Here is a 57,671-nt window from a genome sequence, read left to right on the forward strand (position 1 = left end):
CACTCAATTTCACCTTTTTCGCTATTTGAAGCTAGTTATGTCCCAGCCTCATTTTTCAATAATCTTTCCTTCTTCTGTTATAAAAAAGACCTTGGCCTCTTCATTCATTTCGGCTTCATTATATCTTACTTCAATAAATACAGGAAAACGAGCCTCTTGCAAGTATTGACGTAGTTTCTTTATTTTCTTCATTTCATTTTGTTGATTAATTTTTGTCCAGCTTGCTTTAATATCTATAGGAATAGAGGTAGAGAGCATCGATATGTTCATTTCCTCATAGGATGGTATTTGGGGACCAGAGAATTCTCCCTTATACTTAATTTGTTGGGCTTTAAACATTCTCTCATCCAGATTCGGAAATAATTCCTTAATTTGTATTTTAAGGTTACTGGCTAACTCACTATCCCACATTACTTTCGGATAATTATCTGAGTAACCGCGGGGAGCATTGCTGTCTTGTTCAACGATAAATAAGAGGTTCGAATTCTCTTTTGGATACGCATATCCTTGGTAGGTTTCGCTTAAAAAATTGTAGCTAATTTTCCTAAGGACAAAATCTGTCTGATATTTCTCAGTGATATAGTTTTGCATGTGTTTTTTATGTTTTTGTTTCTCCCAGGGTGTCCCATAAAAAACGGAATAAGCATAAAAACTAAATAACAGAATTAGTCCAGCAAATACCATTAGGATAATTTTTGTAGCCTTTATCTCCTTCACCCCTCAGTTGTCAGAATATTATAACTATATTATTCTATGCTATATTTTCTTATTCCTTCATCAAAAATCATCTAATAGCATAAAAAAAATCGCACATAAAGTACGATTTTAGCTCAAACTTATTTCTTCATTAACTTGTGTATGGTCACCAGAACCTCGTCTAAAACTTCATGGTCACCTTCCTGAATTCTTTCAATCACACATGTTTTTAAATGGCCTTCCAGCAAAATTTTTGCAACGCTATTAAGCGCGGATTGCGTTGCTGATATTTGTGTAATAACGTCATCACAATACGTATCCTTCTCAATCAAACCTTTAATTCCACGAATTTGCCCTTCAATCCGATTGAGTCTTGTAACGAGATTACTTTTCACTTTATCAGAATGATGACTTTTGCGATCGCTGCCCACCGTCCCGCAGCAAGATTCATCTGACATTTCTTCTTCATTCACATGGTCAAAAGACATTTGATCACCTCATTTTCCACTATTATATCATACCCCCGTATCGTAACGCGAAGGATTTCCAAGTAGTCGTGTTTGTTAAACTTGTCTGAAAAGTTGCCTGCCATTTGGAAAAAGAAATGGCCTTATTTAATGCCTAGTCTTCCTTCTATGAACGTCTCTAGTAAATTAAGCTTGCCGTTTTTATTTCCAAAAGACAAAAGTAATTCCTCTGCCTCATCGGCTTGTTTCATTTTCGCAATTTCTCGATGAAGACCTTCCATTTTTCGATCCAAACCAGCAGCCATTACAGCAGTTGCTTTTAATTCATCCAGCATTTTTTGTGGGATTTCTTTATTATATTTATAATAAATTTTATGTTCTAGGCTCGCCCAAAAGTCCATGGCAATGGTACGAATTTGAACCTCAACGAATGTTAATTCTTCACGGTCAGACATGAATATCGGAATTTCTACAATCATATGTAGACTTTGATATCCATTTGGCTTGGGATTTTTTATATAATCTTTATATTCCACAACTCGAATGTCCTTTTGCTTCGCAATCATTCGACTCAATTCATAAATATCAGAAATAAACGAACATGTTATTCTCATTCCTGCAATGTCTTTAATGTTTTCCTTAATACTTTCTAAGGAAAAATCAATACCTTTCCGCTGTACTTTTTTAAAAATACTTTCGGGTGACTTTAACCGTGAATTTACGTGTTCTATTGGATTATAGTCATGAATATAATTAAATTCATCTCTAAGAATGTTAATCTTTGTTGTCATTTCATCTAATGCAAATTTGTATGCCATCATAAAGCGAGTTAGCTCTATTTTTATGGTTTTAAGATTCTTAAAATCAAAGTTGTCCATAAATCGCGTTACTTCCTTCCAAACATCTTTACTCGATGTTTTCATCTAGTTTAGCTTCGTGTTGCAATTTCATTATCACATCTGGAGGAAAAATCATACGGCAAATCACTTTTGCAACCTCATGGTAATCGGCCTGTTTTCCGCACTGTTTCATTTTTTCAGGTGCATTCTCCGCTAAAATCATCATTGCCCATGTTACAGTATTCAAATCGATGTCCTTCCAAATAAGCCCATGATCATAGGCCTTTTTTATTCCTGAAAGAATTCTATCGTATATTTTCCGCTTCGCTGCAGTCAAAACTTCCGCAAACTCTGTATCCTTTGCCAGTATTTCAGGGAGCAGCCGCTGTAGTCCCAGCTCATTCAATCTCCTATCATATGCTTCTAAAAGTCCAGCTAAAGTGCTTTCTGGATCTCGAACACCCCATTTTGGCTCAGGGGGCATTAACATTTCAATCTGGTCCTCCAACAAGGCCATTAACAGCTGTCGTTTATCCGAAAAGTACCGGTAAAAGGTACCGGTGGCAACCCCTGCATTGGCGGCGATCTCTTTTGCTGTTGTTTGCTCATATCCCTTCATAATAAACAAAGCATATCCACTTTTAAGTAACAGTTTTCTTTTTTGTTGAGCCCGTTCTTGTTTCGGAACAATGGGGAACTCGCCAACCAGATGGTCCTCTCGGTCTGACATTTATCTCACCTCATTACTAGTATACCATAAAAACAAAAAGTGAACCTTGGTTCATGTTTCTATTGACAGACACTCTTTTCCATGTAATACTTGAACTATAGTTCATGTTACCAACTATGTTCACACCCCTTGGCATAGATTGATAACATGAACAAATTATTTATTTATTTTTTGAGTTTTTGAGCCTTTTTACTCGCTTTTCATGCTTTATTTCATATATAATATTTTATAATTAACTTTGGAAGGTGTTGATTAATATGGCAAATCAATCTGATAAAAAAGATATCTCCATAAACTCAAGCGTTTCACTAAAGGGAATTGTAAAAGCCATTTTCAACGATACCGTACACGTACAAATTGGCGGGAAGATTATTACATTACCAAAAGCTGATTTCATGTTAGATAAATCTATGAGTTAATATGCTTTTCCCATAAAAGAAAGCCCGTTGTCTTGATGACAATGGGCTTTTTATCGTTTTGTTATCATGATTACAAGCTCGTAATTGGAGGATATTGCTTATTTTCTAAGAATGTCAGAGTTATTTTACTGAGCGACTGTGTCAGCAAAGCTCACAGCTTTATATGGCGTTATATCGACTTTGTTTGGAAAAAATTACAGTGTTATCATTAATAATGTAATAAAAAAAGCCAATAAAGGCGATAAACCGGAGGGATTCATTATCCATTATTTGAAATTAAGGTACACCAATGAAATGGAAAAAGCGATGCTTAGTGCTCACGGGGTATGTTATGAAGATTACAAACGGAAGCATAACGTTAGAATGGAAGTTGAAAAGAAACGCGAACAGGATTATCTTAACTGCAAACGGCTGGTAGCTGACATAGATTCTAGATTACATGGATGATAGTTAATTAAAGTAAATCAGGAGCCTCCATCTTTGGAGGCTCCTGATTTATCGTAATAAAAAGATTGTTTTGTAATTAGGTCTTGTTATCATCCGCATGAGATACGCGGATTCATCCGCATTCTCTTTTCGCTTACCATTTAAAAAGTTTATTATCGCCCGTGAGTCTCGTATCCCCATTCCATGACCAAAGAATTTATCATTGCCAAAGAAAATTACATTTTCTGCCCTCCACCATGGCTGCTTAGGGTCAAAATCTGGATTATTGAAATGTAATACATCTCCAATAATGAAATCCTCCCCATCTTTTTGGTAAACAGGGAGATCCTCATCAAATTGCCAATCCATTAAAAAAAGACGTTCGAAGTAGGTATTAAATGCCCTTGGTCCAATGGTAAAGAGGGTCGCAAGGTATAAAACGATGGCAATGGCCGTGGCACATTCAAAGGCATACAATTTTCCATGTTTGAGTATATCTTCAATCCCTTCGGAAGGATTCACCCCCTCCCGCAATAAAAAACCGCCGTTTGCTAAGCGATACCAATACTTCTTATTTGGAAAGGAATAAGCAAAAGTAGTAAACTTTGCACCGCTATCGTTTAGAGCGGTCGCTGCTTTTATCGTATTCGCTCTAAATAATAATTCGAATTTGAGTTGCTGCAATGATTCATAGTAGTAGATTACAGGGTAACTCGCCATTTGTTTGATGATTGCTTTTTGCTCAATATTTGTGATTTCTTTACTCAAGTCCTCTGGCTTAAGAAGCATCCCATTTAAGCTAATCATTTCATACCCCCTCCTTACACCATATGACCTTGCTCCTAATTACATGCATGAAAATAGCCAGTACCCCTTTTCAATGGAACTGGCTGGAGAGATTAACCTTTTCGAATAAAATGGATGATGATTCCACTTAAAGTGGAGCCAATCGCTGTAATACCAAAAACGATGAAGTACAGCCTTTCCGCCAAGTCTGCCATTCCCTGCCCAGGGAAAAATTCTGCCTTCCCATACATCGTAATGGCGGCTAAGAATAAAATCATTGACGGAATCCAAATGATCCAGTGAGGTTTTATTTTTATCAATATAAACGGGATGACCAATCCAATAAGAAACAATACGAAGAACAACATAGCTTCAACCCTTCCAGATACCTTTATTCATTAGACGCATGAAGGAGAGCTATCGTTTCGTTTCAGAGATGGGAAGAAAGCCCATTTTTCTAGATTAATATAAAAAAGCTGGAAAGAAACAACAAATGAGTTTCTTTCCAGTTTACCTAGTTACCTTAAACGCGTAACCACCGATACATTATTTAATTTTCCTCCTGAACTCGATTCAATTGTAAGTGTTTCTCCTGGAGAAACCACTATTGAACTTCCAGTTTTCCTAACTGTCCAACTTCCATTACTGCTTGCAGGCGCTTTACCAATCAGTACAGCTTTTGGATTTGTTAAATTTCCTTTATAAACAGAAATCGTTACTCCTCCTACATCACTATTACCAGTAACTGTCAAGATATCATCTGTAGTATTAGCCTCTGTATTGTTTTTGCTGTAAATAGCAGATTGAACGGTAAGAACATCTGGCGCAGGTGTAATGTTGACAATGGATTCATTTGTCGAAGACTGACCATTCAAGCCGGTAACAGTTAATTTAAAGCTTACTGGAATAAACTGTACAGGGAACGTAAACGTTGGATTCGCAGTAGCTGGATCGCTTAGTGTAACTGCAGGACCGCTTACCTGCTCCCAATTAAAGGTCGCTGCACTGGTTGAAGCACTTCCATCCAGTGTTACCACAGTGCCTTGTTTAACGGTCTGATTTGCACCAGCATTTGCCGAAGCAGGTACTGTTGTAACATCCACTGGCAGCGACTCACTTCCTCCTTTAGCAGAGGTAATTGTAATAGTTGGCGGAATTCTTTCCGGTTTATTAAGTACAAGTGTTCCAGAAGATGGAATATCTCCAAAACCTTTTGCAGTAAGCGTTGGCTGACTTAATTTATCACTAGATGCGGCCGTGATAATGAGAGAATCAGAATTTGTATCATACTTGGCCGTCCCTGTTATGTGATCAACAGGTTTTAGCTCTTTAGTACTTTGCGGATTATCAGATTTATTCGTTACGGTTACTGTGGCCGGCACAGCACCTGTAAATGGCACATGTCCAAAGTATTGTCCATCTTTACCTCTCATTGTGGTTGCGCTCATTCCGTTACCCGTAACGTCAATCGAATACTGGGCGTCTTCTTCTGTAGAAGCAAATACATCAATCGTACCACTGCCCGCAGTATCCTGGCTGTATGTAGCTCTCATGACATCAACACCAGCAGTTGTAGCATATTTCCCCATTAGACTAAATAAATCTGTCTGGACACAGTCTGGTCCACAAGTACCATCACTACCAATTCCTGGTCCTTGAATTCTAAAGTAGTTTTGTTCCTCAGTACCGTTAAAATAGCCATTTATTATCTTATGATCAATGCCCGGGTCTCCTGCATACCCTTCCGGCAGACCACGATCTCGTACATCCCACTCTAGGAAAGTACCAATTCGACTTTTCTTTGCTCCTTCAAAACCGCCATTGATCCCAATATCTTCTACAAATCTTATTTCACCTGGGTCATTTACTCCAGTTTCATCCGGATCCGCAGGAGTAGCAATAATTTTATCGACACCATAAGGATGAGAGATGGTATATGCTTTACCGATTTGTAAATCGTCTATTCGAAAACGTACCCTTCCGAAAACAATTTGATCTCCATCTTGTACTATTTCATTTGCCCATGCAGCTTCAAGAGCGAAGGTTGCAACAGCATCCCCACCTGATGGCAAGGTAAATTCTGCACCAGCTAATTGATAAAAGGCTTCTCCATGGAAATTGCCATTCTTCACTGAAAGCTCACCTACTGCAAATTCTCCGGCAGCAAAACCACAAAGAGGATCAGTAGCATCTAAACAAAGCTCAAACCTCTTGCCATTTGAATCTTTATACCAAACAGGATAACCATACTCCCCGATTGGCCCCGCTTTTTGGAGTTTTGGAATTTTGTCCATTGACACAAGGTATTCTGCTTTTGCCCCATTATCTCCCCAAATTCCACTGCTAATTACTAATACTGCTGTGATGGCTAAAAGAATAACACTTCTTAAAGTTGACGGTTTCTTTCTCTTCCTTCTCTTACCTCTTGGCAACATTTACTCCCCACCTTTTCTCCCTATTTCCCTTATAAAATCCTAGTAATCTTTATGTCTTCATCCCTATTTCCCCTCCCTTTTTTTCAATTTTATTCCACATAATAAATAGATAGACCTATTTACCTCTCGGTTTATAGTGTTATTTTACTATTAAAAATAGCCAAAAATGGAGGGGTATTGGAAGATTCCCCCTCCTAAAAACATTTAATATTGTTTTTTTATTGTGTGAAAGCAGTACTTCCTTGCGTTGTGTCGACTAGTAAAGGTTTTGCATATAACGATTCATTTCCAAACTTATCTACTGTAGTAACAGTGTAGTAATATTTAAGTGTAGTAGGACTTATTGGCAGATTATAAGACAATGAACGAATTAAACTGCCATTTACCTTTTGGTATCCTCTTGCAGTCGATGTTGTCCTATACAGATTAAACCCTACGGTATCGCTATTACCATTCGTTCGCCATTCCAAGGTTAACAGTCTATTGTTTAAGGAAAGCTTCGAACTTATGTTAAATGGAGCTTCGGGACGTCGATCAGGCAGCGTAAGCAATTGATTTTTCGGTTGATTATGAATTCGCAGCATCCCCCATAACCCGCCTTCCAAATATCTCCTTAACTTCATTTCCCGATAAACATAATCGCCAACTTGATTAACGATGCCGTCATTCTGGACGGGGATAATATCTAAAGTCTCCCCTGGAGTAAGTGAGCCCTGACTAGATACAAGCTTTGAATTAGGATCTGTCCATTGATAGCGCCAGCGATGACTGTGAAGCGTAAAAACACTCCCTCTTGATCGATCTGCTGTATGCATGACCCTTAAACGGATTGGATCACCTACATAGGCTTCGGGTATCGGAGTTGAAGGATCCCCATGGATGATTGAGCTAAAAATAAGCGATTTATCAGGATTTGCACCAAATCGATGTCTAAATGGTTCAGAACTGTAGTTAATGCCTTTTTCTCCTTTATCCTCCATACCAACAAATGCTTCTCCTGGTGTCGGAGGACTTCCATCAACCCCAATGGTATAAAGTCCATCAGAAAACATTAATACCTGTTCTCTAAAATCAGGTTTATCCGGAACGATAATATCTCCTCGAGTACCAGACATGATTTCCTCACCAGTTTTCGGGTCACGATATTTAGAGCCTTTCGGTTCGATGATAAGAGAACCATATGCACCATGGAGTCGATGGCTGCGTATGTCCCCATAGTCATAAAGAATTGTTCCTCCATATTCTTTATCTGCATACCATTGATAGGTGATCTTTTCACCTGGTCCAATGGTTTGGTCGTAATTGTAACCAATTGTAGCACCATCAGAACCCTGCATATCGTATTGAACCATTTGCGGATGCAAGGAAACTCGATTTGAATTCTTCCAAGCCACTTGGTTAGACATTAATAATGCAGGGTCTGCCGGGTTTTCAGGAGGATCAAGTGGCAGTTGATTGGAAAGCGTAACTTGGATACACTCACCTTCATTCGCCCTTATGACAAGTGGTTCAGCTGCTTTCTTACCATTTTTTATATCTAAGTAATCTTTTGTTAGTGAGAACATCATACCAAAAGGATCATGATCACCGTATTTGTTATAGACAATGTCCTTCATAAACGCAGTAATATCAAACTTCCTTACAAGAGCACCAGGAGGACAAGGATTGCCCGGTGTTCGTGCTTTGGGTGGTTGTTTTCCATTTTTCTTCATTTGACTTACCTTCCAAGGAACAACAGATGATTTAAGGTGAGGACGATCGGGCAATTTTTGCAATGTTGGGGTTTTTTCGCCCCAAACCCTGACAAAACCCCATAATCCGCTCCACAAATCCTCAATCGGTTGTGAAGACCACAAATAATCTCTTTGACTTACCCCAACAGGGTTAGGTTGCAGTTCCATTGTAAATTGTTCTGACATACCAATGGTTTGAGTCGAAGTTAAGTCCGAATCCTCGCCACCAGATTCAAGCTTCCAACTTAATCCATGTATATTGAAGTTATGCTGGGTTTCATGTGCTCCTTGGATTAATCTAATTTTAATTGGATCTCCAGAGTAACTTTGAATAATCGGTGTCTGCGGATCTCCGTGGACCCATGAACTAAAGACGTATGCTGGATCGGCATTATTTCTTCGGAAAAATGGTTCATTCGAATAATTGACCGCTGCATATCCATGCGCATGCTTGAAATTTGCCGGATCACCCTCTAAAGGTAAAAGGTTGCCATTCTTATCCCAAAGCCTAGAAAAATCATGATAAATCAGTACTTGTTCGCGGAAATCTTCTTTTTCAGGATGAACAATCATCGCTTCTGTACCTGATTTTAGTTCCTTGCCAGTCTTTGGATCCAGCCATTTAGAGCCTTTTGGTTCAACAATTAAGGTACCAAATGTTCCGTGGAACCCTTTTTCCCCTGCTGACATATGATCATGAAAAAGAATGGAACCTTCCTCATCTGCATACCAGCGATATCGGATTTTTTCTCCAGGTTCTACCCCCTGATTATAGTTCCAGCCAACCGATGTTCCGTCAGAACCTAATGGGTCAAAAGCAACGAAATGAATGTGTAAAGAGAGAGCATTTGGTTCCTTGGCATTAAATAGGTGATTTTCTAATGATACTTCCACACAATCTCCCTGATTAGCCCGTATCGCCAACGGTCGTGGTCTTAACTCCCCGTTCACTATTTTCTGTTCATCTTCTGCTAGTACATACATTCGTCCTTCTTTATCGTGATCACCTGCATTATTATAAATAATTTTTGTTTCAATCCCGACAATGTCATATTTACGAACCAGGGCATCCTTTGGACAGCGGTCGAAATTTGGCGCACCTGGTACGAGCGCACCTAGGGATGCTTTTTCCGATTCGGTGGCTGGACGTAATTCAGGGTCGGGAGGCTTAGGAGCACGTTTTCCGATATCCCCAGGTATATAGTTCGGAAAGCCAGGATTTTGTTCCGAAGGACTCTCAGGCAATTCTTTATCTGTTAATGGCAGTAAATCAGGCTGGGCTTTATCGTAAACCCTCATCAATCCCCACATTCCTTCAAGATAATGCGGGAACAAATGGCAATGCCACAGGTAATCACCTGGAGAACCAGTGTTATCTTTGTCATAGCCAGCACCAAATGCTAATTCAGCCGTTTGAGTATCACCGATATTCAACGTGTCCGAATCAACGGTGTTTGTTTTCTTTGTATCACTTTTCCATCGATGACCATGTAGATGAAAAACATGATTTTCATCACTGTTCGCCCCAATGACTCGGTATCTAACAGGATCACCAACATATGCTCTTGTGATGGGAGTCGCCGGGTCACCAAATACCCAGGATGAATAAAACATAGTTGGATCTTTACCATCTTCACCAAGTGCATTCTTTATCCTTTCGTCTAATGGTTCGGCTCGGTAGTTTACTGCATAAAGTTCTTTTTCATTTGGATCCTCTACATGTGGTCCATGAGGTTCTTCTCCTGGTTCTTCCTCCTCAGGTGTTCCCGGGGGCTGTGGGGTACCAAATTGTGCGCTGATTCCATCATGGAAAAACAAAGTGAATTCTCGGAAATCTGGTTTGTCAGATAAATGTATATCAGCATATAATCCGCTCCTTAACACCTCTCCCGTTACAGGGTCGGTCCATGTCGCACCTTTTGGTTCAACAATTAATGCCCCAAACAGACCATCACCCATTGTTCCCCTGCCGCCGGTTGGATCAGTTAAATACGTTAAGTCTGCTCCATTGTAAAAGAAGAATGTTCCTTCATCTGTTGCATTCCAGGTGTATTTGATTTCTGTATTTGGTGCTGCCGTCGAATCAGGATTATATCCAGCAGAAGTCCCATCTGAACCCCTAACGTCATACCCAACGCCCTCAATATGAATGGAAGCTTTCTCACTTAATTGATTACGAAACGTCACCTGAACACAATCACCTTTATTTGCACGTAGTGCTAAAGGCTGAATCTCCTTGACTGGTTTTCCAGGATGATCAGCAATAGCCTTTCGAATCTTCTCAACATCTTCTGCTAAGGCATATATTTTTGACTGTGGGTCATGGTCACCAAATTTGTTATAGACCATTTCTACCTGTATGGCAGAAATAGTAAAACTCCGAACTGGTGCCCCTTTGAGGCATTTTTCATTTTGCATATCTAAACTAGAAAGTGAAATTGGGGCTAATTGAGGTTGTGCAGCTTTAGTCTGAATTATTGCTTCATTCGTTTGAGAGTTCACACTAGAAGTTTCATTTGTTTGTTCCTCGTTCGTTTGTGCCTCATTCGCTTGACCTATTTTTTCTGCTTTATTTGTTTGCGTCATTTTTTGTGCATCATTTACTATTTGTTGACTACTTGAATATTGTTGGAGGTTAGTTCTTAATTCCGATTGTGATTTTACTTTGTTAAATGCTAAAGCATGTTGTAATTCCGATGATTGCACGATGAAGAAAACTGAGAGAGATACAATAGAAAATAAGATAAGGAAACAGATTAATAGGAAAAAAGAATTCTTTTGCTTCAACCTTTGTACCCCCTTCACAATATCAAAGATATGTAGGCAGACATTCATCTACGGCTATAAAATTTTATATGACTAGGTCAAATTTATTATTCCTTTTTCATGTTCAGTCTTTTTTTACCCTACATAAACCACTAAAACTTAATAAATGATTGGATAGAGCACACAAGAAAACATCAAACCTAAGTACAAAGTAAAGATAAAACATCCTCCAAACACAGTAGCAAAAATAGGGCTCATTTTTTTATAACTAATAATGATTAGTAATAAAAATAGTAACGCAGAAGTAATTAATAAAACCGATAACAATGTTGGTGCAAATTCAATTTCTATCGGTACCAGGATGTCTTTAGCTAACAACCATTCCATCCATGTTGGCGGATCAGCCATTTTTACTTGGTATACCATTTCATTAGGCGGTGATATCGTACCCAATATGGCTGTAAAATAGAATACGAGTAACAGAATGACACATTCTGCCTTTAACCATGTCCTTGGGTCATATTCTGTTGATTTAGAAACCCTTTTTGATAGAAGGCCGTTAATAATGGCGAACATGATGATCGGAATAATACTTATGTGTTTAAAAAGCAGCATTCTTCCGTACTGTGTTGCCCATCCATTTAAATACTCTGTTGGCTCATCAATCGTAAACATAATGACAAACCCTGTTGCAAAAATATTTACCAGACAGACAACGGCCAAGGGTGTAAACCATTGTAAGAAATCTGACCAATTTTCTTTATTTTTGGAGAAAAATGATACAAGAAGTAGAACACCAACCCATATGGTTACCATTAGGAAATGGGTAGTATGAGAAAAAATACCGACAACAAACGATTTAGAAGATACATGACTCCCATACCCAATGGCAATTATCATCAAGACAAGCCAAAATGCCTGTAAGTATTTTGAGCGCTCAAGGTAAACCGTTAACCATAAAAAGATCCCAAATAAGGTGATAAACAACCAAGCCTGCCCAATTTGAAAACTGGTTAAAACTGTTGCTGCTTTAGTTATAAACCCGGCTGATTGGTCAAAAAACAAAATTACAGTTAAGACTGGCACAAAAGTAAGAACTATGATTCCTAGAATACAGATTAGCAATAATGACTTTGGTAGTTGAATGGCAGGTTTTTTCGATTCCGGAACAAATTGTAGTACAACATGACCAACTAAAAGCGAAAATAATATATAATTGCCCAAATCTGCAATAGGCGCGAGGATGTTCATGGTTATTTCTTCCTTCTAATCAGCAGTAATCCAATTCCTAAAATAATCACGAATCCAAGGATTGTCAGGATTGTGGTTGTATTGGAACTGCTATTATCATCCATAGTATCATTTGACACTTGGGTTTCGCTGGCGTTACTATCGCCATTACCACTAGTAGTAATCTGAACCTCAACCCTATTTTCCTCACTGCTTTCTGTTGAGTCAGGACTTGTATTTGTTGTGATCGTATTTTGCCCTTCTCTCTCTACAGTAAAATTGATTTCTCCTGAAATTGGATGTCCATCAACCCCGGCAATATTCCATTGAATGATATAAGCACCATTAGCTAGCGGCTCCGCAAGTGTTCCAGCCATTCTCTCAGCTTCAATTTGTATCTGCAGTGGAGTTATCTCCGTTCCATCCTTAAATACCTTCATTGTGCTTAATTTTTCAATGCTCCCATCGAAGGTTAGAATGATTTCTTTTAGCTCATCCACTACTACCTGTCCCTCTGCAGGGTTTGAGCTGGATAAGTGGGTATGAGCAGAAACGATAGAAGGTAACACAAATAACATACAAATGATAAGCAGGCTGAATTTTTTCAAGATGATCCTCCTTTGGTTTTTACTAAATACCTATTCATTGAAATAACGAATAGTACTTTCGTTGTAAATCCATTACACTATATATTAATTGAAAACTATGAAATTACCTCTAATAATTGTTCGACAATTACCTACTATAATCACTTTTTATTAGGGAATTTGTACTATTTTCAAAGTTAGCAATCTGAATTTCGACAAAAAAATAACCACAAGAAACTGTGGTTATTTTTAAACTTATTTTATTTAAAGGTGACACTCACTTCACCAATTTGAGCAAATCTAGCAGTAAATGAATCTCCAGCATGGGCTACTTCCGCTGCCGATAATGCACCGGATAATATGACTTCCCCAGCTCGTAGTGGAATATCAAATTCCGACAGTTTATTAGCCAGCCATGCTACGCAAGTTGCTGGATTACCTAAAGCTGCTGCACCAACTCCTGTATTAACAAGCTCGCCATTTTTGTTTAATATCATTCCAATTAATTCAAGATCAACATCCTCCATTTTGGTCGGCTTCCCTCCAAGTACATAGAAACCAGATGAGGCATTGTCGGCCACTGTATCAGCAAGCTTGATTTTCCAATCCTTTACCCGGCTGTCTACAATTTCAAGTGCAGGAACAATATAATCTGTTGCCTTTAGGACATCAATAGCAGTTACATTCGGACCTCGTAACTCCTCTTTTAAAATAAACGCAATTTCTCCTTCAACCTTTGGTTGGAGGACCTGATTGATTGAAATCGCACCTCCGTTTTCTACTACCATACTATCAAGCAAATGACCATAATCTGGTTCACCTACTCCCAGAAGATTTTGCATCGCTTCAGACGTTAATCCAATCTTTTTACCAACAATCTTCTCGCCTCGTTCTACTTTTCTATTAATGTTTTCAAGTTGGATATAATATGCTTCTCTAGTTGTTAGTGATGGATCCATTGAAGTAAGTGGTTCCATTCCAATTTTTGTGCTCTCTGCTTCAAATAGTTGCGCTGCGAAGTCTTGTACTTTTGTAGTCATTAGATATACCCCTTTTCCTTATCGTTAAAGAATGAATAAATATTTATGTAGCGATAAAATATAACTATATATTCTAATTTCTACTTGTGTCTCCGAAATCCTTCCTTAATGTATGAATATTTTTAATTGGCCGATAAATAAGACCCTCTTCCCGGAAGCGGAAAGAGGGTCTATGTTTAAGCTATTGATTCGTGATGTGGTTCATGCTTCACTAATTTTACAATTTCTAGCAATTTAATATGGTATCCATCGACTTCTAGGACTTTAAACTCATAATCTCCATATTCAATCCTATCGCCTTCAACGACATCCATTTTTTCAGATAACACCCATCCACCGATGGTATCCATATCCTCATCCTGGATGTCCAATCCAAATAAATCATTTACTTCATCAATTAAAACTTTACCATCAACAACGGTTTTGTTTTCGTTGATTTTATTGATTTCCGGCACTTCGTCTTCGTCAAATTCATCACGGATTTCCCCAACAATTTCTTCAAGAATATCCTCAACCGTAACTAAACCTGCTGTACCACCATATTCATCCATTAAAATCGCCATATGAACACGATCTTTTTGCATTTTAACTAATAAATCATGGATGGCGATCGATTCGATGACCTGAATCACCGGGCGAGTATATTCTTCAATCGGTGTATCAAGGTTTTTACCGCTAATGTAATCTGTCATGACTTCCTTCATGTTCAGCATCCCGACGATGTTATCTTTTTCACCATCAATGACTGGATATCTTGTATAATTTTCTGCTTTGACAATTTCCAAACATTCTTCTAGCGTTTGTGATTTGTCAAAAGCAACGATTTCAGTACGCGGAACCATGATTTCTTTTGCAAGACGGTCGTCAAACTCAAAAATATTGTTTACATATTTGTATTCAGACTGATTGATTTCTCCGCTCTTGTAGCTTTCAGAAATTATTAATTGAAGTTCTTCCTCTGAGTGAGCATCTTCATGTTCCGAAGCTGGCTTCAAACCGAAGATTCCAACGATTATACGAGCAGAACCGTTTAACGTTTTAATAAATGGATACATGATTTTATAAAAAAGAATCATGGGTTTTGCAAAAAGTAACGTAACTGCCTCTGCTTTATTAATGGCTATCGTTTTTGGAGCAAGTTCACCAACTACAACGTGCAAGAAGGTTACGGATATAAAAGCAATAACAAAGGACAAGATTCCTGATGCGGAATCAGGTATGTTAAATTGCGTAAACAATGGACGAAGTATGTGTTCAACTGTTGGTTCACCCAGCCAGCCTAATCCTAATGCTGTAACTGTAATACCTAATTGACATGCTGATAAATATTCATCTAAATTTGATACAATTTTCTTAGCTGCAATTGCTTTTTTATTACCTTCTGCTACAAGCTGATCAATTCGTGTACTGCGGATTTTTACAATGGCAAATTCGAAAGACACGAAGAATGCCGTAAAAGCAATCAAAATTGCAATTACAATCAAGTTAATAATGGTCAATGGTCTCCTTACTCAAAAATATGTGAGTAAGGAATACACCTCCTGGTTTTTGTAAATGTATGTTTAACTTAATAACAACAATAAAGTTTGAGCTAATGGAACACCTTGCGAAGAAAGTTTATTTACGACCATTTCTTTTTGATTCCTGTTTAGCTTTTCAAGAATGGGTTCAATCGTTTCAATTTCTTCTTTAAGATGGCGCATTAAAATACCAATTTGCTCAAAATGCTTTTCTACTTTTTGTTTGTCAAAACAGTTCTCATCCTTAATTAACTCTATTGAAGATTTAATCTCCTCAAGAGGCATATTAAGATTTTTATAGTGTTCGATTAAATGCATAATTTGAATGCAATCTTCTCCATACAATCGATAATTAGAATCCGTCCGAATAGGGTTAAGTAAGCCTATTTGGGTGTAATAATCGACTGTTCTTTTGGAGGTATTCATTAACTTAGCTAACTCGCCGATACGATACAACTTCCCAACTGACTCACCCCTCTCTCTGTTTCTATAAATATACCATACTTAAAACTGTACAGTCAACGTACCAGTTTTTCTTCAATTCGCCCTAAAAATAACTGTAAAAAAACCGTTCTCTTAACAAGAACGGTTTTTTGCGGCATTATTCCTGATTGAAGATATCAGTCAGAACTGGCACGATTTGTTTTTTACGGGAAACAACACCCTTTAGAAGTGCTGTATTATTCTCCAGGGTAACATTGTATGCTTTTTCAACTGTATTTGCTTTACGGCCTAATGCTAATCCAACAGAGTCATTTGTTAAGATATCCGTTACCACAAATAGGAATAAATCTAAGTTCTTTTCTTCAATATTTTTATTGATCGCTGCTTCTAATTCGCCTTGGCGTGCAAGTACTTCTGCTGTATCAACCGCATTTACTTGAGCGATTTCCACTTTACTTGAACCCATTTCAAATTCTTTTGCATCAAGTGTAATTAATTGTTCAATACTCTTATCACTTAAATCAGCACCAGCTTTTAGCATTTCTAAACCATAGCTCCCGGCATCGACACCAGCAATTTGAGCTAATTCTTTTGCTGCCGCAACGTCTTCAGCAGTACAAGTTGGTGATTTAAACAGCAATGAATCTGAAATAATCGCGGATAGCATAAGACCAGCAATTTCCTTTTTGATTTCCTTGCCATTTTCTTTGTACATTTTATTTAAGATGGTTGCTGTGCAGCCTACTGGCTCACAACGATAGTACAAAGGATCACTTGTTTCGAAATTAGCGATTCGGTGGTGATCGATTACTTCTAAAACACGAACGTCTGCAATATCATTCGCACTTTGCTGGCGCTCATTATGATCAACTAGAATTACTGAATTCACTTCAGCTGCAACATTTTCAACCAAGCGTGGAGTTTTAGCATTAAAATGTGTAAGAGCATATTGTGTTTCACCATTCACGCTGCCGAGGCGCACTGGTTCAACATCCATTCCAAGTTGATTTTTCAAATCTGCATAGGCAATCGCAGAACAAATCGTATCTGTGTCAGGGTTTTTATGACCGAAAATAAGTACTTTTTCCATTGTATTAACTCCTAATCGTAATAAAATATGTAGACAAGCCCCATTACTGAGATTGACCCTAATGGAAATTATATATGATTCTTCTAAAGGTTTCAAAAATAAAGTTAAAAAATGCATATATGACTTACAAAATTAAAAAATGTTTGTATTTCAAGCTTTTTCTTATATTCCCTATTCATTCAAAATTTAGTACTATAGGATAAGTGACTATATTTATCGTGAAAATCTAGGAATCTTTTCTTCCCAGAGAGAACAGGAGAAATAAATGAAGAAAACGAAATTGGTATTCCTGTACTTAATTAGCAGTTTGATTTGGCTTATTGCAAGTAGTTATTTACTGACACATTATATACCTTCATCACTTGTTAATTATTTTGAAAGAGGAAAAGAAATTTTATATATTCTGATAACCGGTGGTATTTTTTATTTTTTCATTCTCAAAAAAGAAGAACTTGATACCACTAAGGAACAAGAAAAACGTTTATCAACCCTCATTAACTCGATGGTTGATTTTGTAAACTTTAAGGATGGCGATGGTCGATGGATTCAATCCAATGATTTTGGGCTGAAATTATTTCAGCTTGAAAATGTTGATTATCGGGGGAAGAAAGACTCTGAGTTAGCACAATACTCAGAGTTCTATGCTGATGCCCTTAGATATTGTGAAGTTTCCGATGAGGAAACGTGGGAAAAAGGCCAAATCACACGTTGTGAAGAGGTAATACCGCTTCCAGATGGAACTGCAAAAATATTCGATACTATAAAAGTTCCGCTATTCCATGAGGATGGAAGCAGAGAAGGATTAGTGGTTATTGGCAGGGATATTACAACTTTGAGACAAGCAGAAGAGCGACTGAGCAGAACAGAAAAACTTTCTCTTGTTGGTGAGTTATCTGCAAGTGTCGCCCATGAAATTAGAAATCCACTTACCTCGTTAAAAGGTTTTGTCCAGTTATTGCAAATGGAAGATGATAACCATCAAGATTATTACCAGATTATGTTAGACGAGTTGAATCGAATTAATCACATTGTTGGTGAACTGCTGCTATTAGCGAAACCACAGCATATAAAATACACAGAGGTAGCCATTCAAAAGATATTAAAGGATGTCATATCATTATTGGCAGTAGAGGCGAACCTCTATAATGTTCAAATTGATTTTTCTTTCCCAAAGGAAGATATCATCCTTGAATGTGAGCCAAATCAGTTAAAACAGTTATTTATAAATCTCATCAAAAATTCAATTGAAGCATCAAAACAAGACAGTAAAGTAGCAATTAATCTAGGGCTGACTGAAAATGGTAAAATTACCGTAACAATCAAAGATAACGGCTGCGGTATTTCCAAAGAACGTTTACAAAAAATGGGTGAACCCTTCTATTCGTCAAAGGAAAAAGGGACAGGCTTAGGCTTAACGGTCAGTTACAAAATTGTTCAATCTCACAAGGGGCACATCGTTTTTGAAAGTGAAAAAGACGTCGGCACGACTGTCACCATTACCATACCACTGGTACAAGATACCCAGAGTGCAATCGTTCCTTCCACAGTTCAAGCATAAAAAATTCCTTTACCTATCGTAAAGGAATTTTTTCATTGCTTTGTTGAATTAATGTGAATTTACTTTATGGGCGTACTTTTGCCGAAATCCTCTTAGATGTAATCGAATTAAAAAGATCATTCCCAATGTGATTCTATTATTCCATAGTCTCCGTTTTTTATCTTTTGGTCCGTATACGTATCGATTCCAAAGCAAATAGTTGATCTCCTCGAATAGAATAAAAAGTATGTATAGCAGTACACACATACCAATCCAAAACCACATATCAAGAACCCCTTTCTAAGTAGATTACCTACACAAGAAATGAAATTTCTACATTAATTATACCTTTTAGCGGCTGCAAAATTCCGAAATATCCTTCCCCTTTTATTTACAATTTTCTACATAATCAATAGAAAACGCTCGAATCTACACAAATGGTGGAATCCAAGCGTTAGCTAGTCATATTAATTTGGTTCTTTATATGTTTTTGCACGTTCGCTGTCGCTCATACCCTTCGTTGTTGGATCCTGAATCAGCCCCAACATGGACAAGATGATAAATACTGCATTGATAAAAGTTAAAATTGATTGCTGAATCGCATCTGATAATTGAAATTCGGTAATGCCCAATGCATTTAATCCTCCTATAAGCATTTGTGCAACAATCAAGAGCTGTGCAACAAATGCAATAACCCAGCTCCTGTTTTTAAACCGTACCCTCCAGTTAATCATTTTCTCATCCCCTTCATATGTTTTAGACGTTCTTTCTTTTAACATATGCTTGGACTTAAAATGGTTGTCCGCTTCTATCCCAGAATTAAATTTTTTATAATTGGTGTTTTTTCGCTAAAAAATTTATAATGAATAAAACAAAAATCCTTTTGTAGGAAAGGAGACCAAATGGAGAAATTACGCCCCTATTGGGAAATGATTGTCCGTTTTTGGAAAAAGAGGCATTTAACACAACTATTATTATTGGTCATCCTAATAGTTGTCCTTGTAACGATTGTTTATTTCGGCTGGCTTGCCATGAGAGCAAATGTTCAGTCATTAAAGGAAGGGCTTAGCCAACCGACCGTCATTTATGATAAAAACAGCCAAGTAGCCACAAATGTGGTGACGAATCGAACTGAGGGCATTAAAATCGAGGAACTCCCAAAATATATCCCAGAAGCCGTGGTGGCGATAGAAGATGAACGCTTTTATGAGCATAATGGGTTTGATATTAAGGGAATCACCAGGGCACTATTCAACAATTTGTTTGCGGGAGAAATAACTGGAGGCGGCAGTACCTTAACCCAGCAGTTAGCAAAAAATGCACTGCTCTCTCCTGAGCAAACTTATAAGCGAAAAGCGGAAGAGCTATTTTTAGCAGTCAAAATTGAAAAAGTTTATAAAAAGGATGAAATCCTTCAAATGTACCTGAATCAAGTATATTTTGGCTCCGGTGCATGGGGAATTGGAAATGCCTCCAAGAGATATTTTAATAAACCCATCCAAGAAGTTACGGTTAGCGAGGCGGCATTACTAGCAGGCTTACTGCAATCACCCAATTATCTTGATCCAACAAAGAACTATGATGCAGCAATAAAACGGAGAAATGTCGTCTTAGGGAAGATGAAAGAACTTGGTATGATTAACGAAGAGCAATACAATGCTTCTATTAATGAAAAAATTAAAATTAATAGCGGCAGCGGCAGTTTTGTTGAGCGTAAATATCCTTATTATGTTGATGCAGTATTAAATGAGGCAATATCTAGATACGGATTAACACAGGAAGAGATTTTAACTAGAAACTATCGAATTTATACCGAATTAGACCAAAACCTCCAAACTGGACTCGAAAAGGTAATCAATAATAAAGCCCTTTTCCCGAAAGGAAAAGGAGATCAGATGGTCCAAAGCGGGTCGGTTCTAATGGACCCAGAAACAGGTGGAGTCCTAGCACTAGTAGGCGGGCGCGGTGAGCATACGTTTAGAGGATTTAACCGTGCAACACAATTAAGAGCACAGCCAGGTTCTACCATTAAGCCGCTTGCGGTTTACACTCCAGCGCTTGAGGAAGGTTATACATTCGATTCGGAGCTTATCGATGAGCCTACTTCATTCGGTGAATACAAGCCTGAAAACTTCTCAAGAACCTATCAGGGCAGGGTTCAGTTGTATAAAGCATTGGAGGAATCGTTAAATATCCCAACCGTTTGGCTTTTGAATGAAATTGGCCTTGAGAAAGGGTTAAATTCCCTCAAGAACTTTGGATTACCAGTAGAAAAAGAAGATAAAAATCTCGCCATTGCGTTAGGTGGAATGAGCAAAGGAATATCTCCTCAGCAATTAGCCAATGCATTCACTGTTTTTCCTAATGGCGGCGAGCGGCAGGACAGCCACCTGATTACGAAAATTGTTGGCCCAACCGGAAATATTCTTGCTGAACATAAACCCAAAACGACCAAGGTAACTTCTAAGAAAAACGCTGATGTTATGACATCCATGCTTCAAAATGTGGTAGAATCCGGAACCGGAAAAAATGCTCATATTCCAAATGTGCAAATTGCCGGAAAAACAGGCTCAACCCAGCTTCCCTTTCCTGAAATTAGCGGGACTAAGGATCAATGGATGGTTGGATATACCCCGAACTTGGTAGCTGCCATATGGATTGGATATGATCAAACCGACCGAGAGCATTACTTGCCAAGCAGCAGTTCAGGAAATGTGGTACCGATTTTTAAAGAAATCATGAAAGAGTCATTGCTACATTTACCAAATGAAAAGTTTGATGTCCTTTCCATTAATGATCAGTTAGCTGGAAAAGTACAAACAAGAGAAGAAATGAAGAAGCAAGCAGAGCAAATCAGCAAAGAATTAAACGAAAACGCGCAAAAACTAGGTGAAAAGCTTAAGGAACAGGCCCCTGCATTAAAAGAGGGCTTTCGGGATGCGGTGATATCAATTGGAAAAGGCATTGATTCCATTATCCAGAAGCTTCAAAGCCTAAAAGAATAGCACGCCCAAGTGGCGTGCTTAATTTTTTACCGATTAACTGATAAGGGGTGAAAATATCCTGCTGCCAAGCTTTTTATTTCTTCTTCCTGGTCTTGCTCAAAAACAACAATAAAGCAGGTCGATGGGCCGGATGATTTTAGGACATCAAGATTAATTCCGATATCATCCTTAGCAAATGACAATGTCCGAAACATTTGATTCAATTCATTCAAGATACCTTTGGAGCCGACTGGCCAAATGTTAACCTGCCTTAGGCTCGATACTTCCCAAAAAATCGATAAAGGAGCAACCTGATCTCCGAAATCCACCACTTCATTCCCAACCAATGGACTGCCAATTACGGCCAATTTAAAGCGGGGTGAGTAATGAAGCTCCGTTTCTTTATCTGCCTGCTTTTTACCAAGAACAACTACGCCTATGGCAGATTGTTGCAAATGAAAATTACTTTCTGTGCTCCCTGTTATCGGCACATCCTGCAGGTTTAATTCTTTTAAGCCTTTTTTAATTCCCTTTACAAGTTCTCCCCAAGCATCATTTCCGCAAAAATTATGAAGGACCACAGAGAATGGCTTCCCGCCTGCTGCAATACATTCCATAACAGCAACCCGAAAGGAATAATAAGCAACGGTTTCGTATGAAACTTTTACCTGGTCTTGTTCCTTCCTTCCAATACTACCGCTATTATCAGTTGCGATAATAAGTGATTCTTCACCGTGTAGCGGAATGGTAATAACATCCCTCATAGCTTTACCTCTCTGTTGTTACGGTTTTGATGGACTAGAATACTAAGACGAGGGATCGCCACTAGAGCGATGACGGTATTAATGAACGAACCAATGATCAGAGATGGAACGATGCCTAGATAAAAGGCTGAATTCAATAAAAATATAAACGGGATTGGCGCTATAAAAGAATTCGCAAGAATAAACAAGATGCTTCCTGTTGTTTTTTTTCCATTTTGAAAAAACCGCCCAAACATCCATACAAGGACTGCCATTTCGATTGCGATGAAAGCATGCATGGGACCTAAAGGGAATCCCGCAAGCAGGGCAGATAACAGATGACCTAGAAGTCCGACAATGGCACCCGCACCACCGCCTAATAAAGCGGCAGCAATTAAGGCTGGAAATACATCAAACGCAACACTGCCAACAATGGCAGGAATCTTAATGGCAGCGCCGACAGCAGATAATGCTGTGAACAACGCGAGTAAAGGAAGCAGCCTACTTTTCATCTTTACGCTTACCATCTCTAAATACGTTTGCACTTCTTACATATTCTACATCTTTTACATTCAAACGATAATTTACCACCCTGGCTAGTGCAAAGAAATAGTCTGATAATCGGTTTAAATATTGCAGTGCTAATTCAGGCGTCTTTTCTTCTTGCTTTAGTAAGGTAACGACTAATCTCTCAGCTCGTCGTGTCACAGTTCTTGCAATATGAATGGAAGCTGCAGGCTTTGTTCCACCTGGCAGAATAAACCTTTCTAGTTCTGGTGCTTCTTTAATGTACTCATCAATTTTTGTTTCTAAGTACTCAATTGATTCTTTTTGAAGTTTAAGCTCGTACTTATCAGAAACATTGGCAAGATCTCCGCCACAATCGAATAATTCATGCTGAATTTTCTCTAAATCTGCTAAAACATCTGAAAATATTTCCACTTCAAGCTCAGTAACCACCTGCCCCACAAAGCAATTTACTTCATCTACGGTTCCATAAGCTTCCACTCGAATATTGTCCTTGTCAACTCTTCCTCCAATAATGCTTGTTTTTCCTTTGTCACCTGTTCGTGTATAAAGTCTCATTGATTCATTCCTCCACTTTTTTAATAGTTTGATTACATCCATACCAAATAATATCTAATTTATCAGCTCTTGCTGCGAGATCTTGATAGGCCCAGCCTGTGATATCCCTCCATACTCTATCTTCTCTGTCCACCGGGACAATTCCTTTTGAAATATCAGTACCGATAACTACTAGTTTTCGCTCGGGCTTTTCCTGTTCCCACATCCACCACTGATTAATGGTTTGATTCCAAATTTCACGACATCTGTATGAGTCATTGGTTTTCGTTAAATCCTTTACCCAACTTTCAATCCCTTCTAAAACGAGCAAATCACAGTCTATTTGAAAAATATCTGTTGGTAAGGGGGTCTCCTGATATGCCGAAATCCATAAGGCTGTATCTCCGTACGTTTTTTTTACCCATCCTCTTTTACCGTTAAAGGCACCTCCTGTAATGAAATGCACCTCTCTCCCCTCCTTAATGCTTTGCGAGCAAAAATAAGCTCATAGCCTTGATTATGTGGTGTTTGCCAGCTCCAGAAATCTCTTTGTATTGGTGCAAATTTACTTAATAAATACCGAATAACTCCGCCATGGGTGACAACACTACAGCTTTTATGGTTACCTCCGAGCATTTGTTGTGAGATCAATTCCCACCCAATGTCCACTCTTTTTGTGAAATGTTGAAAGGTTTCTCCCCCTGGTGGACTAGTAAAAAAAGGATCAGACAGCCATTTCTGATAAACCTCTTCATCTATTAAGTCATCATAGGTTTTTCCATCCCATATACCAAAATTCATTTCTCGTAATTCTGGTAAGATTGTTACTTCATCTTCCGGAAAAAGGAGCTTTGCTGTCGTTATACATCTTTGCAAATCACTCGAAAAATAAAGCTCATATCTGTTACTTATCGCAATCCTCATTGACTCAGGACATAAGGGTGAATCCTTCCAGCCTAAATAAGCTTTACGTTTATTTTCTTCTGTCAGCCCATGACGAAATAATGTAATAACCACAGTGTCATCCATAAAACCAATTCAGTCCCTTCTACAGCTGCACCTAAAACATCGCCTGTTATCCCGCCAAACCATTTAACAGCCTTTAGACGACAAAAAAGGAGAAAAACGAAGGCAGCAAGTATTAAAGTGGCAATCGGCTGTCCTCCATTAATGTAAAAGGCTAGTGCTAGTAGCCCTATAATATACACTGGATAGATCCATAATGCCTTGGGGGTGGCAGCATGTTGGAATAAAGCACCTAATCCATCCTTTTTCGCAGATTTCACTGTTACCAGCAGAACACCCATCACACTTTTACTCAAAAAGGGAATGGCCGCAATCAGAATATAAGATAAGAAATGAACATATTCTGTAATCTCATAGATAAAAAGAAAACGACAGCTTAACAAAACAATGACAGAAATGACACCAAAAGCCCCCGTTTGAGGGTCCTTCATAATCTCAAGCCTTTTCTCTTGATCCCGGTAAGAAAAATAACCGTCACTCGCATCCATCCAGCCGTCCAAGTGTATTCCACCGGTTAGTAGAATGGTGGTAAGCCAGAGCAGGAATGCTGTAGCCAAATTGGAAAAAGGAGTAAATTCCAAAAGAAAATAAACGAGCAATGCGTAAATAAACCCTTGAATCAATCCGAGTAAAGGAAAGGCTTGGACTGCTTTTTTTAAATGTGGTTCATCCATAGGTAATTCAAGTGGAACTGGAACTGCCGTAAAGAATTGTATATCTATTAATAGGCCCTTCAGTAGTTTGTTCATGCTGAACCCCACTGATGGATAATCTCTTTTAACCGATCATAGTTTAAGTGTGCTTTCATTTGCGAGGCGATGTCATCATACTTTTTATCTTTAAAATCATTTATTGATTTAACTTCTTTTGTCGGCAATCCTTTGCTTTTGCGAATCAAGTTTAACCATTGAGTTCTCCAATGGTCATTATGGAAAAGATGGTGAAGATAGGTTCCAATAATTTGACCTTTCTTGCTAAAATAGCCTTCTCCAGCACCATTCCCCAGCCTTAAAAAGGAACAACCTGATTGGTGCAATACCGTCTTCCCTAAATGAATTTCATAACCCTCGACCTGAACATTTGCTTGTAAGCCTGTATCTTCATGATACTCACCAGTCACTCTAAGAGTATCCTTCCTTTGATGAAAGATTGTCCGACCTGGAATATATCCCAATCCTTTTTCATGATTGTTTTTTATTCCCGTATCTGATCCAGCTTCATCAATTATTTCTTCACACAAAATTTGATATCCTCCACAAATGCCGATTATATATCCGCCCTTCTGAATATGACTGCTGATTAAAAGATCTAGCCCCTTCTCTCTTATCGTATTCAAATCATGGAATGTGCTTTTTGTTCCGGGAATAATGACAGCGTCTGGATTTCCGAATTCAGATTCATGCTTTACCCACCTTATCGATACATCCTCTTCATACAAAAACGGTTCAAAGTCGGTATAGTTTGAAATAAAAGGAAGCTGAATGACCACTATATCTAAATTTCCTTTTCTCTTGTTTGAAAATTGTTCGTTTAATGACAATGAATCCTCCGCATCAATCATGTGATTCTCAACATATGGCATCACACCTAATACTGGAATGCCTGTTTTCTTTTCAAGCCATTGAATCCCATCTTCAAATAGGCTGATATCGCCACGGAATTTATTAATGATAACTCCTGCTACTCTTTGTCTTTCGTGAGGATCTAATAACTCGAGTGTACCTACAATACTAGCAAAGACGCCGCCTCTATCTATATCAGCTACCAGCACAACTGGCACATCTGCAAGTTCAGCAATCTTCATGTTGACAAGCTCTCGATCTTTTAAATTGATTTCAACAGGACTTCCAGCCCCTTCGATCACCACAAGCTCGTATTGCTTCTCTAAGTGTTCCAATGACTCTCTTATTACTTCAAGTCCCTTATCATAAAACGTTTCCCGGTACCCTCTTCCAGAAAGTGTTTTTAATACCTTCCCTAATAACACAATTTCCGACTCTTGATTCGATCGGGGCTTTAATAAAATCGGATTCATCCAAACATCTGCCTCAATCTTTGAGGCTTCTGCCTGAATCCCTTGTGCTCTACCAATTTCTTTTCCATCTCTCGTCACATAAGAGTTATTGGACATATTTTGTGATTTAAAGGGTACAACCTTTACACCCTCATTGGCGAACATCCTGCAAAGTGCCGTCACAATGAGGCTCTTGCCAACATCAGAAGCGGTTCCTTGGATCATCACTCCTTTCACGACCTCATCCCCTTCATTAAGATTGGTACACCCATTTCCACCAAATAGGCTTGATCGGCAGCACTCACCAACTGCTGATGAATCTGTCCAAGCAATTTACCATACGTAAAAACCAATTGATTTTTAGCTAAGTGTTCATGAAATACTTCATTACTAACAACAAGTAAAACTTTTCCAGTATTCCGTATTTCATTTATCCCAGTCACGATATTTTCCTTCACTTCATTTAAAAAGGACGCATCCCATTGTTGATTAACAGCAAACAATTCATTGTTTAATAGAGTTGTAACACAATCTAGTAAAATAATATCCTGACTGCCAAACATATTCGCTATTTCCCCAATATGTGCAGGCTTCTCGATTGTTCTCCAATTTGACTCACCTATAGATCGATCCTGCTGATGCTTACCAATTCGTTCCCGCATTTCTTGGTCGGATGCAATACCGGTTGCAAGGTAATTTAAATTTCCGCCCTCTTTTAATGCCAGGTCAACCGCCATTTTTTCAGCAAAGCTGCTTTTCCCGCTTCTTACCCCTCCGGTAATGAAGATGAATGAAGGTGACGCCATTCTTTTAACACCTCCATTAGCTTACTATTTTCTTCCTTGCTCTTTATCGCAAAGCGAAGCCAATTTCCATCCAACCCAGGAAAATTAAACGTATGGCGGGGAATGATTTCTTTTTGAATAAGAAATTCAAAAAGGTCCATCTGCCCCTCGAGATAAGGATCTCGTAGTAAATAAAAATTGACTTTGGAAGGCGTAAACTCAAAATGATATTGCTTATAAAACGACAGTAACCGCTCTCGTTCTTCCCTAATATAGCTTTGAGTCTTTTTAATAAATTCATTATTTACAATACATAGTTCACCAGCCAGTAAGGCAATGCTATTGATACTCCAATGCGGCTGTAGTGCACTAAGTTCAGTAACGATGTTCGAAGCTGCAGCCAAATAGCCCAGCCTTAGACCTGGAATTGCAAACATCTTTGTCAATGAGCGGATAATGATTAATTTAGAAAACCTATTTATGTAAGGGATAAAGGAGTCATAGTCTATTAAAAAATCATAGAAAGCCTCATCCAATATTAAATAGCAATTTTGCTTTTCACATTCCTCCAGAATAGAAAGAATCGTTGATTTTGTATAGTGAATGCCAGTTGGATTATTCGGATTACACAAAAATAGGGCCTCCGCATTCAATAGGCTTGTTTGTAAATCATCTAGATTTAACTCGAAATTCGGCCCCTTTAATTGATGGTATTGAATTTCACACTGATTAGCACGACAAGCTGTTTCATATTCAGAAAATGCTGGTTCGATTACAACGATCTTTTTTCCTGAAAGATACCGTGCTACTAGTGAAATCAGCTCAGCGCCGCCATTTCCAATTAAAATTGAATCGACAGATATTTGTTCCTTTTCAGCTATCCTATCCTTAAGCCTAACTGCTAACGGGTCAGGATAAACCATAATTTCATTATAAAAATCGTTCCACTTCTCCTTTAAATCAGACGGTGGACCAATTGGATTGATATTGGCACTGAAATCGATAAACTGCTTGGGGAGTGTTCGCCCCATCGCCTTAAAAAGGTACTGTGGATTGGAGCCATGTGAAGGCAAATTCAAGTGTCATCCCACCTATCCATAAAAATAGAATAAATAATAAAACTGTCTTACCCATAACTCGATTAGCCAGAATAATATGATCGGCTTGAATGGAGTTTATTGCTTCCCCCATCCTGGCACGGTTCGAAACGATTCCTTTGTAATAATTGATACCGCCAAGTTGAATCCCCAATATAGCTGCAACAGCTGCTTCACCCCAGCCGCTGTTAGGGCTAGGATGTTTTTTTGCGTCACGAATAAGAATGGTCCACGCTCTTTGATACCTTATTTCCAAAGGCTTTGTACCAAGCAGCATAAGAATCCCTGTTATACGGCTTGGAATCCAATTCATCACGTCGTCCCATTTAGCAGAAGCCCAGCCAAATTCTTTAAATCTTTCATTTAAATAGCCTGCCATTGAATCACAGGTATTCGTTGCCCTATAAACCATTGCGAGCGGTGCCCCGCCTATAAGTGCCCAAAATAACGGTGCCGTCACCCCATCACTTGTATTTTCAGCAACCGTCTCAATAGCTCCACGAGCAATTTCACCTTCATCAAGACCTTCGGTGTCCCGGCCGACGATATAGGATAATTTTATTCTTGCTGAGGGCAAGTCTCCTCTGCCTAATGGTTCATACACCTCAAGAGCTGCTTGTTTCAAACTTTTCTGAGCAATGGTGGTCGCAATGATGATACCTTCCACCGCTATACCCACAACTGGATGAATCTTATAACTGATTACAACTACTATTAATACGGTAGAAAATGCAATCAATAAAACAAAAAGGAGCATTGCAACCCCTTTTAACTTTTTATTCTTTCCTGTGTTTAATCGTTTTTCAAAAAACGCAATCATCGACCCTATCCATCTTACAGGATGCGGCCAATTGGGTGGGTCTCCTACAAATATGTCAATAAAATAGGCTAAAGTTATGGCTATTAAATGATAGACGATCATACTTGTTTCCTTTTTTGAGATTTTAGAATGGCCTCTGACGTGCATTCGTATACGGCTTTTCCAATCATTTTTCCTATTGGTGTAATGGTACCAGCATACTCCAACCTTTCTCCAACCTGTGTTGCGGCAACTAAAATACTATCCGTTGAAGTACCACTAGCAATGGTGCCTGTCACCCGGTCCATTACTTCTAAATCGTGAAGCGCCTTTGTTTTTGCTTCTGTAGCGGTCATAATACTTTGAATAAATGCCTCTTCTGTTAATTCACCGTTAATGAATATCCATGTATTAATGGTGCCAGGCACACTCCTGTAGGAATGTTGATCACTTTTTGAGGCATCCACAGCGTTTCCTACTCCTGCCGTGATGACTACGAATAATGAAAATCCGTCCTGTTCAAAAAATTTGTAGATTACATCATCAAGGATCACTGCCGTCATCATTCCTACGGTTTCAGATGGTTCAAACCCATTTGATTTTAGAAAGTCTGCCATTTCTTGGCGATGATCGCTGCAATTGTAGTCCTTATCAACATGTCGATTAACAAATGTATGATGCCAGCCAGTTCCTGAACCAATCACTCCCGATGACATGGTCCGTAACGGAACAGTGGCCTTTAGCTGGATAAGCTCATGGGATTTTTCCAGCATTTCTTCATTTATTTGAACACTTTCCGTTTCCGTTTTGTACGCAGGCAATAACATTAATTGTGGTGCAGCTACTTTAGGATGTGGCTGCTTCTGAATTTCTGTATGATATACCTCGCGTATTCTTTCTTCCCTTAGAACCTCGTTCGGGATATGATTGATATGGATGTTTCCGTTTTCGAGCAATAGGATTCTGTCACAATATAAGCCTGCGAGATTTAAATCATGAAAGATAGATAGGACTGTCAAACCACTTTCTGTGGTCCAATATTTGAGTAAATCTAGCAATTCCTTTTGATAAGACAAATCCAAATGATTTGTAGGTTCATCCAGCAATAAAATTTTAGGTTCTTGTGCAAGCGCCTGAGCCAGAAAAACCCGTTGTTTTTCTCCCCCAGATAATTGCTGAATATTTTTATTTTGAAAAGCTGATATCCCTGTCTGCTTCATCACTTTTTGAACGATTTCCTCGTCTGAATCTTCCCATGTTTGAAACCAGCCCTTTTGGTGTGCGTATCGACCAAGAGAAACCGTTTCTTTTACTGTATATGAGAATGATTGCGACGAATGCTGAGATAAAACCGCAACAATTTGTGCCAGCTGTTTGGTACTATAATCCTGTATCTTTTTTTCCCTAATATAAATGTTACCTTTGGTAATTGGCAGGATACCGCTGATCATTTTTAAAAGAGTGGTCTTTCCGCTTCCATTCGGCCCCACTATCCCAAATAACTCTCCTGCTTGGACTTCAAAGGAAATTTCCTTCACTACTGCTTCATTCGAATATCCACCAGAAACCTGTTGAACGTTTAGCATGCTTTATTCACTTCTTTCCTTCCTTCTTCTTTGCAAAAGGATTAATGCAAAAACTGGAGCACCAACTAATGCAGTAATGACCCCAATGGGTAACTCGACAGGAGAGATAATCGTTCTCGAAATGAGATCTGCCAAGATTAAAAATCCACTGCCTGTTATAATCGATAAAGGGAGTAAATGCCTATGATCCGGTCCCCATAATAATCTCGATAAATGCGGAATTACCAGGCCAACAAAACCAATTGTGCCTGAAACCGCAACAGCAGCTCCTGTTAAAATGGATCCCGCAGTCAAGATCATCAGTTTTCTTTTTTGAACATTTACACCTAAATGCTGTGCACGTTCTTCCCCAAAGGACATCGCATTTAATTCCTTAACATTAAAAATAAGTATCGCCGATCCTAAAATAAAAAATGGCAAAATAATCTTTATGTATTCCCAGCCTCTCATGGAGACACTTCCCAAAAGCCAGCCAATAATTTGTCTTAACTCATCACCTGTTAATGCAATCATGAGCGAAATGATTGCACCAAGAAAAGAACTAAAAATAATGCCTGTTAAAATAATGGTTTCAACCTTCATGGAACGTTCAATTTTGCGGGCAAAAGCAAGTACAAAAAAAATGGTAAGAAATGAAAATAGAATACTTAATAATGGCAGTGTAAATGAACCCGCAAATGGAATGGAAAGTTGAAAAAACAAAGTCAACACAGCTCCGACCGAGGCTCCAGAAGATACTCCTAACGTATAGGGATCTGCTAATGGATTCCTTAGTAGACCTTGAAAAGCTGCTCCTGCAATTGCTAGAGATGCCCCTACGATTCCAGCTAGTAAAACCCGTGGTAAACGAATATTCCAGACGATACTTGAGAACATAGGATCGATTTGATCAAGTGAAATAATTCCAACTAATTTTGCGGCAATAATTTGAAGAATAGTAAAGATAGGAACCGAAACGGTTCCTATTGATATTCCTAATAATAATGAAAGAACGAGGAAGCTTCCTGCTGCCAGATAAGCTATGAACTTATTATTTAAAAACTTCTGGATAGACAGCTTTTGCAAGTTCCTCTACTCCTTCTACAATCCTTGGACCTGAACGTGTTACGCGATCAGAATCGACATCAATAACTTGCTTGTTTTTAATCGCATTCACATTTTCCCATCCTGCTCTCTCTAAGACAGTTTCCACAGCTTTATCATCATAAAATCCGTAAGTAGTAATGATTACATCTGGGTTCCGTGTAATCATCGCTTCTTCATCTATTTTAATCCAGCCTTCTTGATCGTTTGCAATATTCTCGGCATTGATTAGACCGATCATGTCATCCATAAAAGTGTTTTTCCCTGTAGTAAAAATATCCGGTGCAGGTGAAACCTCAACTAGTACCTTTTTCTTTTCCGTTATTTTTGCAGCTTTGTCTTTTATTTCAGCCAATTTAGCTTGCATATCTTTTATTAGGCTGTCCGCTTCTTTTGTTGCACCAGTAGCTTTCCCTATCATGGCAATGGAATCATAAACTCCATTAAAAGTTTGTGCATCATTCACAACTAAGACAGTTATTCCAGAATCTCTTAACTGTTGAAGTCCTTCTGTTATGTTATGGGCAGTTGACGCGTGGGCTAACACTAAATTGGGCTGTAATGAAATAATCTTTTCAATATTTACAGTCAGGTCGCCAATTTTCTCTTTGGCCGTAACTTCTTCAGGATAATTATCAAAATTGGAGACTCCAACAATTTCTTCTCCAAGTCCTATGGCAAAAGCAATCTCTGTATTACTTGGGATTAATGATACAATTTTATCCGGCTTTTGATTAATGGTTACTTCATCATCTAATGCGTCTTTTATGGTAACCGGAAAAGCAGTTTCCGCAGTTTTACTAGTATTCCCAATGTTCTGCTCTTTCACCTGTTCTTTTTGTTCCCCACAGGCTGCTAATACTCCTATTGTTAACATTAGCAGAAAAAGAAGTGTAGTTAATTTTTTCATTGTGTTTCCTCCTATGTAGTAATCTCATCATATAAAATATGCAGCCAAAAATTTATAAAAAAACATCTCTACGGCAGCGTAGAGATGTTGGTTTGAATAGATCCATACAAAATGTAAAATGATTCTAGTCGTCCACACCCCTATCCTCGTAGGTGTCTTTGGCGCACAAGAATTAGGCAGGTTTCCTGGCTCATGGTCATTGCTTCCTGCGTCTTCCCATCATCTGACAGTGACAATTTGCAGGTTGCTCCCATTTACAGTGGCGGGACCGCGTTGGCTTTTAACCAAACTTCCCTTTTAAGCTAAAAATTCTTGATAGAATTTCAGCACCTATTCAATAATATTTTATTATGATAAACCAATTATATAGGAAAGCGGAATAAATGGAATCTTTTTATTACAAAATTCTTCATAAAATTTATTATTCAAAGCTTCTGCATAAGTTTGCCATTTCAATGGCTCCAGTTGCAGAATCCCAGCCTTTATTCCCCGCCTTCGTTCCAGCACGCTCAATAGCCTGCTCGATGGAATCCGTTGTTAAAACACCAAAAACAACAGGAATACCGCTGCTTAGGGTAATTTTAGAAACACCCTTGGCCACTTCACTGCAAACAAAATCAAAATGTGGTGTGGAACCACGAATTACCGTCCCTAATGTAATAACCGCGTCATATTTTTTGCTATTAGCCATTTTTTGAGCAATTAATGGAATTTCAAATGCACCTGGCACCCAAGCGATGTCCACGTCTGTTTCGCTTACCCCATGTCTTTTTAGAGCATCCTGTGCACCGCTAAGTAATTTACTCGTAATAAACTCATTAAAACGCCCAACTACGATTCCTATCTTTAAACCAGAACCTACTAAATTACCTTCATAAATATTTTTCATTTTTTTACCTCCGATTATTCTTGTAGTTTATTTTAGATTAACATTTTCCTTTTGTATTTCCATTTGCAAAGGAACAGTTTCTACCACTTCAAGATCGTATCCCATTATTCCTTTTATTTTCTTTGGATTATTGGTTAATAATTTCATTTTTCTAACCCCTAAATCCCTTAATATCTGAGCGCCAATACCAAATTCACGTAAAACATCTTCATTTCCATTGCCTAGGGCAGCATCCTGACTCTCTTCTTGGAGCTTGTATGTCCGCAATTTATTTACTAAGCCGCTATCCTGACGCATATAAAGAAGGACTCCATTGCCTTCTTGTTCAATTTGGCTTAAGGCAGCATGTAACTCTGATTGGCAATTACAGCGGAATGAACCAAAAACATCCCCAGTTAAACATTCTGAATGAACGCGTATTAGAATAGGGGCATCAGGATTTAATTCTCCCTTTACTAAAGCAAGATGTTCTTTTCCATCGATCACATTTGAATAACCAACAGCCTTAAAATCACCAAATTCTGTTGGTAAATTTATTTCAATTTCGCGGTTGACCAGCTGTTCTTTATTATTGCGATATTCAATCAAGTCTTTAATGGTAATCATTTTAACTTTTAGATCATCGGCAATTTTTCTTAATTGAGGAACACGAGCCATGGTTCCATCTTCATTCATAATTTCACAGATGACTCCCGCAGGCTGAGATCCGCATAATTTAGCCAAATCCACTGCAGCCTCAGTGTGTCCTGTTCTTCTTAAGACTCCACCTTTTTTCGCAATTAACGGGAAAATATGACCAGGTCTCATAAAATCTGAGGGCTTTGCCTCTGCGTCAAGCATGCGTAAAATGGTAGTAGAACGCTCAAAGGCTGATATTCCCGTAGTCGATGATTTATGGTCAATACTAACGGTAAAGGCAGTACCATGTGCATCTGTATTGTTTGAAACCATAGGAAATAATTCTAATTTCCGTGCTAACTCCTCATCAACAGGTACACAGATTAAGCCTCTGCCGTGTGTTGCCATTAAATTAATTACTGCTGGAGTAGTTTTTTCAGCCAAGGAGATAAAATCACCTTCGTTTTCTCTGTCCTCGTCATCACAAACGATGATGACCTTGCCGTTTTTTAAATCCTCTAACGCATCTTCTATAAGATCAAACAAGTCTTTCTCCCCTTTCAATTTAAAAATATGAGCTGTTGACTATGTATTTAAAAAAATCCATGTTCTTCCAGGAATTGCGCACTAATACCTGAGGGACTCTTTTTGTTCACGTTACCAGAACCTGCCGATAAGAAATGACCTACATACTTGCCAATCATATCGCATTCTAAATTGACAATATCACCGGAATCTTTTAGACCGATAATACTTTCTGATAAGGTGTGGGGAATAAGGGATAAAGTAAAGGTATCATCACTTACTCCAAATACAGTCAGGCTTGTACCATCTACAGTAATGGACCCCCTAACGATAATATACCTGAGTATGTCAGACGGGGCTTCAATTTCATAATAAATGGCATTTTCGAGTTGCTTTTTACTCTTGATCACTCCAGTTCCATCAATATGACCAGAAACAAAGTGACCTCCAAACCTTCCCCCAGCTGCCATTGCCCGTTCAAGATTCACTTTGGATCCCCGCTTTAGTGCGTTTAAGCTGGATGCTTTTACCGTTTCAGGCATAACATCTACAGTAAACTGCTTGTTAGAAAAGCTAGTGACCGTTAAACACACGCCATTAACAGCTATGCTGTCACCAAGGTGGACATCTTCTAATATTTTTTTTGCCTCAATTGTTAGTACAAAAGATGTTCCTGTTCGTTGGATATTGGCTACCATTCCTAATTCTTCAATAATACCGGTAAACATAGTTTTTACCTCCCTTCCTAATATTTGCAATGATGGCAAAAATCTTTCATACCGATTTATAGTTAAAATAAAAGGACCCTGAAGAAATAAAGCTCTTCAGGGTCCTTGGAAAAGGCAATAAGAAAATAGGGGTTAAAAAAGGGTATACTACTCCCTTGGTTTAAACCTGACTTTTTTCCTTCTCCCATCCAGACTTTAACTGTCGGCTCTGGATTTTCACCAGATCCACCGTTTAACGTACGTTAAACGGGTCACGGACTAAGAAGCTAGAGCTTCATCACCGCCGGTTGGGAATTACACCCGACCCCGAAGGAATTATTCAACTATATGATTGATTATACCTTATACTAGTTAAAATTGCGAAAAGTTTGATTAGGAAACCCCTCTCTATTTGTTCAATATTAATAGTCATTGCCATACGTCTTAATAGGAAGGTAAAGTTCAAATTGAGTGCCGTTATCTATATCACTATGGTTTTGTTTTAATATTTCTAAACTCAAGGCAGAGTCATCCAAATCATAGCCATACTCTTGCATCCATACCAACACTTGTTGATATGTACTTTCAACTTCGGCCAAGGTACCATTGTGTGAGGTACGAACATAATTTTTGCGAGGTATCGTAAACCCTATCATCCCTTCAGGAACATTTTCTAAGGTTTCCACTGGTGTCGTTACATAACAGGTCAATTCTGTTTCTCTGCTATGGAAGGGAGCGATTAAGATCGATTCATTCGTCTGGTTAGGCACTTCACCCTTCCGTTCTTTCATAACCTCAACTAAATCAGGAATGGTATTTAATTGTGAATACGTGCCATTCCACGAAATTCCAACTACCTTTATCTCATCTTTTTCGAGCACTTGGATCTTCAAACCTATTCCTCCTCTATTTGCATTTATATCTCTATTATTCTTACATAAACCCCGAAAATCCTCCCGAAAAACGACAACATCGGTAAATAATTTACCTGTTTTCCAGACAATTTTCTGATAATTATTTTTTCCCAAAGTTTCCATGGTAAAAGGTTCTTTATAAAAATAGAAGCTTTAACTCCCCTGCCAATTACATATCTCATCTCTGGATTTTTTAGAACCGAAATCTCTGCTATTTTTGTTGCCACATCATTTGGGTTACCAAAACTGCTTTCCCCATCTGCAATATATTGCTCTATCCTTTTCATATATTCACGATAAGGAGAATGTGACTGTAATGATTCTAAAGCAACCTGTTTACCTGTGGACCAGATATTTGTTTTATAGGACCCTGGTTCAATTAATACCACCTTTACCCCAAAAGGCTGCATTTCTAAGCGTAGACTTTCACTCCAGCCTTCAATTGCATGCTTAGAAGCAATATATGGGGATAATCCCGGGAAAGCTACCTTGCCGCTGATACTGCTTAGATTAATAATACACCCCTGCTTCTGTTTCCTCATAATAGGCAAAAATGCCTTGGTTACAGCAAAAACTCCAAATACATTTGTTTCAAATTGTTTACGATACTCTTCCATCGATATTTCCTCTACAAACCCTGCGCCAGCGTAGCCAGCATTATTAACTAAAACGTCCACTCTTTCAAATTCCTCGATTACCCGTGTTTGAAACGATAGAATGGACTTCTCATTTGTAACATCCAGCTCAAGAACAATGATATTGGATTCTACACCGTTTATCTTGGCCTCCTGCATTAGACTGCTGCTTTTATCGGGGTTTCTCATTGCTGCGATAACAGTAAAACCCTTTCTTGCTAATTCTACAGAAGTAATTAAACCAAATCCGCTTGATGTGCCGGTTACAACAGCTGTCCTGTTCTTCATATGTGTATGACTCCCTTTTTGTATCTGCAATGATTAGTTTAATATGAAGCAAATGAAAAAGTTGTCGAAATATACAATATTCTTATATTTAATTAAGGAAAAACAAAAAGACTGTCACTTTGATCAGTCTCTTTGCCCTATTTTACAACTTCTGGAATTGATATACCTAGACCTTTTGCCACTCTCTCACCATACTCAGTATCTGCTTTAAGGAAGTGCGGATTTGGCGAAGTTTATATCCTCTCTCTACAGGCTTCATCGCACCTACGATGGTTTCAATTAGAAGTCATTTTAATCTATACTATCGCTTCCTGCTAATTCCACATTTTTAATTTAGGAAGAAATAGATTATACTGTAAATAGAAATAGTTTATATCTTTAGGAGGATTTTCTTATGTCAGAAAACAATCAAACAAATCAAAATGAAGAACCCAAGAAGAAAATGAGTCTGCAGGAAGCAATGAAGCAGCAGCTCGAGAATAAGAAAAATAAAGCTGCCGCTGGCAATAACAGCTCAAACGGTCTTCAAAATACTAAACAAATGAAAAGCCAAATGACAAAAAAAGTGAGTAACACTCGTAGAAAAATGGGTGTTTAATGAACGGGCAAAATAGAAAAGACATTACTGCTGGTACTGAGGTTGACATAGTTTTAAAGGCTGATCAAAGAACAGGAAAACTTACTAGAGGTATTGTGAAAGATATTTTAACAAATTCTAGTTTCCATCCTCATGGAATAAAAGTCAGATTAATGGATGGACAGGTTGGCAGGGTACAGGAAATAGTAAAGGGATAATCTACGTAAATAGCCAAAAGGCACTACCCTGAGGTATACAATTTATAAAACTAACCGATACTAGGCATAACCATTTTACTTATCACATATCGGACCTCCACTTCTTTCGTGGAGGTTTTTTTGTGCATAAAAAAACAGACTCACAATTTGGAGTCTGTTTTGAGTTTTGAAGGTTTATTATGCTTTACGAACGTTAACCGCTTGTGGACCACGTTGTCCATTTTCGATTTCAAACGTCACTTCTTGACCTTCATCTAACGTTTTGTAGCCTTCGCCTTGAATCGCTGAGAAGTGAACGAATACATCGTCTCCACCGTCACGCTCGATAAATCCAAAGCCTTTTTCACCGTTAAACCATTTTACTTTACCATGTTCCATTTTTGTAGCTCCTCCTAGCATGTAACAAATACATGAAATTGCAATATAGTCTTGCCCAATTATTATAACCAAGTGAAATTATTTTTAAACAACTTCCTCTTGTATATAAAGTATTTCACATTTGAGTTGATTTTATTTCAAAAAAATAATATTCCTTCCTCATAATACTTAAGTCCGTGAATGCTTATAAATTACAGCACCCATTTTTGGATTGCCTTAGCGACACCATCTTCATTATTTGAAGATGTTACCCAAGCAGCCGCATTTTTTACAGTATCCTGAGCATTTCCCATTGCAATGCCTAAGCCTGCTTCTTCTATCATAGCCAAATCATTTAGACTGTCGCCAACGGCCATGACGTTTATCATCTCAATACCAAGCCGTTGACAGACTAATTTCAGCCCTTTTGCTTTATTAATCCCGGCCGGGTTTACTTCAAGATTTGTTGGAGTTGAGTTGGTTACTTCAAACTCTCCACGTGCCAGCAGCTCTTTTAAAACTATGTCTCTTGTCGGCACATCCTTAATATTGAATCCAAATTTCAGCCATTCCGCTCCATGAATATCTTCCGGAATTTCATCAAACCAGTTTCGGGTTGTGCTGATTGCCCAAAAACGGCTCTTGTGCTTTTCGGTTAGCTCTATCATCCATTGAATGGATTCGGAATTAACAAGATTCCTCTCGACTAATCCCCTTTTATCATCCCAAATCTCACTGCCGTTTACCGTCACTAAGTATGACGTTAACGAAAGCGAATCTGCATGTTTCTCACAGCTTCTTAAAGAGCGGCCAGTGCTGAGAACGATATGTACGCCTTTTTCCTGTGCTTCTTTAATCGCTAGACGGTTTGCCTCTGAAATCTCGTGCTGATCATTTAACAGAGTCCCATCCATATCAAGTGCGATTAGTTTAATCTCATGATCACTTTTGAAATTTTCCATATCTAATCAACTCCTTAAAAAAACATACCTAATGAGAGTAACACCATATTGAAGTATCTCAAAAAAACTTTCATAACGGAAAAATTCCGAACGAATATTCGTTCCTATAGTAAACAAAAAAATAACACCTAGAATGATACAAGGTGTTATTAATTTGGGGAGAACGAGTTTATAGGCATTATCCTGGGCTAATTGTTACGATAATTTGGAGAGACTCGGTTTATCGGCACTATCCTGGGCTAATTGTTACGATAGTTTGGAGAGACTCGGTTTATCGGCACTATCCTGGACTAATTGTTACGATAATTTGGAGAGACTCGGTTTATCGGCACTATCCTGGACTAATTGTTACGATACTTTGGAGAGACCAGGTTTTTCGGACTATCCTAGGCTAATTGTTACATTTTCCTTCATTTATTAGTGATGGTGATGATGGCCGCCTTTGGCCGGATTTGTGATCAGCCATTCTTCCTTAGGTACATGGAACATTTGAATCCAAACGCCATCTAAGTATTCTTCGCGGGAATCAAGGATTAAATCAATATCCTTGTCCGTTTTTACTACAACATCATGCTCAGTTGGTGTATCGAGCATTAAATCATAATGAGCATGGTCACCGTGCATATTTGTAACATAAACACGAAATAATTTTCCCTCTGCCTCAGGGCCCTCCATCATTTTCTTCAATGCTTTGGCAGCATGGCGATTAATTTTCACTTTCATATATGTCGCTCCATTCCTATGTATATTCATATACATTATCCCATTATTATTCCAAAATAGACAATGAACCTAACTTTCTTCCCACAACTTGTCTTTATTAGGAATAAAAATCCTTAACAAATTTGTCACAAATTCTTCAAAAAACGTATATAAACATCACACCAAAGTTGTTAATATTGTGGTAGCGAATAATTACACTAATTATAAAATCATTATTAGATAGTAATTAATTTAGAAAGGAATCTCTAATCAAGTTTGTGAAAAAATTCACGAAAACAAATCATTATCGAGAGGAGTAAGACACATGAAAAAAAAGCGCACCAAATGGGCTTTATACTCAGTGATTTTTACCATTTTCACCATTTTAACTGGGTGTGAACCTCTACTTGTCTTGGATCCAAAAGGACCACAAGCAGAACGGCAGGCCAGTGACATCCTTATGTCAATTGGACTTATGTCCGTAATCGTTATCGTAGTTTTCTCCATGCTGGTTTACATGTTAGTGAAATACCGAGCTTCGAAGCAACGTGCAGATTATGAACCGCCACACATTGAAGGAAACCTCTGGGTTGAAACCATCATGGTTGGAATTCCAGTATTAATTGTTGCCTTTCTCTCTTTTGTATCTGTACAAAGCAACTATATTGTTGAAGCAAAACCGAAGGGTTACGAGGATAAAGAGCCTTTAGTTGTGTATGCTTCTTCCTCTAACTGGAAATGGCACTTTAGTTATCCTGAAGAAGGTATTGAAACCGTCAATTACTTGTATATTCCAACTGATCGAGCTCTTGAATTTAGACTTTATTCTCATGGGCCGATTACAAGTTTCTGGATTCCCCAGTTAGGCGGACAAAAATATGCTATGGCTGACATGGTAACTACCTTGCATTTAGCAGCAGATGTCCCTGGTGAATTTATGGGACGAAATGCGAATTTCTCAGGTAAAGGATTTGCTGAAAATACATTCAATGTAACCGCAATGTCTCAAGACGATTTTGACGACTGGGTAAAAGAAGTAAAAGAAACTGCCAAACCAATTACTGAGAAAAAATTTGAGGAATTATTAGAACCTGGTCATCTCGGGCAGCAAACGTACATTGGAACGCATCTAGACTTTTCGCCGCCTCCAGCTGGTCATGATCACTCAGAAGAATCAAATGAAACAACTGATTCAGAATCTCACACAGATTCCAGCGCCAATCATGAAAGTATGAGTCATTAATTTAACAAGTAAACTTCCCTTGAAAGGAGTTAGGAATAAATGGATTTCTTTGATCGATTTGCCGTACCTCATCCTAGTTTTGCGATTTATGCTTCGATGGTTGCCATTGGGCTTACCTTTATCGCAGTGATTGCTGGATTAACGTATTTTAAAAAATGGGGCTACCTATGGCGTGAATGGTTAACAACTGTTGACCACAAACGAATTGGTATCATGTATTTACTATCTGCCCTCCTCATGTTATTCAGAGGTGGAGTTGACGCCATCATGATGCGTGCTCAGCTTGCCGTTCCAGAAAACACACTGCTGGACGCTCAGCATTATAATGAGATTTTCACAACACATGGAATTGTTATGATTCTCTTTATGGCAATGCCATTTATTATGTTCTTTATGAACTTTGTAATTCCATTACAAATAGGAGCACGTGACGTGGCATTTCCACGCTTGAATGCACTAAGTTTCTGGCTATTCTTTATGGGGGCCATGTTATTCAACATTTCATTCGTGGTTGGCGGCTCACCTGACGCAGGTTGGACTTCTTATTTCCCTCTTGCAGGTAACGAATTCAGTACATCTGTTGGTACCAATTATTACATGATTGCGATTCAGATTGCAGGTATCGGTACCTTAATGACCGGGATTAATTTTATCACTACGATTCTCAAAATGAGAGCACCTGGCATGACCTTATTGAAAATGCCAATGTTCACATGGTCCGCTTTAATCGCCAATGTGATTATAGTATTCGCATTCCCAGTTTTAGCTGTATTGCTTGCAATGGGAACCTTAGATCGTCAATTTGGAACGAACTTTTTCACTATGGATAATGGCGGAATGGATATGCTATGGGCCAATATTTTCTGGGTTTGGGGACATCCTGAAGTTTATATCCTAATACTTCCAGCATTTGGTATTTATAGTGAAATTATCTCTACCTTTGCCCGTCGAAACCTATATGGTTATAAATCTATGGTTGGTTCGATGGTTATTATTTCCCTACTTTCCTTCTTTGTATGGGCGCACCATTTCTTTACCATGGGGCAAGGAGCATTAACGAACAGTATATTCTCGATTACCACCATGGCAATTGCCGTACCTACTGGAGTGAAGATTTTTAACTGGCTTCTTACCCTAAGAAAAGGGAAAATTGTTTTTACTACTCCAATGCTATATAGTATCTTTTTCATTCCGCTCTTTACAATTGGCGGGGTAACCGGAGTAATGCTTGCTATGTCTGCAGCAGACTATCAATACCATAATACAATGTTCTTAGTTGCACATTTCCACAACGTAATTATCCCTGGTGTTGTCTATGCAATGCTTGCAGGATTGCATTATTATTGGCCAAAGATGTTTGGTTTCATGTTAAATGAGAAAATTGGAAAATGGACAGCATGGCTGCTTTCCATCGGTTTTATCTTATCCTTTATGCCAATGTACGCTTCGGGGCTGGATGGTCAGGCACGCCGGATGTACACCTACTCTGAGGCTGCTGGATTTGGTACATTGAATATGATTTCCTTTATTGGAGCGGCAATCATGGCCATTGGTTTTGTATTCATCGTATACAATATTTACTATAGTACTCGATATGAATCGAGAGACATTGGCAATGACCCATGGGATGCTCGTACATTAGAGTGGTCTACCCATACACCGGTACCGGCATATAATTTTGCAATATTACCAGAAGTTCGTTCCAATGAAGCATTTTGGGACGCAAAGAAGAAGGGTCATGTTTTATTTAAAGGAGAATACGAGAAAATTCACATGCCTAATAATAGCGGAATTCCATTTATCATGAGCTGTATCTTCTTTGTTTGGGGATTCTCTTTTATTTTCAGTTTGTGGATTCCAGTTATCATTACAACACTAGGAATTTTTGCATGTATGGCTCTCCGGTCGTTTGAACAAGACCATGGCCATTATATCTCTGTAAAAGAAATTGAAGAAACAGAAACAAATTTGCGAGGTGCTTAAAAGATGAAAATAGATAACTCGCTCCCATTAGAATATAGTACCGAAGAAAACAGTTTGAAAATCTTAGGATTTTGGATCTTCCTTGGTGCGGAAATTATGCTTTTTGCCACCCTTTTTGCGTCATATTTCACATTAGTGGATCGAACGGGTAATGGTCCTGCGGGAGCAGAAATTTTTGAGATTACACCAGTGTTAATTGAAACGATTTTACTTTTGACCAGCAGTTTTACCATTGGCCTAGGTATTCATGCCATGCGCATCGGTAACAAAAGAGCTATGATGGCATTTTTCGCCATTACCTTACTACTTGGACTTGGATTCTTAAGTGTTGAGATTTATGAGTTTATGCACTATGTACATGTTGGGGCAGGACTGCAAACAAGTGCATTTACATCGATCCTTTTAACAACATTAGGTACACATGGAGCGCACGTTACACTTGGACTTTTTTGGGGATTATTCATAATGCTGCAAGTGAAAAAACGTGGTTTAACTCCACAGACAACCAATAAAGCATTTATCTTTTCCCTTTATTGGCATTTCCTAGATGTCGTTTGGATTTTCATCTTTAGCTTCATCTATTTGAAAGGAATGATGTAAGATGAGCCAATTATTCCCAATGAAACAAGTACTTGGTTTTGTCTTCTCCCTACTCCTGACAACCATTGCTTTAGCTGTTTACTTTTTAGATATGTCATTTGCGGCAGGCATGACGATTCTTCTTGTAACTGCGTTTATCCAAGCAGGACTCCAGCTCGTTGTATTTATGCATGCTGGTGAGACGAAGGATAAAGGTGCAATCTACACTAATGTTTTTTATGGCTTAATTATTGCACTCGTTACGGTTTTTGGTACCCTGCTCGCAATGGTTTGGGATATGTAGAAGCCTGAATCAAATCATCTAATCTAATAAAAAACGCTGTTGATTTCTACATCAACAGCGTTTTTAATTTCCATGTAATAGTCATATAGGTGTAATTTCCACTATATACTATGCATGAAGTCAATTTAGAAAGGTGGGAGCACTATTAGTACCCTTGTTGAAAAATCATGGAATGACTTTGCCGGTTTTTTTCCTAAGGAGACTCAAAAGCAAATCAAAAAAAGCGTAAGAGCTATGCAAGTATTAACCACCGATCCCGAACCAGAAGTTGCACCAACCCCCAAAGAACTTGTTTGGACAAAGAATAAAACAAAACTTTATCGCTATACTCCCGATCAGCCCAAAAAATATAAAATCCCTCTGCTTATGGTTTATGCATTGATTAATAAACCATATGTCCTAGATTTAGCTAAGGGTGGAAGTCTCATAGAATATTTGGTAAGCCGTGGTTTCGATGTCTACCTCTTAGATTGGGGAACACCAGGTTTAGAGGATAAAAATATGAAACTTGACGATTATATTTTAGACTATATACCACGTGCTGTTAAAAAAGTAATGAAGAATTCAAATGCTTCTGAAGTTTCCATTTTAGGGTATTGTATGGGTGGAACCATGACATCTGTATTTGCAGCATTACATCCAGAATTGCCAATCCGCAATCTTATCTTTATGACAAGTCCCTTTGATTTTACTAATACAGGTTCCTATGGTTCTATGTTGGATAAGCGATACTTTGATGTTGATAAAGTAGTAGATACAATGGGTAATATACCGCCAGAAATGATTGACTATGGGAACAAAATGATTCAACCAATTGCAAACTTTTACGGACCATATGTAAGTCTATACGATCGTGCAGATAATGAAAATTTTATAAAAGGTTTTAGTCTTCTCCAAAAATGGCTAAATGATGGTATTCCATTTCCAGGTGAATCCTACCGCCAATGGATTCGTGATTTTTATCAATACAATAAGCTGATAAAAGGAGAACTAGTTATTCGCGGCCAAAAGGTAAATTTAAAGAATATTAAAGCAAATGTGTTAAATCTTGCAGGTAAAAATGACTTGATTGCCCAGCCTCATATGGTTGAAGCATTAATGAACGCGATATCAAGCAAAGATAAAATTTATAAAAATTTGCCCGTTGGCCATACCTCGATAACCTTTGGAGCAAAAGCGGCAAAAATCACCTATCCTACCATTGGCGACTGGCTTGCAGAAAGGTCAATCTAAACGCTGAATTTTCAGCGTTTTTTTTATTTTGGCAGGCAATCTTCAAAAATACAAAATACCGACTGAAATACTTTTTCCAGTCGGTTCATGTAAGTATAATATTATTAGACTTTTTTCGACAATATTACTGTTTAAGACATTTTATCAGATGTTGTAATTATTTGTAAATTATTGAAGTTAAGAGTTTTTTTAATATAATTAAAACCCGAATTAACAGCCCTTTAAATCACCAAACCTCCATCCACACTTAAAACGGTACCATTAATGTAATTGGCGTCATCGGATGCAAGAAAAAGATAGGCAGAGGCAATATCCGATGGTTTTCCAAGCTTCTTAAGAGGCGTTTTTTCCTTCATGACGTTAAGAATCTTCTCTGGTACTGCTGCGGTCATCCCTGTTTCAATAAAACCTGGCGCAACAGCATTTACCCTTATCCCTTTAGGACCAAATTCTTTTGCCCAGCTTTTTGTTAAGCCAATAACACCAGCCTTAGTGGCTGCATAATTTGTTTGACCGATATTTCCGTATAACCCTACGACAGAGGAGGCGTTTAAGATGACTCCCGATCCCTGGTTTAACATACTCGGGGCAACCGCTTTTGTACATTTAAATACTCCAGACAAGTTAACGGAGATAACTTTTTCCCAGTCACTTTCATTCATCTTGGTGAGAAACCCATCCAATGTTATACCTGCATTATTGATTAGAATATCAATCCTTCCATGCATTCCAATGGTTGTTTGAACCATTTCATCAATTTGGGAGCTGTCTGTAACATCCACCTTCATAAAGGTAACATTCTCATGATTTAATTCCTCAACTGCATTTCTGCCGGCTGATTCATCATAATCACATATCACTACTCTTGCCCCTTCTCGAAGAAATTGTTTGGCCGTTTCTTTCCCAATCCCCTGAGCACCGCCAGTTATTAGAGCCACTTTACCTGTGAATTTCAAATTCTCCCCACCTCTTGTTAGATTTTTTTCATCCAAAGGCAGTTTGTAAAATGTCAACTTAACACTTCATCCTATTCTTATAAGTTCAAAAAAAGAACATAGTATATACTGCTCTTCACTGTTCCGAATCGATTGAAAACAGCCTAATCCTATTTACAATCGAGATATTCATTATTTCAAAATAAAATCAAATTCTATCCATGCCCTAAAATCCCCAAGAAAACGCATTAAAAACGTGGTGAATTTTGTCTAAAAAAGTATTATTATTTTGTGACAATTTCGAATACTTACCCTTCAAATCCTTCCTCATTGCTAGTATGATAGTAATGTTGATAAAAACACTTAGGAGGAATAACCATGAAATTAGAAACAAATCTTTTTGATATCTGGAAGGATTACTATGCAAAATCCAGCAGCTTTTTTGATGAAACTATTAAGGAGAATTTCCCAGCCCAGGGAATTGCTCAAGTGTTGGAAATGAACCTTATGTACAAAAAATTAATTGATGAAAGTACAGAAAAATATCTTGAGCTGGTTAATCTTCCATCTCGCAACGATCTTGCTAATCTTTCTTCTTTAGTAGTCAACGTTGACGCAAAAGTTGATAACTTGGAAGAACTATTAGAGGATAACAGCACAAATCAACTAGACCAGTCTGGTTTCAAACAGGAATTATCTACCATTAAAAAGGACATGAAAAATCTAGATACCAAAATGAATCAAATTATTACTCTCTTAAAAGCCGAAGGATCAAAATAGACTATTTCTATCACTAGGAACAAGAAATTAAACCGGTTTGACCATTAAGCTTGTAAATGTAGTTACATAACATAGGAGGCATATTAACATGACAGAACTTAAAGACAAGGTAGCAATCGTAACAGGCGGGAGCAGAGGAATTGGCGCATCCATTGCATTGGAATTGGCCAAGAATGGCGTTAAAATCGTTCTTAACTATGTTTCACGTAAAGAACTTGCTGATAAAATCGCGGCTGAAATACATGAAGTTGGCGGAGAAGCTTGTATTGTTCAAGCGGATGTTTCTAAGAGTGAGGAAGCACACTATCTTGTCGAACAAGCAGTTGGACATTTTGGACGATTAGATATTTTAGTAAATAATGCTGGAATTACTCGAGACAGCACATTTAAAAAGCTTACTGAGGAAGACTGGAGAAAAGTAATTGATGTGAATTTAAATAGTGTATACAATACCACATCATCGGCATTACCACACCTTACTGAATCTGATGCTGGCCGCATTATCAACATTTCATCTATTATTGGTCAGGCTGGAGGATTCGGTCAAACAAACTATGCTGCTGCAAAAGCCGGCATAATCGGATATACTAAATCCCTTGCGTTAGAGCTTGCAAGAACAAATGTAACGGTAAATTCAATTTGCCCTGGATTTATCGGAACAGAAATGGTTCAAGCAATTCCGGAAAAAGTACTAGAAAGCATCGTGGCAAAGGTTCCTCAAAAACGTTTAGGAAAACCGGAAGAAATAGCACGCGGTGTTGTGTTCTTATGTAAAGATGGAGACTATATTACAGGACAGCAATTAAATATTAATGGCGGACTTTACATGTAAGTACCCTGTGTACTTATAGTAATAATGATGTAAGGAGTGAGCAGTTATTAACGTACATACTAAAAATGAATGGGAAAAGTATGCGCAATTAATTCCTCAAGATTATCAACAAATGCTTAATCGCGTAAATAGGGCTTCTCAGGTACTAACAATTGATGCCGAACCGGAAGTTGCGCCAACACCAAAAGAGGTAGTTTGGACGAGAAATAAAACAAAGCTTTATCGATATATTTCTGACCAGCCGAAAAAACATAAAGTTCCATTACTCATGATTTATGCCCTAATAAATAAACCATATGTCTTAGATTTAACAAAAGGTGGTAGTTTAATAGAATATCTGGTTAATCAGGGGTTTGATGTTTATCTGCTTGACTGGGGTACACCGGGATATGAAGATCGTCATATGAAACTAGATGATTTTATTATGGACTACATCCCACGTGCAGTAAAAAAGGTAATGAAAAAATCTAATGTTGACGAAGTGTCCCTGCTTGGGTATTGTATGGGCGGTACCATGACATCTATTTTTGCGGCATTACACCCTGAATTACCTATCCGTAATCTTGTCTTTATGACAAGTCCATTTGACTTTGAGAATACGGGTCAATACGGTGAAATGTTAAATGAGAAATTTTTTAATATTGATAAGGTAGTAGATACACTTGGTGTGGTACCTCCTGAAGTGATTGACGTGGGTAACAAATTAATAAAACCAATGGCAAACTTCTATGGTCCTTATGTGAGTCTTGTCGATCGCGCGGATAATGAAAAGTTTGTAAAAAGCTTTAAACTTCTCCAAAAATGGTTGAATGACGGTATTCCATTCCCTGGCGAGGCTTACCGTCAGTGGATAAGAGATTTTTATCAGAAAAACAAACTGATTAAAGGTGAACTGGTTGTACGTGGAAATAAAGTAGATTTGAAAAATATTAAAGCAAATGTGCTAAATTTAGCCGGACAACATGACCTAATTGCTCAGCCTCATATGGTTGAAGCTTTGATGGACTCCATTTCGAGCCAAGATAAACAATATCAAAATTTACCTGTTGGACATACTTCCATCACTTTTGGCAGCAAAGCCAATAAAATCACCTATCCAACAATCGGTGATTGGCTGGCTGAACGATCCAACTAAATAAAAAGATTAAAATGAAGTGTTCCTCTAATAGGAACACTTTTTTTGGATTCAAACGTAAAATCTTCATGGATCCCCTTTATTTCATCGGTGTTCCTTTTTTTGAAGTGATTGGAACAACATTCTTACCAACATGAGATTTTTCTAACATTTCTTCCGTCACGACCAAGAACACACCAATAAGAAAAATAAAAACGGCACCCACAGATGTTCCAATTCCAATCGAGACGAACGCACTGAAACCGCTTACAGACATTCCTAAGATAAAGGTAATTACTCCGATGATTAAAATGGTTAATCCAACATACGCTACTGCATTTAAAAATTTCTCTCTCTTCACCATAACATTATATCCCCTTTCTATATATTATTAATTATTGACCATGTTCACAAAATTGTCAAACTTTTTCTATAAAAACAACTTATTAATATTGACATTTTCAATTTCTAATATACTGTTCGTAATTACTCTTTTCTCAATACGAAAACAGATTTCATAAAAAACAACAATTCCACCATTTGGAGGAATTGCTTGTCATGTTTTTTGTTCTTCATTAAACATCTTTTTTGCTTCAATAAACAAAATATGATGTCCTTGGATTTCCTTAACAGTAAAGACGAATCCCTCTTCCTCGATTTCATCTCCCTTTTTAGCATCAAAATTGCGGCTCAGGAACCAACCGCCAATTGTATCCATTTCTTCATCGGATAAATTTGTACCAAGAGTATCATTCACTTCTCCGACTAATACTTTTGCATTAAATATGTACTGATCAGAATTAACTTTACGAATCTCTGCCACTTCATCAGCATCATACTCATCTCGAATCTCTCCGACGATTTCTTCTAAAATATCCTCAACCGTCACAAGCCCTGAGGTCCCGCCGTATTCATCAAGCAGAATGGCCATATGCGATCGTTCCTTTTGCATTTTCACCAATAAATCATGGATGGGGATTGATTCGATGACACGAATTACAGGCTTTAATATTGGTTTTAGCGTAGTGTCTTTTAAAAGTTCTTCCTTGGTTATCTCTTCCGTTAATATTTCTTTAATGTTAATTAAACCTAAAATATTATCCTTATCGCCATCAGCCACTACTGGGTATCGAGTATACTTTTCTTTTTTTATGACTTGCCTTACCGTTTCAATACTGTCGTTCATATCTAATGTAACCATTTCCGTTCTTGGAACCATGATTTCTTTTGCAATTCTTTCATCAAATTCGAATATGTTATTCACATATTCAAGTTCACTTTTATTGATCTCACCGCTTTCATAGCTTTCTGAAAGGAGAATTCGCAGCTCTTCTTCGGAAAGACCTATTTCATTTTCAGAAACAGCTTTGAACCCAAACCATCCTGCAAGTACTCGAGCGGAATGATTTAATACCCATATAAATGGATACATGATTTTATAAAACCAGATTAATGGCTTAGAAAATAATAGTGAAATTTGTTCTGCCCTCTGGATCGCTATTGTTTTTGGAGCTAATTCACCAATCACCACGTGTAAAAATGTAACAGAAGCAAATGCCAGACCAAAAGATAATACATGGGATATAGCCTCGTTTAATTCTAAATATGTAAATAAGGGAAATAATAAACTTTCTACAGTTGGTTCCCCTAGCCATCCTAAACCTAACGCAGTAACCGTTATTCCAAGCTGACAAGCTGATAAATATTCATCTAGGTGCGTAGTTACATGCTTTGCTGCTTTTGCTCCTTTTTTGTCTTCAGCGATTAACTGTTCTATTCTTGATCCCCTGACCTTCACAATCGCAAATTCAGTAGCAACGAAAAATCCTGTTAAAGCGATTAATAATGCAATTAAAAGAAGATTGATAATTGTCAATAGCTGCCTTACAGGATGTAAGGCTCACACCTCCATAATAAATGTATGTATATGTTATTGATTCCCCTAATCCTCCCTTTTTACCGACAGGAAGCTGCATTTCGATTGAATGCAGCTTCCTTCAACTCTTCCTATTCTAAGTTTTCCTTTATTATGAGGAAATTATGAGACTTTTGTATCTATTTTCCTCTCTTCTACCGCTTGGTCCTTGGAGAAGAACCATCCTGCAGCTGCAATCGCAACTAATACACCATAGAATGTTAATTTCCACTCTGTTGAATGGGCAAATTCTTGACTTAATACAGCGAGTGCTGGATGTGAAAGTGTGTAAACCGCTAACTTAACACCAACCCAGCCTACGATCATAAAGGCTGCAATTTCAAGACCGGGTCTTCTTTCTAATAACGTAACAAATTGATTTGCTGCAAATCGCATGATAATTAGACCAATGATACCCCCGGCAAAAATAACCAAGAATTTCCCGCCATCCAGGCCACCGATATTCGGCAATGGTGTATTGGGGAGAACGACTGCAAGTGCCACCGCAGCAAGTATAGAATCCACGGCAAATGCAATATCTGCTAATTCCACTTTAAAAACAGTAGACCAAAATCCGCTTTTCTTAATAGGTTCTTCTTTTGAACTTTCAGATTTTCCTTTAATCGCTACTTTTCGAACAATATGATTGATTGCCATAAATAATAGGTATAGCGCTCCAATGGCTTGAACCTGCCACACATCGACAAGGAACGAAATAACAAAAAGGGAAATGAATCGGAACACAAACGCACCTGCTAAACCATAAAACAATGCTTTTTTTCGATCTTCTTCAGGTAAATGCTTCACCATAATCGCTAGTACTAAAGCATTATCCGCTGCTAGCAAACCTTCCAATGCAATAAGTACAAGTAATACCCATCCGTATTCCAGCAAAAGAGAGAAGTCCATACATAAATCCTCCTAAATAGTAAGTTTTTTTCTAAAATATCCCTCTGCTGCAAATAAAAAAGCCTTTACGCAGGAAAAGTGGTACTTTTTCCAACAGTAAAGGCCTCAAAAAAACACAAAAAGACCTTTACCGTTTTGCAGTAAAGGTCTTGCTAACAACATCACGTTGCCAATAAAGCCGGAGAAAAAAATTTCTCGGAATGACGACTTTATTGTCCAGCTACTCCCCTTTAAAAAGGAAATATTTTATTACTTACAATATATGATAGAAAAAACATAATGTCAATCAGAAATTGCCATCATATAAAAGGAAAACCTTTACATTACTGAATAAAAACGTAAAATAATAAATAATTACATATTTTTACTATGCATACAAACGATGGAATCTCGCTTTGTTAGTTGAGGCTGTCTTCGTAATGATTGTTGTTAAAATCTTAAAGCCGATTTTAACGCGGCAATAGTTATTTTGCTTTTGTGAATTTAGTTTGCAGGCTCTTTTCTTAGTAAATTTATTCTATTTACTGCTGAAATTAGTACTATCATAAAATTTTGTTCCAGAAAGCAAGAAAATTTAAGAAAAGAGCCTTAGTTGAAAAGGATGTGTCAGCAATTGGAGAAAAAGAAAAAGAAAAAATCACATTTCCCGTTTCGCTTAAATCTGCTATTTTTCAGTGTTTTTATGTTATTTTCCATTCTGATTTTACGTTTAGGATTTGTCCAAATTGTCTATGGGGAAAATTTCAAACGTGAATTAGAAAGAAAAGAAGATATTACGATTAATAACCCTGTACCCAGAGGGAAAATGTTTGACAGTAAACACAGAGTGATTGTTGATAATGTGCCGAAAAGGGCAATTACATATACTAATATGGGAGCAAGTCAGAAAGAAATGCTTGCCACAGCCGAAAAGTTAGCACAATTAATTGTTAAAAATCCCGATAAAGTGACTGTTCGAGACAAAAAGGATTTTTGGATTATTAAAAATCCTGAAAAAGCCGAAGCAAAAATCACCCAAGAAGAAACCGCCTTATTTAAAGCAAAAAAATTAAAAGATAATGATCTTTATCAACGAAAGCTTGAACGAATTACCGAGGAGGAATTAGCTCAATTTACTCCTGAGGAACTTGAGGTACTTGCCATCTACCGTGAATTCTCAAGTGGATATAAATTTACTCCTCAAATTGTTAAAAACGAAGATGTAACACCAGAGGAATTTGCGATTGTCAGTGAGAATCTACAAATGCTCCCAGGTGTTGATACGACCACGGATTGGGATCGGTCATATGCTTTTGAGCAAACTTTAAAATCGATTTTAGGGAACGTGACAAAAACCGAAGAAGGATTGCCAGCCGATCGTTTGGATCATTTCTTATCACTTGGGTATAACCGTAATGATAGGGTTGGAAAAAGCCAGCTGGAATTACAATATGAAGATGTCCTACATGGACACAAAACAAAGGTTAAAACAGTAACAGATAAGCAAGGCAATGTCATTGAAACAGAAGTAGTTTCGGATGGAAAACGAGGGAAAGACCTGGTTCTAACTGTTGATATGGACTTACAAATCGCCGTAGAGAAAATTATCGAAGAAGAGCTTTGGGCACTGAAACAAACCCCGAATACCTCTCTTTTGGATAGAGCCTACGTCGTTTTAATGGATCCAAATAATGGTGCCGTCTTAACAATGGCTGGGAAAAGAATCGTTAAAAATTCTGAAACTGGTAAATTAGAAATGCAAGATGATGCTCTAGGTACAATTACTACCACATACAATGTCGGCTCAACAGTAAAAGGGGCAACTATTTTAACAGGGTTTAAGCAAGGGGTAATTAGTCCTGGTACGAAAATTAATGATCAAGGGATAAAAATCGCGGATACCCCTCTCAAAGCGTCTTATTCCTATTTAGGAACATTAAATGATGTGGACGCATTGAAATTATCTTCAAACGTTTATATGTTCCATACGGCGATTAGAATTGGTAAAGGGAATTACCAATATGATAAGCCCTTAAGTTTAGCCTCAAATACAGGTGAAATCATTAGAAATTCTTTTGCGAGCTTTGGCCTTGGGACTAGGACTGGTATTGATCTCCCAAATGAATCAAGTGGTCTAAAGGGAACAAGCAAGCTGCCAGGACATATCATGGACTTAGTCATTGGACAGTATGACACCTATTCTCCGATGCAATTAGCGCAATATATTTCAACGATTGCTAACGGCGGAAACAGAATGAAACCACATATTGTGAAAGAAATCCGTGAGCCTATGGACAATACAGACGAACTTGGTCCTATTTTCCAAGAGATAAATCCCACTGTCCTTAATACGATAGATGCTGAACCTGCTTGGATTGACCGGGTACAGTTAGGATTCAAAAAGGTTTTCCAAGAGCCAGGAGGAACAGCATTTAGACGGTTCCAAGGAGTTGCTTACTCTCCTGCAGGAAAAACCGGAACGGCTGAGGCCTACTATGATGGACCAGACCGCAAGAAATTTGGTAAGATTCCGCCCCAAGTAATGAACTTAACCTTAGCCACCTACGCACCTAGTACCAATCCTGAAGTGGCAATGGCGGTTATTGTCCCATGGGCCTATCAAGGAAATACTGATAATGGTGCAAACTTCCGAATCGGGCGTAGAGTCATGGATACTTACTTTGAAATGAAGAAGAATTAAGGAGAAAAGGCGTCTGGTATATTTATGACCAGACGCCTTTTTGTTTTTTTGTAGAAGGTGCACGGCTTTTTGTAGAAACTGTACACTCCTCCCCTATCCAATCGGCAACACATAGATCAAAACACAGAAAAAGTGCATCACTGTCCCGGCAATTACAAATAGATGCCAGACGGCATGATGATAATGAAAGCCTCGCCATACATAAAAAACAGCTCCAAATGTATAGAGGAGACCTCCGATCATTAAATAGGTCATCCCCTGTGATGGGAGTTTGTCAGCTAAAGGATTCCATGCGAATACCATCATCCAGCCCATCACCACATATAGAATCGTCGAGGTAAAAAGATACTTTTTTACAAAAAAGCATTTAAAGATAGTTCCGGCAATGGCCAATCCCCACACAACCCCAAAAAGTGTCCAACCTAAAGACCCTCTAATGACTACTAGCAGGAAAGGTGTGTAGGTGCCTGCAATGTAAAAGTAAATGGATGAATGGTCAAAAATCTCAAATAAATCTTTGACTTTCCCCTCCGGAAAACTATGTACCAATGTCGAGGACATATACAAAATGAACATGGAGGCTCCGTAAATTGTAAAACTCACTATGTGCCAAGCATTTCCATAGAGTGATGAAAATACAATCAACATAACCAAAGCAGCAATACTTAGCACGGCACCAATCCCGTGAGTAATCGAATTTGCAACTTCCTCTCTACGCGAAAAAACATGAGTATTTGCCATCGTGCTATTCTCCTCTTTCAAACTATTCCTGTTTAGATTTATCCATTAATTCTATTATGCTCTTTTTTGGACTCCAACAGTCAAATTTATAATTCGTTTTTGTTTCAAAACCTAAACGACTGCAATAATAAACCATCCCAGCTGGCTTTTTCTCGGCTTGAAAATTCCGGCAGGTAGCACAACAATGGAAATCCTTCATTTTCTTCCCCCCACAAATTTACCATTCTATTAATAATTCTTTCATAATTTGTTCATATTTTTCGTTTACTATAATACTAGGTTCATAAAAGAACCTAAACTCCATCCCCTTTTATTTTATAGATACCTTTTCCATACCCGGCATTTGCCGGGTAAATTTTTTGTACAAATATTTTTTTCTCTACTAATATTAGAATAAAGCTGGCTGCCTACTATCGCAGCAGACAGCCCAAACTCCATTTATCTTACTTTTCTCTCCATAAATATTTCAGGATCATCTATTGCTTGAAAACCATATTGTTCGTATAGTCCATGTGCGTCGTACGTGCATAACATCATTTTCCGAACATCCTTTAGTTCTGACTGGCCAATCATAGTTTCCATCATCCATTTCGAAAGGCCAATTCCCCGATATTCAGGGAGAACAAATACATCCATGATCCATGCAAATCGAACAAAATCAGTTACTGCCCGGACAAACCCTATTTGCTTTGCTTCCCCTTTTGCGGGATTTCCCTCATACATACCAAAACAAATCGAAGATTTTTCTATTGACTTGTTTACTTTTTCCATCGATATCCCTTTAGCCCAATAAGAATCAACACTCAAAAAATGATGAATCATATTCCTATCAAGATATTGCTTCTCCGTACTAAGAGTAAAACCATCCTTTTCCCAACTAGACATTGCCATCACCCTCCGATTTTTCAGATTAGCCTATGATCTTAATAGTCATGACGTATACTTCCCGCCTTCCCTGTCAATAACAATACCAATTACTACTAGAAATGAGGTGTCTTGGTATGAAGGGAATCTATTTTATCAATGACCAAATTCGTTTAAACGGTCTTTCAAAGGAAGAAAGCTTTAAACTTCAAGAACAAAGTATTCTGCCTTACATTCAAAAACACAATATCAAAGTGATAAAACTGAATCCTTATCAACTCTACGACTATTACACGATTCCGCATGCCCTTTTACATGATTTGAAAAAGCATAGAAATGATCTTGATTGTTTCATTCATTACTCTCCCCAAGTATTAGAGGATTTTATAAATTCCTATCCAGCAAGATGGTTAATTTTAAAAAGCTTTTTTAAAAAGGTAATTACAATAGATGAACGAAATGATCTTCCTGCAAAGTTCATCGTTTAGTCTGCCGATTCCTTTGACATTTTTCGGTACATGATAACAAAATTAATAAGAGAAATTAGTAAAATATATCCTCCATATAAACCAAAGGAAAACAGCTTGCTGCTGCTAAAAGAAGCTCCGGCAAAAGACAAAATGAGGATATTAGGTAATTTACCAATTGTGGATGCGCTAAAGAAAACAAGACCATTCACCTTACTTAAACCGCAAACGATATTGACTACAGGCGCTGGAATAATGGGAATCAAACGGCAGGTTAAGATGGCCAAGAAGGAATTCCGATTAAGAAAAGCTTCATATTCCTGGACTTTCTTATGGTTCATTAACTTTGCCTGTGCATAGTCCCGAAAACCATATCTACATAAATAAAAGAACGCCATTGTTCCAACCATTGCACCTGTTAGGGACACAATTACCCCTTGAGTGGTTCCGAATACACCGCCGATAACACCAGCTAGGACAGGAAAAGGAATAACAGGAAAAAAGACACAAATTGCTACGAGCAGCATGCTAATAAAAAGGGAAAGTGGTCCCCCCTCTTTTATTAATGCAAGCAGCTCATCCTTTTGTAAAAAGCCTATCACCACAATTATGATTAAAATCAATATACTTAGAATTCTTTTCCCCATTATTAACTCCTAATCTTTAAGAAATGCTCTTTCTCCTTAAGTATAAAGGTAAATGTCCCTTTCATAAACCATAAATTTCCTGAACTTTTAAATGACTGTTGATTTGCGCTCCAGGCACTTCGCTTTCCGCAGGCGGTTCGGGAAGCCTCCTCGACGCTAAAGCGTCTGCGGGGTCTCCCATGTCCCGTCCTCCTGCAGGACATTGAATTTCTTCCT

The 57,671-nt window shown here is 38.0% G+C and carries 59 protein-coding genes, 1 pseudogene and 2 riboswitches; of the genes and pseudogenes, 16 read left to right on the forward strand and 44 right to left on the reverse strand.

From position 1 onward, the window contains the following. Positions 1-48: 48 nt before the first annotated feature. The 4 genes from V7108_RS10720 to V7108_RS10735 form a co-directional block, all read right to left on the reverse strand. Entirely contained in the window at positions 49-717 is a 669-nt protein-coding gene (locus V7108_RS10720; RefSeq protein ID WP_335509055.1) for a hypothetical protein, read from the reverse strand. Between the two features lie 119 nt (positions 718-836). Further along, positions 837-1,184 (reverse strand): metal-sensitive transcriptional regulator, encoded by a 348-nt coding sequence (locus tag V7108_RS10725; protein WP_335568212.1) that lies wholly within the window; start codon positions 1,182-1,184, stop codon positions 837-839. Between the two features lie 122 nt (positions 1,185-1,306). Continuing rightward, the gene (locus tag V7108_RS10730) at positions 1,307-2,041 is read right to left on the reverse strand and encodes a GTP pyrophosphokinase (RefSeq protein ID WP_335568383.1); all 735 of its coding nucleotides are present in this window, start codon (positions 2,039-2,041) and stop codon (positions 1,307-1,309) included. Positions 2,042-2,069: 28 nt separating this feature from the next. Next, positions 2,070-2,732 (reverse strand): TetR/AcrR family transcriptional regulator, encoded by a 663-nt coding sequence (locus V7108_RS10735; RefSeq protein WP_335509051.1) that lies wholly within the window; start codon positions 2,730-2,732, stop codon positions 2,070-2,072. A 257-nt stretch (positions 2,733-2,989) separates the two neighbouring features. Here V7108_RS10735 and V7108_RS10740 point away from each other — a divergent pair, with 257 nt between their 5' ends. Next, entirely contained in the window at positions 2,990-3,151 is a 162-nt protein-coding gene (locus V7108_RS10740; RefSeq protein WP_335509049.1) for a hypothetical protein, read from the forward strand. Positions 3,152-3,289: 138 nt separating this feature from the next. Further along, positions 3,290-3,598 (forward strand): hypothetical protein, encoded by a 309-nt coding sequence (locus tag V7108_RS10745; protein ID WP_335509047.1) that lies wholly within the window; start codon positions 3,290-3,292, stop codon positions 3,596-3,598. A gap of 48 nt (positions 3,599-3,646) precedes the next feature. Here the strand turns inward: V7108_RS10745 and V7108_RS10750 are convergent, their stop codons facing one another. The 10 genes from V7108_RS10750 to V7108_RS10795 form a co-directional block, all read right to left on the reverse strand. Further along, positions 3,647-4,384 carry a protein-glutamine gamma-glutamyltransferase gene (locus V7108_RS10750; RefSeq protein WP_335568213.1) on the reverse strand — a complete coding sequence of 246 codons (738 nt, stop codon included), beginning with the start codon at positions 4,382-4,384 and terminating at the stop codon, positions 3,647-3,649. A 92-nt stretch (positions 4,385-4,476) separates the two neighbouring features. Further along, the gene (locus V7108_RS10755; RefSeq protein WP_335509043.1) at positions 4,477-4,731 is read right to left on the reverse strand and encodes a hypothetical protein; all 255 of its coding nucleotides are present in this window, start codon (positions 4,729-4,731) and stop codon (positions 4,477-4,479) included. A gap of 150 nt (positions 4,732-4,881) precedes the next feature. Further along, the gene (locus tag V7108_RS10760) at positions 4,882-6,798 is read right to left on the reverse strand and encodes a PKD domain-containing protein (RefSeq protein ID WP_335568214.1); all 1,917 of its coding nucleotides are present in this window, start codon (positions 6,796-6,798) and stop codon (positions 4,882-4,884) included. Positions 6,799-7,016: 218 nt separating this feature from the next. Then, complete coding sequence (locus V7108_RS10765; RefSeq protein ID WP_335568215.1) at positions 7,017-11,318, reverse strand: multicopper oxidase domain-containing protein; 4,302 nt, start codon at positions 11,316-11,318, stop codon at positions 7,017-7,019. A gap of 138 nt (positions 11,319-11,456) precedes the next feature. Next, positions 11,457-12,548 (reverse strand): copper resistance D family protein, encoded by a 1,092-nt coding sequence (locus V7108_RS10770; RefSeq protein WP_335568216.1) that lies wholly within the window; start codon positions 12,546-12,548, stop codon positions 11,457-11,459. A gap of 2 nt (positions 12,549-12,550) precedes the next feature. Further along, positions 12,551-13,135 (reverse strand): copper resistance CopC family protein, encoded by a 585-nt coding sequence (locus tag V7108_RS10775; protein WP_335568217.1) that lies wholly within the window; start codon positions 13,133-13,135, stop codon positions 12,551-12,553. 239 nt (positions 13,136-13,374) lie between these two features. After that, positions 13,375-14,154 (reverse strand): 2-keto-4-pentenoate hydratase, encoded by a 780-nt coding sequence (locus tag V7108_RS10780; RefSeq protein ID WP_335568218.1) that lies wholly within the window; start codon positions 14,152-14,154, stop codon positions 13,375-13,377. A gap of 176 nt (positions 14,155-14,330) precedes the next feature. Beyond that, complete coding sequence (locus tag V7108_RS10785; RefSeq protein ID WP_335568219.1) at positions 14,331-15,653, reverse strand: hemolysin family protein; 1,323 nt, start codon at positions 15,651-15,653, stop codon at positions 14,331-14,333. 63 nt (positions 15,654-15,716) lie between these two features. Next, entirely contained in the window at positions 15,717-16,130 is a 414-nt protein-coding gene (locus V7108_RS10790) for a MerR family transcriptional regulator (protein WP_335518793.1), read from the reverse strand. A gap of 145 nt (positions 16,131-16,275) precedes the next feature. Continuing rightward, positions 16,276-17,208 (reverse strand): manganese-dependent inorganic pyrophosphatase, encoded by a 933-nt coding sequence (locus V7108_RS10795; protein WP_335518790.1) that lies wholly within the window; start codon positions 17,206-17,208, stop codon positions 16,276-16,278. 265 nt (positions 17,209-17,473) lie between these two features. On the opposite strand from V7108_RS10795, the gene V7108_RS10800 reads away from it, so the two are divergent. Next, a complete protein-coding gene (locus tag V7108_RS10800; protein ID WP_335568220.1) occupies positions 17,474-18,766 on the forward strand; it encodes an ATP-binding protein in 1,293 nt (430 codons plus the stop codon). Positions 18,767-19,212: 446 nt separating this feature from the next. On the opposite strand, the gene V7108_RS10805 is transcribed toward V7108_RS10800, so the two are convergent. After that, a complete protein-coding gene (locus V7108_RS10805; protein ID WP_335518785.1) occupies positions 19,213-19,479 on the reverse strand; it encodes a phage holin in 267 nt (88 codons plus the stop codon). 168 nt (positions 19,480-19,647) lie between these two features. Here V7108_RS10805 and V7108_RS10810 point away from each other — a divergent pair, with 168 nt between their 5' ends. Next, the gene (locus V7108_RS10810) at positions 19,648-21,750 is read left to right on the forward strand and encodes a transglycosylase domain-containing protein (protein WP_335568221.1); all 2,103 of its coding nucleotides are present in this window, start codon (positions 19,648-19,650) and stop codon (positions 21,748-21,750) included. Positions 21,751-21,776: 26 nt separating this feature from the next. Here V7108_RS10810 and V7108_RS10815 read toward each other — a convergent pair whose 3' ends face one another. The 18 genes and pseudogenes from V7108_RS10815 to V7108_RS10900 form a co-directional block, all read right to left on the reverse strand. Beyond that, positions 21,777-22,493, reverse strand: coding sequence for an ATP-binding protein (locus V7108_RS10815; protein ID WP_335568222.1), 717 nt, complete (start codon positions 22,491-22,493; stop codon positions 21,777-21,779). Beyond that, positions 22,490-22,984, reverse strand: a complete 495-nt coding sequence (locus V7108_RS10820; RefSeq protein WP_335568223.1) for an ECF transporter S component — start codon at positions 22,982-22,984, stop codon at positions 22,490-22,492. The genes V7108_RS10815 and V7108_RS10820 overlap by 4 nt, the downstream gene beginning before the upstream one ends. After that, positions 22,974-23,558 (reverse strand): cob(I)yrinic acid a,c-diamide adenosyltransferase, encoded by a 585-nt coding sequence (locus V7108_RS10825; RefSeq protein WP_335518775.1) that lies wholly within the window; start codon positions 23,556-23,558, stop codon positions 22,974-22,976. Before V7108_RS10825 ends, V7108_RS10820 begins: the two co-directional genes overlap by 11 nt. Before the next feature lie 4 nt (positions 23,559-23,562). Next, a complete protein-coding gene (locus V7108_RS10830; RefSeq protein WP_335568224.1) occupies positions 23,563-24,003 on the reverse strand; it encodes a bifunctional adenosylcobinamide kinase/adenosylcobinamide-phosphate guanylyltransferase in 441 nt (146 codons plus the stop codon). After that, the gene (locus tag V7108_RS10835; RefSeq protein WP_335568225.1) at positions 23,955-24,554 is read right to left on the reverse strand and encodes a histidine phosphatase family protein; all 600 of its coding nucleotides are present in this window, start codon (positions 24,552-24,554) and stop codon (positions 23,955-23,957) included. Before V7108_RS10835 ends, V7108_RS10830 begins: the two co-directional genes overlap by 49 nt. Continuing rightward, on the reverse strand, positions 24,524-25,312 hold the full coding sequence (cobS, locus tag V7108_RS10840; RefSeq protein WP_335514205.1) for an adenosylcobinamide-GDP ribazoletransferase: 789 nt from the start codon (positions 25,310-25,312) through the stop codon (positions 24,524-24,526). Before cobS ends, V7108_RS10835 begins: the two co-directional genes overlap by 31 nt. Next, complete coding sequence (locus tag V7108_RS10845; RefSeq protein ID WP_335514201.1) at positions 25,309-26,814, reverse strand: cobyric acid synthase; 1,506 nt, start codon at positions 26,812-26,814, stop codon at positions 25,309-25,311. Before V7108_RS10845 ends, cobS begins: the two co-directional genes overlap by 4 nt. Then, complete coding sequence (locus tag V7108_RS10850; protein WP_335568226.1) at positions 26,811-27,383, reverse strand: bifunctional adenosylcobinamide kinase/adenosylcobinamide-phosphate guanylyltransferase; 573 nt, start codon at positions 27,381-27,383, stop codon at positions 26,811-26,813. The genes V7108_RS10845 and V7108_RS10850 overlap by 4 nt, the downstream gene beginning before the upstream one ends. Beyond that, positions 27,344-28,441, reverse strand: coding sequence for a threonine-phosphate decarboxylase CobD (gene cobD, locus V7108_RS10855; protein WP_335568227.1), 1,098 nt, complete (start codon positions 28,439-28,441; stop codon positions 27,344-27,346). Before cobD ends, V7108_RS10850 begins: the two co-directional genes overlap by 40 nt. Then, positions 28,398-29,381, reverse strand: coding sequence for an adenosylcobinamide-phosphate synthase CbiB (cbiB, locus tag V7108_RS10860; RefSeq protein ID WP_335568228.1), 984 nt, complete (start codon positions 29,379-29,381; stop codon positions 28,398-28,400). The genes cobD and cbiB overlap by 44 nt, the downstream gene beginning before the upstream one ends. Further along, positions 29,378-30,844: a heme ABC transporter ATP-binding protein gene (locus V7108_RS10865; protein WP_335568229.1), complete on the reverse strand. Its 1,467-nt coding sequence runs from the start codon at positions 30,842-30,844 to the stop codon at positions 29,378-29,380. Before V7108_RS10865 ends, cbiB begins: the two co-directional genes overlap by 4 nt. 3 nt (positions 30,845-30,847) lie before the next feature. After that, entirely contained in the window at positions 30,848-31,909 is a 1,062-nt protein-coding gene (locus tag V7108_RS10870; RefSeq protein ID WP_335568230.1) for a FecCD family ABC transporter permease, read from the reverse strand. Then, the gene (locus tag V7108_RS10875; protein ID WP_335568231.1) at positions 31,875-32,837 is read right to left on the reverse strand and encodes an ABC transporter substrate-binding protein; all 963 of its coding nucleotides are present in this window, start codon (positions 32,835-32,837) and stop codon (positions 31,875-31,877) included. Before V7108_RS10875 ends, V7108_RS10870 begins: the two co-directional genes overlap by 35 nt. Before the next feature lie 158 nt (positions 32,838-32,995). Next, a riboswitch (cobalamin riboswitch) is annotated at positions 32,996-33,186 on the reverse strand. 72 nt (positions 33,187-33,258) lie between these two features. Next, a complete protein-coding gene (gene ribH, locus V7108_RS10880) occupies positions 33,259-33,726 on the reverse strand; it encodes a 6,7-dimethyl-8-ribityllumazine synthase (protein WP_335514179.1) in 468 nt (155 codons plus the stop codon). A 27-nt stretch (positions 33,727-33,753) separates the two neighbouring features. Beyond that, positions 33,754-34,890 carry a 3,4-dihydroxy-2-butanone-4-phosphate synthase gene (ribB, locus tag V7108_RS10885; RefSeq protein WP_335568232.1) on the reverse strand — a complete coding sequence of 379 codons (1,137 nt, stop codon included), beginning with the start codon at positions 34,888-34,890 and terminating at the stop codon, positions 33,754-33,756. Between the two features lie 47 nt (positions 34,891-34,937). Then, positions 34,938-35,597, reverse strand: coding sequence for a riboflavin synthase (ribE, locus tag V7108_RS10890; protein ID WP_335514173.1), 660 nt, complete (start codon positions 35,595-35,597; stop codon positions 34,938-34,940). A 172-nt stretch (positions 35,598-35,769) separates the two neighbouring features. After that, positions 35,770-35,915: riboswitch (FMN riboswitch) on the reverse strand. Between the two features lie 83 nt (positions 35,916-35,998). Continuing rightward, on the reverse strand, positions 35,999-36,469 hold the full coding sequence (locus tag V7108_RS10895; RefSeq protein ID WP_335514170.1) for a GyrI-like domain-containing protein: 471 nt from the start codon (positions 36,467-36,469) through the stop codon (positions 35,999-36,001). 113 nt (positions 36,470-36,582) lie between these two features. Continuing rightward, positions 36,583-37,413, reverse strand: a pseudogene (locus V7108_RS10900) (oxidoreductase); the annotation flags it as partial. 394 nt (positions 37,414-37,807) lie between these two features. Here V7108_RS10900 and V7108_RS10910 point away from each other — a divergent pair. Together V7108_RS10910 and V7108_RS10915 are read left to right on the forward strand one after the other, a co-directional pair. Then, positions 37,808-38,011 carry a hypothetical protein gene (locus V7108_RS10910; protein WP_335520488.1) on the forward strand — a complete coding sequence of 68 codons (204 nt, stop codon included), beginning with the start codon at positions 37,808-37,810 and terminating at the stop codon, positions 38,009-38,011. Beyond that, positions 38,011-38,208: a YwbE family protein gene (locus V7108_RS10915; RefSeq protein ID WP_335568233.1), complete on the forward strand. Its 198-nt coding sequence runs from the start codon at positions 38,011-38,013 to the stop codon at positions 38,206-38,208. The genes V7108_RS10910 and V7108_RS10915 overlap by 1 nt, the downstream gene beginning before the upstream one ends. Positions 38,209-38,385: 177 nt before the next feature. Here the strand turns inward: V7108_RS10915 and V7108_RS10920 are convergent, their stop codons facing one another. The 3 genes from V7108_RS10920 to V7108_RS10930 form a co-directional block, all read right to left on the reverse strand. Further along, positions 38,386-38,586 (reverse strand): cold-shock protein, encoded by a 201-nt coding sequence (locus tag V7108_RS10920; protein WP_045515670.1) that lies wholly within the window; start codon positions 38,584-38,586, stop codon positions 38,386-38,388. A gap of 191 nt (positions 38,587-38,777) precedes the next feature. Continuing rightward, positions 38,778-39,527, reverse strand: a complete 750-nt coding sequence (locus V7108_RS10925) for a Cof-type HAD-IIB family hydrolase (RefSeq protein ID WP_335520494.1) — start codon at positions 39,525-39,527, stop codon at positions 38,778-38,780. Positions 39,528-39,944: 417 nt separating this feature from the next. Further along, complete coding sequence (locus V7108_RS10930; protein WP_335519836.1) at positions 39,945-40,250, reverse strand: iron-sulfur cluster assembly accessory protein; 306 nt, start codon at positions 40,248-40,250, stop codon at positions 39,945-39,947. Positions 40,251-40,554: 304 nt separating this feature from the next. Between V7108_RS10930 and qoxA the strand changes: the two genes are divergently transcribed. From qoxA to phaC (V7108_RS10955), 5 genes are all read left to right on the forward strand, one after another. Then, on the forward strand, positions 40,555-41,472 hold the full coding sequence (gene qoxA, locus V7108_RS10935; protein ID WP_335519839.1) for a cytochrome aa3 quinol oxidase subunit II: 918 nt from the start codon (positions 40,555-40,557) through the stop codon (positions 41,470-41,472). A 39-nt stretch (positions 41,473-41,511) separates the two neighbouring features. Next, positions 41,512-43,455, forward strand: a complete 1,944-nt coding sequence (gene qoxB, locus V7108_RS10940) for a cytochrome aa3 quinol oxidase subunit I (RefSeq protein WP_335568234.1) — start codon at positions 41,512-41,514, stop codon at positions 43,453-43,455. A gap of 3 nt (positions 43,456-43,458) precedes the next feature. Continuing rightward, on the forward strand, positions 43,459-44,055 hold the full coding sequence (gene qoxC, locus V7108_RS10945; RefSeq protein ID WP_335519843.1) for a cytochrome aa3 quinol oxidase subunit III: 597 nt from the start codon (positions 43,459-43,461) through the stop codon (positions 44,053-44,055). Between the two features lies 1 nt (position 44,056). Next, the gene (gene qoxD / locus V7108_RS10950) at positions 44,057-44,338 is read left to right on the forward strand and encodes a cytochrome aa3 quinol oxidase subunit IV (RefSeq protein ID WP_335519846.1); all 282 of its coding nucleotides are present in this window, start codon (positions 44,057-44,059) and stop codon (positions 44,336-44,338) included. Between the two features lie 144 nt (positions 44,339-44,482). Continuing rightward, entirely contained in the window at positions 44,483-45,571 is a 1,089-nt protein-coding gene (phaC, locus tag V7108_RS10955) for a class III poly(R)-hydroxyalkanoic acid synthase subunit PhaC (RefSeq protein WP_335568384.1), read from the forward strand. Positions 45,572-45,792: 221 nt separating this feature from the next. On the opposite strand, the gene fabG is transcribed toward phaC (V7108_RS10955), so the two are convergent. Beyond that, positions 45,793-46,527 (reverse strand): 3-oxoacyl-ACP reductase FabG, encoded by a 735-nt coding sequence (gene fabG / locus V7108_RS10960; protein ID WP_335568235.1) that lies wholly within the window; start codon positions 46,525-46,527, stop codon positions 45,793-45,795. Positions 46,528-46,884: 357 nt separating this feature from the next. On the opposite strand from fabG, the gene V7108_RS10965 reads away from it, so the two are divergent. The 3 genes from V7108_RS10965 (at position 46,885) to phaC (V7108_RS10975) (ending at position 49,253) form a co-directional block, all read left to right on the forward strand. Then, on the forward strand, positions 46,885-47,286 hold the full coding sequence (locus V7108_RS10965; RefSeq protein WP_335568236.1) for a polyhydroxyalkanoic acid synthase subunit PhaR: 402 nt from the start codon (positions 46,885-46,887) through the stop codon (positions 47,284-47,286). An 88-nt stretch (positions 47,287-47,374) separates the two neighbouring features. Then, positions 47,375-48,118 (forward strand): acetoacetyl-CoA reductase, encoded by a 744-nt coding sequence (phbB, locus tag V7108_RS10970; RefSeq protein WP_335568237.1) that lies wholly within the window; start codon positions 47,375-47,377, stop codon positions 48,116-48,118. 46 nt (positions 48,119-48,164) lie between these two features. Then, positions 48,165-49,253: a class III poly(R)-hydroxyalkanoic acid synthase subunit PhaC gene (gene phaC, locus V7108_RS10975; RefSeq protein WP_335568385.1), complete on the forward strand. Its 1,089-nt coding sequence runs from the start codon at positions 48,165-48,167 to the stop codon at positions 49,251-49,253. Between the two features lie 79 nt (positions 49,254-49,332). On the opposite strand, the gene V7108_RS10980 is transcribed toward phaC (V7108_RS10975), so the two are convergent. From V7108_RS10980 to V7108_RS10990, 3 genes are all read right to left on the reverse strand, one after another. Then, positions 49,333-49,596: a hypothetical protein gene (locus V7108_RS10980; protein ID WP_335568238.1), complete on the reverse strand. Its 264-nt coding sequence runs from the start codon at positions 49,594-49,596 to the stop codon at positions 49,333-49,335. 192 nt (positions 49,597-49,788) lie between these two features. Then, a complete protein-coding gene (locus tag V7108_RS10985) occupies positions 49,789-51,108 on the reverse strand; it encodes a hemolysin family protein (protein WP_335568239.1) in 1,320 nt (439 codons plus the stop codon). 162 nt (positions 51,109-51,270) lie between these two features. Beyond that, entirely contained in the window at positions 51,271-52,056 is a 786-nt protein-coding gene (locus V7108_RS10990; RefSeq protein ID WP_335568240.1) for a TerC family protein, read from the reverse strand. Positions 52,057-52,669: 613 nt separating this feature from the next. On the opposite strand from V7108_RS10990, the gene V7108_RS10995 reads away from it, so the two are divergent. Beyond that, entirely contained in the window at positions 52,670-54,736 is a 2,067-nt protein-coding gene (locus V7108_RS10995) for a peptidoglycan D,D-transpeptidase FtsI family protein (RefSeq protein ID WP_335568241.1), read from the forward strand. A gap of 93 nt (positions 54,737-54,829) precedes the next feature. On the opposite strand, the gene trhA is transcribed toward V7108_RS10995, so the two are convergent. The 3 genes from trhA to V7108_RS11010 form a co-directional block, all read right to left on the reverse strand. After that, positions 54,830-55,477, reverse strand: coding sequence for a PAQR family membrane homeostasis protein TrhA (trhA, locus tag V7108_RS11000; protein ID WP_335568242.1), 648 nt, complete (start codon positions 55,475-55,477; stop codon positions 54,830-54,832). Positions 55,478-55,499: 22 nt separating this feature from the next. Then, positions 55,500-55,676 carry a hypothetical protein gene (locus V7108_RS11005; RefSeq protein WP_335568243.1) on the reverse strand — a complete coding sequence of 59 codons (177 nt, stop codon included), beginning with the start codon at positions 55,674-55,676 and terminating at the stop codon, positions 55,500-55,502. A gap of 239 nt (positions 55,677-55,915) precedes the next feature. Beyond that, on the reverse strand, positions 55,916-56,362 hold the full coding sequence (locus V7108_RS11010) for a GNAT family N-acetyltransferase (protein ID WP_335515653.1): 447 nt from the start codon (positions 56,360-56,362) through the stop codon (positions 55,916-55,918). A gap of 116 nt (positions 56,363-56,478) precedes the next feature. Between V7108_RS11010 and V7108_RS11015 the strand changes: the two genes are divergently transcribed. Next, complete coding sequence (locus V7108_RS11015; RefSeq protein WP_335515650.1) at positions 56,479-56,829, forward strand: hypothetical protein; 351 nt, start codon at positions 56,479-56,481, stop codon at positions 56,827-56,829. Here V7108_RS11015 and V7108_RS11020 read toward each other — a convergent pair. Continuing rightward, the gene (locus V7108_RS11020; protein ID WP_335568244.1) at positions 56,826-57,455 is read right to left on the reverse strand and encodes a TVP38/TMEM64 family protein; all 630 of its coding nucleotides are present in this window, start codon (positions 57,453-57,455) and stop codon (positions 56,826-56,828) included. The genes V7108_RS11015 and V7108_RS11020 overlap by 4 nt on opposite strands. Positions 57,456-57,671: the final 216 nt, after the last annotated feature.

It is taken from the genome of Neobacillus vireti (assembly GCF_036962345.1).
Taxonomy (GTDB): domain Bacteria; phylum Bacillota; class Bacilli; order Bacillales; family Cytobacillaceae; genus Neobacillus; species Neobacillus vireti_A.

Coding starts and splice junctions, on each gene's coding strand:
- V7108_RS10725 (WP_335568212.1), bottom strand. CDS start 1,184: ATGTCTTTTGACCATGTGAATGAAGAAGAAATGTCAGATGAATCTTGC.
- V7108_RS10730 (WP_335568383.1), bottom strand. CDS start 2,041: ATGGACAACTTTGATTTTAAGAATCTTAAAACCATAAAAATAGAGCTA.
- V7108_RS10735 (WP_335509051.1), bottom strand. CDS start 2,732: ATGTCAGACCGAGAGGACCATCTGGTTGGCGAGTTCCCCATTGTTCCG.
- V7108_RS10740 (WP_335509049.1), top strand. CDS start 2,990: ATGGCAAATCAATCTGATAAAAAAGATATCTCCATAAACTCAAGCGTT.
- V7108_RS10750 (WP_335568213.1), bottom strand. CDS start 4,384: ATGATTAGCTTAAATGGGATGCTTCTTAAGCCAGAGGACTTGAGTAAA.
- V7108_RS10755 (WP_335509043.1), bottom strand. CDS start 4,731: ATGTTGTTCTTCGTATTGTTTCTTATTGGATTGGTCATCCCGTTTATA.
- V7108_RS10760 (WP_335568214.1), bottom strand. CDS start 6,798: ATGTTGCCAAGAGGTAAGAGAAGGAAGAGAAAGAAACCGTCAACTTTA.
- V7108_RS10770 (WP_335568216.1), bottom strand. CDS start 12,548: ATGAACATCCTCGCGCCTATTGCAGATTTGGGCAATTATATATTATTT.
- V7108_RS10780 (WP_335568218.1), bottom strand. CDS start 14,154: ATGACTACAAAAGTACAAGACTTCGCAGCGCAACTATTTGAAGCAGAG.
- V7108_RS10795 (WP_335518790.1), bottom strand. CDS start 17,208: ATGGAAAAAGTACTTATTTTCGGTCATAAAAACCCTGACACAGATACG.
- V7108_RS10800 (WP_335568220.1), top strand. CDS start 17,474: ATGAAGAAAACGAAATTGGTATTCCTGTACTTAATTAGCAGTTTGATT.
- V7108_RS10805 (WP_335518785.1), bottom strand. CDS start 19,479: ATGATTAACTGGAGGGTACGGTTTAAAAACAGGAGCTGGGTTATTGCA.
- V7108_RS10810 (WP_335568221.1), top strand. CDS start 19,648: ATGGAGAAATTACGCCCCTATTGGGAAATGATTGTCCGTTTTTGGAAA.
- V7108_RS10815 (WP_335568222.1), bottom strand. CDS start 22,493: ATGAGGGATGTTATTACCATTCCGCTACACGGTGAAGAATCACTTATT.
- V7108_RS10820 (WP_335568223.1), bottom strand. CDS start 22,984: ATGAAAAGTAGGCTGCTTCCTTTACTCGCGTTGTTCACAGCATTATCT.
- V7108_RS10825 (WP_335518775.1), bottom strand. CDS start 23,558: ATGAGACTTTATACACGAACAGGTGACAAAGGAAAAACAAGCATTATT.
- cobS (WP_335514205.1), bottom strand. CDS start 25,312: ATGAACAAACTACTGAAGGGCCTATTAATAGATATACAATTCTTTACG.
- V7108_RS10850 (WP_335568226.1), bottom strand. CDS start 27,383: ATGGCGTCACCTTCATTCATCTTCATTACCGGAGGGGTAAGAAGCGGG.
- cbiB (WP_335568228.1), bottom strand. CDS start 29,381: ATGATCGTCTATCATTTAATAGCCATAACTTTAGCCTATTTTATTGAC.
- V7108_RS10865 (WP_335568229.1), bottom strand. CDS start 30,844: ATGCTAAACGTTCAACAGGTTTCTGGTGGATATTCGAATGAAGCAGTA.
- V7108_RS10875 (WP_335568231.1), bottom strand. CDS start 32,837: ATGAAAAAATTAACTACACTTCTTTTTCTGCTAATGTTAACAATAGGA.
- ribH (WP_335514179.1), bottom strand. CDS start 33,726: ATGAAAAATATTTATGAAGGTAATTTAGTAGGTTCTGGTTTAAAGATA.
- ribE (WP_335514173.1), bottom strand. CDS start 35,597: ATGTTTACCGGTATTATTGAAGAATTAGGAATGGTAGCCAATATCCAA.
- V7108_RS10910 (WP_335520488.1), top strand. CDS start 37,808: ATGTCAGAAAACAATCAAACAAATCAAAATGAAGAACCCAAGAAGAAA.
- V7108_RS10915 (WP_335568233.1), top strand. CDS start 38,011: ATGAACGGGCAAAATAGAAAAGACATTACTGCTGGTACTGAGGTTGAC.
- V7108_RS10920 (WP_045515670.1), bottom strand. CDS start 38,586: ATGGAACATGGTAAAGTAAAATGGTTTAACGGTGAAAAAGGCTTTGGA.
- V7108_RS10925 (WP_335520494.1), bottom strand. CDS start 39,527: ATGGAAAATTTCAAAAGTGATCATGAGATTAAACTAATCGCACTTGAT.
- V7108_RS10930 (WP_335519836.1), bottom strand. CDS start 40,250: ATGAAAGTGAAAATTAATCGCCATGCTGCCAAAGCATTGAAGAAAATG.
- qoxA (WP_335519839.1), top strand. CDS start 40,555: ATGAAAAAAAAGCGCACCAAATGGGCTTTATACTCAGTGATTTTTACC.
- qoxB (WP_335568234.1), top strand. CDS start 41,512: ATGGATTTCTTTGATCGATTTGCCGTACCTCATCCTAGTTTTGCGATT.
- qoxC (WP_335519843.1), top strand. CDS start 43,459: ATGAAAATAGATAACTCGCTCCCATTAGAATATAGTACCGAAGAAAAC.
- qoxD (WP_335519846.1), top strand. CDS start 44,057: ATGAGCCAATTATTCCCAATGAAACAAGTACTTGGTTTTGTCTTCTCC.
- V7108_RS10965 (WP_335568236.1), top strand. CDS start 46,885: ATGAAATTAGAAACAAATCTTTTTGATATCTGGAAGGATTACTATGCA.
- phbB (WP_335568237.1), top strand. CDS start 47,375: ATGACAGAACTTAAAGACAAGGTAGCAATCGTAACAGGCGGGAGCAGA.
- V7108_RS10980 (WP_335568238.1), bottom strand. CDS start 49,596: ATGGTGAAGAGAGAGAAATTTTTAAATGCAGTAGCGTATGTTGGATTA.
- V7108_RS10990 (WP_335568240.1), bottom strand. CDS start 52,056: ATGGACTTCTCTCTTTTGCTGGAATACGGATGGGTATTACTTGTACTT.
- trhA (WP_335568242.1), bottom strand. CDS start 55,477: ATGGCAAATACTCATGTTTTTTCGCGTAGAGAGGAAGTTGCAAATTCG.
- V7108_RS11005 (WP_335568243.1), bottom strand. CDS start 55,676: ATGAAGGATTTCCATTGTTGTGCTACCTGCCGGAATTTTCAAGCCGAG.
- V7108_RS11010 (WP_335515653.1), bottom strand. CDS start 56,362: ATGTCTAGTTGGGAAAAGGATGGTTTTACTCTTAGTACGGAGAAGCAA.
- V7108_RS11015 (WP_335515650.1), top strand. CDS start 56,479: ATGAAGGGAATCTATTTTATCAATGACCAAATTCGTTTAAACGGTCTT.
- V7108_RS11020 (WP_335568244.1), bottom strand. CDS start 57,455: ATGGGGAAAAGAATTCTAAGTATATTGATTTTAATCATAATTGTGGTG.